This window comes from Bradyrhizobium sp. C9, assembly GCF_002532045.1.
Lineage (GTDB): Bacteria > Pseudomonadota > Alphaproteobacteria > Rhizobiales > Xanthobacteraceae > Bradyrhizobium.
The window spans coordinates 1-57,671 of record NZ_NWTG01000002.1; the positions used below are offsets into that span (position 1 = coordinate 1).

Annotated in this window: 51 protein-coding genes (1 of these 51 running past the window's edge); 17 read left to right on the forward strand and 34 right to left on the reverse strand. The window is 64.8% G+C overall.

What is annotated here, in order from left to right:
* Positions 1-88: 88 nt before the first annotated feature.
* The 3 genes from CO675_RS04920 to CO675_RS04930 all read right to left on the reverse strand — a co-directional run bounded on the left by CO675_RS04920 (position 89) and on the right by CO675_RS04930 (position 4,103).
* A complete protein-coding gene (locus CO675_RS04920) occupies positions 89-1,399 on the reverse strand; it encodes an HlyD family type I secretion periplasmic adaptor subunit (RefSeq protein ID WP_198964489.1) in 1,311 nt (436 codons plus the stop codon).
* An 8-nt stretch (positions 1,400-1,407) separates the two neighbouring features.
* Complete coding sequence (locus CO675_RS04925; protein WP_097670941.1) at positions 1,408-3,159, reverse strand: type I secretion system permease/ATPase; 1,752 nt, start codon at positions 3,157-3,159, stop codon at positions 1,408-1,410.
* 149 nt (positions 3,160-3,308) lie between these two features.
* On the reverse strand, positions 3,309-4,103 hold the full coding sequence (locus CO675_RS04930) for an acyl-CoA thioesterase domain-containing protein (RefSeq protein ID WP_097670942.1): 795 nt from the start codon (positions 4,101-4,103) through the stop codon (positions 3,309-3,311).
* Positions 4,104-4,215: 112 nt separating this feature from the next.
* Between CO675_RS04930 and CO675_RS04935 the strand changes: the two genes are divergently transcribed.
* The gene (locus tag CO675_RS04935) at positions 4,216-5,124 is read left to right on the forward strand and encodes a LysR substrate-binding domain-containing protein (protein ID WP_097670944.1); all 909 of its coding nucleotides are present in this window, start codon (positions 4,216-4,218) and stop codon (positions 5,122-5,124) included.
* Here CO675_RS04935 and CO675_RS04940 read toward each other — a convergent pair.
* From CO675_RS04940 to CO675_RS04970, 7 genes are all read right to left on the reverse strand, one after another.
* Positions 5,121-6,098 carry an ABC transporter ATP-binding protein gene (locus CO675_RS04940; protein ID WP_097670945.1) on the reverse strand — a complete coding sequence of 326 codons (978 nt, stop codon included), beginning with the start codon at positions 6,096-6,098 and terminating at the stop codon, positions 5,121-5,123. The genes CO675_RS04935 and CO675_RS04940 overlap by 4 nt on opposite strands.
* On the reverse strand, positions 6,095-7,507 hold the full coding sequence (locus CO675_RS04945) for an amidase (protein ID WP_097670946.1): 1,413 nt from the start codon (positions 7,505-7,507) through the stop codon (positions 6,095-6,097). Before CO675_RS04945 ends, CO675_RS04940 begins: the two co-directional genes overlap by 4 nt.
* On the reverse strand, positions 7,504-7,695 hold the full coding sequence (locus tag CO675_RS04950; RefSeq protein ID WP_092119665.1) for a hypothetical protein: 192 nt from the start codon (positions 7,693-7,695) through the stop codon (positions 7,504-7,506). The genes CO675_RS04945 and CO675_RS04950 overlap by 4 nt, the downstream gene beginning before the upstream one ends.
* Complete coding sequence (locus CO675_RS04955; RefSeq protein ID WP_198964490.1) at positions 7,692-8,765, reverse strand: ABC transporter ATP-binding protein; 1,074 nt, start codon at positions 8,763-8,765, stop codon at positions 7,692-7,694. Before CO675_RS04955 ends, CO675_RS04950 begins: the two co-directional genes overlap by 4 nt.
* A 3-nt stretch (positions 8,766-8,768) precedes the next feature.
* Entirely contained in the window at positions 8,769-9,656 is an 888-nt protein-coding gene (locus tag CO675_RS04960) for an ABC transporter permease (protein ID WP_097670947.1), read from the reverse strand.
* A gap of 2 nt (positions 9,657-9,658) precedes the next feature.
* A complete protein-coding gene (locus tag CO675_RS04965) occupies positions 9,659-10,612 on the reverse strand; it encodes an ABC transporter permease (RefSeq protein ID WP_097670948.1) in 954 nt (317 codons plus the stop codon).
* 199 nt (positions 10,613-10,811) lie between these two features.
* Complete coding sequence (locus tag CO675_RS04970; protein WP_097670949.1) at positions 10,812-12,464, reverse strand: ABC transporter substrate-binding protein; 1,653 nt, start codon at positions 12,462-12,464, stop codon at positions 10,812-10,814.
* A gap of 209 nt (positions 12,465-12,673) precedes the next feature.
* Here CO675_RS04970 and CO675_RS04975 point away from each other — a divergent pair, with 209 nt between their 5' ends.
* A complete protein-coding gene (locus CO675_RS04975) occupies positions 12,674-14,281 on the forward strand; it encodes an ABC transporter substrate-binding protein (protein ID WP_097670950.1) in 1,608 nt (535 codons plus the stop codon).
* Between the two features lie 202 nt (positions 14,282-14,483).
* On the opposite strand, the gene CO675_RS04980 is transcribed toward CO675_RS04975, so the two are convergent.
* Positions 14,484-16,718 (reverse strand): CHASE2 domain-containing protein, encoded by a 2,235-nt coding sequence (locus tag CO675_RS04980; protein WP_097670951.1) that lies wholly within the window; start codon positions 16,716-16,718, stop codon positions 14,484-14,486.
* A gap of 93 nt (positions 16,719-16,811) precedes the next feature.
* A complete protein-coding gene (locus tag CO675_RS04985) occupies positions 16,812-20,975 on the reverse strand; it encodes a VCBS domain-containing protein (protein ID WP_097670952.1) in 4,164 nt (1,387 codons plus the stop codon).
* A 594-nt stretch (positions 20,976-21,569) separates the two neighbouring features.
* On the opposite strand from CO675_RS04985, the gene CO675_RS04990 reads away from it, so the two are divergent.
* Positions 21,570-22,319 carry a transglutaminase-like cysteine peptidase gene (locus CO675_RS04990; protein ID WP_097670953.1) on the forward strand — a complete coding sequence of 250 codons (750 nt, stop codon included), beginning with the start codon at positions 21,570-21,572 and terminating at the stop codon, positions 22,317-22,319.
* 160 nt (positions 22,320-22,479) lie between these two features.
* Here the strand turns inward: CO675_RS04990 and CO675_RS04995 are convergent, their stop codons facing one another.
* The 6 genes from CO675_RS04995 to CO675_RS05020 form a co-directional block, all read right to left on the reverse strand.
* Entirely contained in the window at positions 22,480-23,679 is a 1,200-nt protein-coding gene (locus CO675_RS04995) for an ABC transporter substrate-binding protein (protein WP_097670954.1), read from the reverse strand.
* Between the two features lie 78 nt (positions 23,680-23,757).
* Entirely contained in the window at positions 23,758-25,596 is a 1,839-nt protein-coding gene (locus CO675_RS05000) for an AMP-dependent synthetase/ligase (protein ID WP_097670955.1), read from the reverse strand.
* Positions 25,597-25,770: 174 nt separating this feature from the next.
* Complete coding sequence (locus CO675_RS05005; RefSeq protein WP_092119687.1) at positions 25,771-26,550, reverse strand: ABC transporter ATP-binding protein; 780 nt, start codon at positions 26,548-26,550, stop codon at positions 25,771-25,773.
* A 10-nt stretch (positions 26,551-26,560) separates the two neighbouring features.
* Entirely contained in the window at positions 26,561-27,319 is a 759-nt protein-coding gene (locus tag CO675_RS05010) for an ABC transporter ATP-binding protein (RefSeq protein WP_050403853.1), read from the reverse strand.
* Complete coding sequence (locus CO675_RS05015) at positions 27,316-28,467, reverse strand: branched-chain amino acid ABC transporter permease (RefSeq protein ID WP_097670956.1); 1,152 nt, start codon at positions 28,465-28,467, stop codon at positions 27,316-27,318. Before CO675_RS05015 ends, CO675_RS05010 begins: the two co-directional genes overlap by 4 nt.
* A gap of 10 nt (positions 28,468-28,477) precedes the next feature.
* Positions 28,478-29,353 carry a branched-chain amino acid ABC transporter permease gene (locus tag CO675_RS05020; RefSeq protein WP_097670957.1) on the reverse strand — a complete coding sequence of 292 codons (876 nt, stop codon included), beginning with the start codon at positions 29,351-29,353 and terminating at the stop codon, positions 28,478-28,480.
* Between the two features lie 293 nt (positions 29,354-29,646).
* Between CO675_RS05020 and CO675_RS05025 the strand changes: the two genes are divergently transcribed.
* Positions 29,647-30,399: an ABC transporter ATP-binding protein gene (locus CO675_RS05025; RefSeq protein WP_097670958.1), complete on the forward strand. Its 753-nt coding sequence runs from the start codon at positions 29,647-29,649 to the stop codon at positions 30,397-30,399.
* Positions 30,396-31,916: a permease gene (locus CO675_RS05030; protein WP_097670959.1), complete on the forward strand. Its 1,521-nt coding sequence runs from the start codon at positions 30,396-30,398 to the stop codon at positions 31,914-31,916. Before CO675_RS05025 ends, CO675_RS05030 begins: the two co-directional genes overlap by 4 nt.
* Before the next feature lie 8 nt (positions 31,917-31,924).
* On the opposite strand, the gene CO675_RS05035 is transcribed toward CO675_RS05030, so the two are convergent.
* Positions 31,925-32,863 (reverse strand): alpha/beta fold hydrolase, encoded by a 939-nt coding sequence (locus CO675_RS05035; RefSeq protein WP_245452641.1) that lies wholly within the window; start codon positions 32,861-32,863, stop codon positions 31,925-31,927.
* 174 nt (positions 32,864-33,037) lie between these two features.
* Between CO675_RS05035 and CO675_RS05040 the strand changes: the two genes are divergently transcribed.
* The 3 genes from CO675_RS05040 to CO675_RS05050 are packed head-to-tail and all read left to right on the forward strand — an operon-like array spanning position 33,038 to position 35,891.
* The gene (locus CO675_RS05040; RefSeq protein WP_097670960.1) at positions 33,038-33,853 is read left to right on the forward strand and encodes an MBL fold metallo-hydrolase; all 816 of its coding nucleotides are present in this window, start codon (positions 33,038-33,040) and stop codon (positions 33,851-33,853) included.
* A 44-nt stretch (positions 33,854-33,897) separates the two neighbouring features.
* Positions 33,898-34,947, forward strand: a complete 1,050-nt coding sequence (locus tag CO675_RS05045) for an amidohydrolase family protein (RefSeq protein WP_097670961.1) — start codon at positions 33,898-33,900, stop codon at positions 34,945-34,947.
* Between the two features lie 11 nt (positions 34,948-34,958).
* Complete coding sequence (locus CO675_RS05050) at positions 34,959-35,891, forward strand: GNAT family N-acetyltransferase (protein WP_097670962.1); 933 nt, start codon at positions 34,959-34,961, stop codon at positions 35,889-35,891.
* Between the two features lie 109 nt (positions 35,892-36,000).
* On the opposite strand, the gene CO675_RS05055 is transcribed toward CO675_RS05050, so the two are convergent.
* The 3 genes from CO675_RS05055 to CO675_RS05065 all read right to left on the reverse strand — a co-directional run bounded on the left by CO675_RS05055 (position 36,001) and on the right by CO675_RS05065 (position 39,187).
* The gene (locus CO675_RS05055; RefSeq protein ID WP_097670963.1) at positions 36,001-37,257 is read right to left on the reverse strand and encodes an aminopeptidase; all 1,257 of its coding nucleotides are present in this window, start codon (positions 37,255-37,257) and stop codon (positions 36,001-36,003) included.
* A 118-nt stretch (positions 37,258-37,375) separates the two neighbouring features.
* Positions 37,376-38,737 carry a class-II fumarase/aspartase family protein gene (locus CO675_RS05060; RefSeq protein WP_097670964.1) on the reverse strand — a complete coding sequence of 454 codons (1,362 nt, stop codon included), beginning with the start codon at positions 38,735-38,737 and terminating at the stop codon, positions 37,376-37,378.
* Positions 38,738-38,797: 60 nt separating this feature from the next.
* Positions 38,798-39,187, reverse strand: coding sequence for a carboxymuconolactone decarboxylase family protein (locus CO675_RS05065; protein WP_097670965.1), 390 nt, complete (start codon positions 39,185-39,187; stop codon positions 38,798-38,800).
* A 137-nt stretch (positions 39,188-39,324) separates the two neighbouring features.
* On the opposite strand from CO675_RS05065, the gene CO675_RS05070 reads away from it, so the two are divergent.
* The 5 genes from CO675_RS05070 (at position 39,325) to CO675_RS40875 (ending at position 43,736) form a co-directional block, all read left to right on the forward strand.
* Entirely contained in the window at positions 39,325-40,284 is a 960-nt protein-coding gene (locus tag CO675_RS05070; RefSeq protein ID WP_097670966.1) for a Bug family tripartite tricarboxylate transporter substrate binding protein, read from the forward strand.
* A gap of 14 nt (positions 40,285-40,298) precedes the next feature.
* A complete protein-coding gene (locus tag CO675_RS05075) occupies positions 40,299-41,186 on the forward strand; it encodes an NAD(P)-dependent oxidoreductase (RefSeq protein WP_097670967.1) in 888 nt (295 codons plus the stop codon).
* On the forward strand, positions 41,183-42,163 hold the full coding sequence (locus CO675_RS05080; RefSeq protein ID WP_097670968.1) for a Gfo/Idh/MocA family protein: 981 nt from the start codon (positions 41,183-41,185) through the stop codon (positions 42,161-42,163). The genes CO675_RS05075 and CO675_RS05080 overlap by 4 nt, the downstream gene beginning before the upstream one ends.
* Positions 42,164-42,169: 6 nt before the next feature.
* Entirely contained in the window at positions 42,170-42,925 is a 756-nt protein-coding gene (locus CO675_RS05085) for a GntR family transcriptional regulator (protein ID WP_097670969.1), read from the forward strand.
* 634 nt (positions 42,926-43,559) lie between these two features.
* Positions 43,560-43,736 carry a hypothetical protein gene (locus CO675_RS40875; RefSeq protein WP_198964491.1) on the forward strand — a complete coding sequence of 59 codons (177 nt, stop codon included), beginning with the start codon at positions 43,560-43,562 and terminating at the stop codon, positions 43,734-43,736.
* Positions 43,737-43,991: 255 nt separating this feature from the next.
* Here CO675_RS40875 and CO675_RS05090 read toward each other — a convergent pair whose 3' ends face one another.
* Together CO675_RS05090 and CO675_RS05095 are read right to left on the reverse strand one after the other, a co-directional pair.
* The gene (locus tag CO675_RS05090; protein ID WP_143278883.1) at positions 43,992-45,545 is read right to left on the reverse strand and encodes a serine hydrolase domain-containing protein; all 1,554 of its coding nucleotides are present in this window, start codon (positions 45,543-45,545) and stop codon (positions 43,992-43,994) included.
* Between the two features lie 66 nt (positions 45,546-45,611).
* Positions 45,612-46,610, reverse strand: coding sequence for a L,D-transpeptidase family protein (locus CO675_RS05095; RefSeq protein WP_198964492.1), 999 nt, complete (start codon positions 46,608-46,610; stop codon positions 45,612-45,614).
* Here CO675_RS05095 and CO675_RS41965 point away from each other — a divergent pair.
* From CO675_RS41965 to CO675_RS05110, 3 genes are all read left to right on the forward strand, one after another.
* On the forward strand, positions 46,513-47,118 hold the full coding sequence (locus tag CO675_RS41965) for a lytic transglycosylase domain-containing protein (RefSeq protein ID WP_502693365.1): 606 nt from the start codon (positions 46,513-46,515) through the stop codon (positions 47,116-47,118). The genes CO675_RS05095 and CO675_RS41965 overlap by 98 nt on opposite strands.
* 8 nt (positions 47,119-47,126) lie before the next feature.
* The gene (locus CO675_RS05105) at positions 47,127-47,753 is read left to right on the forward strand and encodes a Crp/Fnr family transcriptional regulator (RefSeq protein ID WP_097670972.1); all 627 of its coding nucleotides are present in this window, start codon (positions 47,127-47,129) and stop codon (positions 47,751-47,753) included.
* 364 nt (positions 47,754-48,117) lie between these two features.
* Positions 48,118-48,390: a hypothetical protein gene (locus CO675_RS05110; RefSeq protein WP_097670973.1), complete on the forward strand. Its 273-nt coding sequence runs from the start codon at positions 48,118-48,120 to the stop codon at positions 48,388-48,390.
* Positions 48,391-48,399: 9 nt separating this feature from the next.
* Here CO675_RS05110 and CO675_RS05115 read toward each other — a convergent pair whose 3' ends face one another.
* On the reverse strand, positions 48,400-49,434 hold the full coding sequence (locus tag CO675_RS05115) for a D-alanine--D-alanine ligase family protein (RefSeq protein ID WP_198964493.1): 1,035 nt from the start codon (positions 49,432-49,434) through the stop codon (positions 48,400-48,402).
* Entirely contained in the window at positions 49,431-50,459 is a 1,029-nt protein-coding gene (locus tag CO675_RS05120; RefSeq protein ID WP_097670975.1) for a putative zinc-binding metallopeptidase, read from the reverse strand. Before CO675_RS05120 ends, CO675_RS05115 begins: the two co-directional genes overlap by 4 nt.
* Positions 50,460-50,705: 246 nt before the next feature.
* Between CO675_RS05120 and CO675_RS05125 the strand changes: the two genes are divergently transcribed.
* Entirely contained in the window at positions 50,706-51,143 is a 438-nt protein-coding gene (locus tag CO675_RS05125) for a styrene oxide isomerase (protein ID WP_097670976.1), read from the forward strand.
* Here CO675_RS05125 and CO675_RS05130 read toward each other — a convergent pair.
* The 8 genes from CO675_RS05130 to CO675_RS05165 all read right to left on the reverse strand — a co-directional run.
* Complete coding sequence (locus CO675_RS05130; RefSeq protein WP_097670977.1) at positions 51,133-51,510, reverse strand: hypothetical protein; 378 nt, start codon at positions 51,508-51,510, stop codon at positions 51,133-51,135. The genes CO675_RS05125 and CO675_RS05130 overlap by 11 nt on opposite strands.
* 70 nt (positions 51,511-51,580) lie before the next feature.
* Positions 51,581-52,864 carry an RNA polymerase sigma factor gene (locus CO675_RS05135; RefSeq protein ID WP_097670978.1) on the reverse strand — a complete coding sequence of 428 codons (1,284 nt, stop codon included), beginning with the start codon at positions 52,862-52,864 and terminating at the stop codon, positions 51,581-51,583.
* An 87-nt stretch (positions 52,865-52,951) separates the two neighbouring features.
* Positions 52,952-53,347: a YciI family protein gene (locus CO675_RS05140; protein ID WP_097670979.1), complete on the reverse strand. Its 396-nt coding sequence runs from the start codon at positions 53,345-53,347 to the stop codon at positions 52,952-52,954.
* 197 nt (positions 53,348-53,544) lie between these two features.
* Positions 53,545-54,240, reverse strand: coding sequence for an AprI/Inh family metalloprotease inhibitor (locus CO675_RS05145; protein ID WP_097670980.1), 696 nt, complete (start codon positions 54,238-54,240; stop codon positions 53,545-53,547).
* Complete coding sequence (locus CO675_RS05150) at positions 54,240-55,223, reverse strand: 2-hydroxyacid dehydrogenase (protein ID WP_097670981.1); 984 nt, start codon at positions 55,221-55,223, stop codon at positions 54,240-54,242. The genes CO675_RS05145 and CO675_RS05150 overlap by 1 nt, the downstream gene beginning before the upstream one ends.
* Entirely contained in the window at positions 55,223-56,011 is a 789-nt protein-coding gene (locus CO675_RS05155) for an ABC transporter permease (protein ID WP_097670982.1), read from the reverse strand. Before CO675_RS05155 ends, CO675_RS05150 begins: the two co-directional genes overlap by 1 nt.
* The gene (locus CO675_RS05160) at positions 56,008-56,814 is read right to left on the reverse strand and encodes an ABC transporter ATP-binding protein (protein WP_097670983.1); all 807 of its coding nucleotides are present in this window, start codon (positions 56,812-56,814) and stop codon (positions 56,008-56,010) included. Before CO675_RS05160 ends, CO675_RS05155 begins: the two co-directional genes overlap by 4 nt.
* Before the next feature lie 328 nt (positions 56,815-57,142).
* A protein-coding gene (locus CO675_RS05165; RefSeq protein ID WP_097670984.1) for an ABC transporter substrate-binding protein crosses the window boundary here: on the reverse strand, positions 57,143-57,671 show its 3' portion. The gene runs 515 nt beyond the window's last position; only the last 529 of its 1,044 coding nucleotides appear in the window; its start codon lies beyond the right edge, outside the window — the gene reads right to left on this strand; it ends in the stop codon at positions 57,143-57,145.

The window sequence follows — 57,671 nt, forward strand, 5'->3', positions numbered from 1 at the left end:
AAGGAATCACAGCTGACCGAAATCACTCACTGCTTTTTCGGTCAGGCTCTCAGGATGACGGGACGATGACGAATCGTCTGTAAGGAAACTACTTCTCGCGGAATGAGCGCATGAACTGGTCGCTCAGCGGCTTCATCAAATACGACAGCATGGTGCGGTCGCCGGTCTGGACGAAGGCTTCCACCGGCATGCCGGGGATGATCTTCACCTCGCTGCCTAGGCGCGCGACCTCTTCCGGCGGCATCGAGACGCGGATCGTGTAGTAGCTCTGCCCGGTGCGCTGGTCGGTGTTGACGTCGGCGGAGACGCGAGTGACGACGCCATTCAGCTCCGGCGTGGTGCGCTGGTTGAAGGCGGAGAGCCGGAGCACGGTCTTCTGACCGACCTGGAGCTTGTCGATATCCTGCGGATTGACCTTGGCTTCGACCGACAAGTCATCGGCCCTCGGCACGATCATCATGATGGCATCGCCCGCGGTAACGACGCCGCCGACCGTGTGGACGGTCGATTGCAGCACCACGCCGTCCTGCGGGGCGCGGATATCGATGCGGCGGAGCTGGTCTTCGGCGGTTACCTTGCGCTCGACGAATTCGCCGATCTTGTCGTTGGTCTCGCGCAGGTCCTTCGAGACCTCCGAGAGCATGTCCTTGTCGACCTGGATGATCTGCAGCTCGGTCTCGGTGATCTTGCCCTTGGCCTGGGCACGCGAGGCAATGTACTGCGCGCGTTCGCCGGAGAGCCGCGCCGCGTCGCGCTCCAGCGTGGTGAGACGGGTGAGCTGCACCAGATGCTGCTCATAGAGCTGGCGGACGCCGACCAGCTCCTGCTGCACCAGCGCGATCTCCTTGTCCTTGGAGGTTTCCTGCGCCTGCAGCCCGGCGATTTCCTCGTTGAGCTGGGTGACGCGTTCGCGCAGTTGCGCCTTCTGGCCGGCGCGGCCGTTGACGCGGACTTCGAACAGCTTGGTTTCGCTCGCCATGATATCGCGGACGTCGGGATCCCTCGCCTGCTCGGTGAGCTGCGGCGGAAACGCGATCTTGTCGAGGCCCTGCTGCTCGGCCTGGAGCCGGGCCGCACGCGCATAGAGACCGTTCAGCGTCTTGACCACGATCGCAAGGCTCGCCTTCACGACGGTCTCGTCGAGACGCACGACAACGTCGCCCGCCTTGACCGTGTCGCCGTCGCGCGCCAGGATCTCGCCGACGACGCCGCCGGTCGGGTGCTGCACCTTCTTGACGTTGGTATCGACCACCACCGAGCCCGGCGCGATCAGCGCGCCCGAGATCGGCACCGTCGCGGCCCAGCCGCCGACGCCGCCGCCCAGAACCAGGACCACGACGAGGCCGACCACGAGGTGCTTCCTGATCGAAGCATGTGCGTTGCGCGGCTGATCCGTCATGCGGCCGCTCATGACTTGGTCGCTCCCGCGTCGGCGACGATCTTGATCGGCGTGGGCACCGGCGGCGCGACGCGCTGCAGCACCTGCGCGAGCACGGTCTCCTTCGGCCCGAAGGTCTGCATGCGGCCGTCCTTGAGCACGAGCAGCTGATCCACGCCCTCGATGCCGATCGGCCGGTGTGCGACCACGATGACGACAGCGCCGCGCTCGCGTGCGCCACGCACCGCGCGGGTCAGCGCCTCGTCGCCTTCGCTGTCGAGATTGGAGTTCGGCTCGTCCAGCACGATCAGGAACGGATTGCCGTAGAGCGCGCGCGCCAGCGCGACGCGCTGCGCCTGGCCGGCGGAAAGCGCGGTGCCCTGCTCGCCGACCTGGGTGTCGTAACCCTCGCGCATCTTGATGATCATCTCATGCACGCCGGCCTCCTTGGCCGCCGCGATGATGCCGTCGGACTTGGCGTCGGGATCGAACCGGCAGATGTTCTGCGCGACCGTGCCGGCGAACAGTTCGACGTCCTGCGGCAAATAGCCGACATGGCGGCCGAGTTGGTCCGACGACCACTGATCCAGCGCGGCGCCATCGAGCCGTACCTTGCCGCGTGCCGGCACCCAGACGCCGACCAGCGCCCGGATCAGCGACGACTTGCCGGACCCGCTCGGGCCGATCACGCCGACGCCGCTGCCGGCTTCGACCGCGAAGCTGACATCCTGCACGATCGGGCGCTGGTCGCCCGGCGCAACCATGGTCACCGCCTCGACCGAGAGCTTCTTCTCCGGCGCCTGCAGCAGCGTCTGCTCCGGCCGCGCCGGAATCTGCTGCAGCAGGCGGTTGAGGCGCTGCCAGCTCTGCCGCGCGGCGACGAAGCTCTTCCAATGCGCGATCGCGAGATCGACCGGCGCCAGCGCCCGCGCGCTCAGGATCGAGCCGGCGATGATGATGCCGCCGGTAGCCTCCTGGTGAATCACGAGATAGGCACCGACCGCGAGCACCGCCGACTGCAGCATCATGCGCAGCACCTTGGCGACCGCACCGAGCCCGCCGCTCACGTCGCTCGCACGCTGGTTGCCGGACAGATACTCCTCGTTGGCTTCGTTCCAGCGCTTGTTCATCCGCCCGGCCATGCCCATCGCCACGAGCACTTCGGCGTTGCGGCGGCTGGAGGCTGCGAGATCGTTGCGCCGCGCCGCGAGCGACATCGCTTCCCTCGCGGGCGTGCGCGACATGTATTCGGTGATTAGCGTCAGCGTCACCAGAATGACGGCGCCGACCAGCGCCGTGACGCCGAGCAGCCAATGGAACGCGAAGCAGATCAGCATGTAGAACGGCAGCCAGGGCAGATCGAAGAACGCACCGGGACCCATGCTGCCGAGGAAGGAGCGCACATTGTCGAGGTCGCGTAGCGGTTGCAAGCCCTCGCTGCGATTGCCCGCCATCAGCGGCAGCCGCACGATGGTGTCGAACACCCGCGCATTGAGCGCTTCATCGAGCGAGGTGCCGACGCGGCCGAGGATCCGTCCGCGCAGCAGATCGAGCACGCCCTGGGCCATGTAGAGGACCGCGGCGATCACGACGAGGCCGACCAGGGTCGGAACGCTGCGGCTCGGCAGCACCCGGTCGTAGACCTGCAGCATGAACATCGAACCTGTGAGATAGAGCAGGTTGATCATGCAGCTGATGAGGCCGACGCCTATGAAGGCACTGCGGCACGCGCGCAGCGCCTCAGCCAGTTCGGAACGCCGGACAGCGGGCGCAACTGCCATAAAAACCGATCTCTGCAAATCAAAAGGGCTACGTGATCACCACGTTGTATAGACGTTTGCGACCACCGTCCATTTCAAGTCGCGCCAACCAAAGCATGGTTCGCGACCTATTTTTGTGATCCCACAGACAGTTGACGGAATAATTAGGGTTAACCGACCGCGGAACCTGGACCCGCAGCGGGTGCGCTTCCCGGAAAGGGCACGAGAATGACCGACATCGAGACCCGGCCGATCTCGCCATCCACATCGAGCAATACCCCGCTGCCGACGCCGAGCCCGGCCTCCGGGCGCCAGCGGGCCTCGGCGCGAATGCCGATCCACGCACCCCGTGGCGGTCTGAACAGCTGCACCGCGAGGTTCGGATTGGGGTCGGCCACCACGTTCTGCACCGGGCGCGCGATGCCGTGGGTCCAGTCGGCCGGACCGAGCACGCGCGCCAGCGGGCCGGCATCGGCGATCACGCTATGGTGCATGCGAAACCAGGCGACGTCGCTGCCGGCACGGGCCTCCATCGCGTCCATGAACCAGTTGCGGCCATGGACTGCGTGCGGGCTGCGCAACGGAAAGCGCGTGGGATCCACCGGGTCGGCTGCGCTGCCGTGAAGACCGGGGACCTCGACCGCACGTTCGCGCGACAGCGTCACGCGCACCGTGGCACAAGGCTGCTGCTCGCCGACCGGCCAGAGCGTGTTGTCGACGACGCTGACCCGGCCGCCCTCGGTCACGACGGCGACATGCGTGCGCAATTCGGCCATCGGCGTCGGCCGCAGGAACCAGGCTGACGCCGATATCGCGGTGCCCCAGTTGCGCGGACCTGCCATCGCCTCGACCTCGGCGGTCAACAGGCTTGCGACCGCTCCGCCCTGCAGGCCTGCGAACGGCCCCGCCGCCAGCGCGGCCGGCTTCCAGTGATGCGGCGTGGCGAGCGGTTCGAATATGGCCAAGGCGGATATGATCTCATGAGGTGAGCAGGATTGAGCGCAGGGCCAATCTGATCCAAGAATAGCGGCCATGACAAAAGGCCATTCATCACTTCAGGTGAACAGGATTCACCCATTGGATGCCCCTGATCCGCGGGCCATCCCACCGCTGACGGCGCTGCTCGCCTTCGAGCGTGCGGCAACCCAGCTCAGCTTCCGCCGCGCCGCGCGCGACCTGTCGCTGAGCCCGTCGGCGATCAGCCACCAGATCCGCGGACTGGAGCAGCAGTTCGGCACCAAGCTGTTCGTCCGCGGCGCGCGCTCGGTGCGCCTGACCGCTGACGGCGAACGTTACCTTGCAAAGGTGTCGGCCGCGCTGGCGATGCTGCAGCAGGCAAGCCGCGACATGCTGCGGCAACGCGGCGAGGCAAGCGGCGAGTTGTGGATCAGCTCACTGCCGTTCTTCACCAGCGCCGTGCTGCTGCCGGCGCTGCCGGAGTTCAAACGGCGCCACCCGCAACTGACGCTGCGGATCGAGGCCACGCACCAGTATGCCGACTTCAACGGCTCCCGCGTCGATGTCGCGGTCCGCTACGGGCGGGAACATGCCGCCGGGCTGAAGGTGGAGCCGCTGGTCCAGGTCAGGGGATTGCCGGTGTGCACGCCGGCACTGGTCAAGGCGGGGCTGCGGACCCCCGCGGACTTGTCGCGGGAGGTGCTGATCCATGTCACGACGCAACCGCGGGGGTGGCCAGCCTGGCTGAAGGAAGCCGGGCTGCCGCATCTCGCCCCGCGCGGACATCTGTGGCTCGACAGCGTGCCGGCGATGCTGGAGGCTGCCGAGCACGGGCTCGGCGTGGCGCTCGCAATGGCGCCGCTGATCAAGGCGCGGCCGGGTTTCGGCAAGCGGCTGGTGGCGCCGTTTGCGTTCGAGGCCGCGCATCACGAGACGATCTACCTGGTCTCCCGCACCGAGCAGGCGCGGGACCGGCGGATCGCGGCGGTGCGGCGCTGGATCGCCGACGCGGTCGCGCGGGCATCCTAAACCGCGGCGCCGGCCGATTCTGCGAGAACGCAGCGCGCCAGATGCCCGGGCGCGGTTTGTACGCTCGGCGGCAGGCTCTCGCTGCAGCGCGGTTCGGCGAACTTGCAGCGTGGCGCAAACGAGCAACTGGACGGCGCGTGGTCGAGCGAAGGCGGCGTGCCCGGGATGGTCTCGAGGCGCTGACCGCGCATCGCGCCGTGAATGGTCGAGGCCAGCAAGCCCTTCGCGTAGGGATGAACCGGTGTGCGCACGATATCGCGCAAGGCGCCCTGCTCCACGATCTGGCCGGCATACATCACCGCGACCCGGTCGCAGATCTCGATGGCAACACCGATGTCGTGGGTGACGAAGATGACGGACATCCCGAATTCGCGCTGCAGTTCGCGCAGCAGCAACAGGATCTGGATCTGCACGGTGGCGTCGAGCGCGGTGGTCGGCTCGTCCGCGAGCAGGATCTTCGGCTTGCAGGCCAGCGCCAGCGCGATCATCGCACGCTGGCGCATGCCGCCCGACATCTCGTGCGGATAGGAGTCCAGCCTTCGTTTCGCGGAGGGTATCCGCACCACCTCGAGCATCTCGAGCGCGCGCGCCGTGGCGTCGCGCTCGCTCTTGCCCTCGTGACGCATGACCGTTTCCGCGATCTGGCGGCCGATGGTGTAGACCGGATCGAGCGCCAGCGCCGGCTCCTGGAAGATCATCGAGACGGTCTGGCCGCGGAATGCGGACAGCGCCTCGTCATCCATCGCCAGCACGTCCCGGCCCAGCACTTTCACGCTGCCGGAGATCTGCGTGCGCTTCTTCGGCAACAGCCGCATCAGCGCGCGCAGCGTCACGCTCTTGCCCGAGCCGGATTCGCCGAGCAGCCCCAACACCTCGCCCTCGCCGAGCTGCAGGCTGAGATCGTTGACGGCGTGGACCGTGCGATCGCCGGTGAAGCGGATGTTGAGGTTGTTGATCTCGACGAGGTTGGTCATGCGAGCTTGGGGACCCTGGCGTGGAAATCGGTCGCGCGCTGGAAGGCCGCGCCGATCCGGAGCAACACCGCTTCCTCGAAGGAGCGGCCGATCAGCTGCATGCCGACCGGCAGACCCGCTTTGGTGAAGCCCGAGGGGATCGAGAGCGACGGCAGGCCGAGATAGTTGACCGGGCGGGTGAACCGGGTCAGCCGCTGGATCACCGCTTCCGCGCCCGGGCCATTGCCGACATCGCTCTCGGCGATCGTCGGCGCCGGCACCGGCGAGGACGGCGCGATCACCGCATCAATGCCGTTGACCGCCGCATTGTGCGCGGCGAGCGCGGGCCCCCGCCAGCGCATGGCCTCGAGATAGGTAACGGCCGGAATGGTCAGGCCATTCTGCAGCCGCATCAGGACCTGCGCGCCGTAATCCTGCGGCCGCTCGATCATCCAGCGCTTGTGGTAGGCTGCGGCTTCTGCCGCGAGCACGAGTTGCGACGCAGCACCGAGCTGGCGCTGATCGGGCAGCTCGACCTTGACGATCTCGGCGCCCTCCTTCTTCAGGGCGGCCACCGTCTCGTCGAGGACACGCGCCACTTCGCCATCGAGGTCGTCGACATAGAAAGTCGTCGGGACGCCGATCTTGAGACCCTTCAGCGATTGTCTCGTCGCAGCCAGATAGTCGGGCACCGGCAGCGTCGACGCCGTCAGATCCTCGGGGTCGGCGCCGGCCATCAGGCCGAGCAGTAGCGCGCAGTCTTCCGCGGTCTGCGCCAGCGGACCGACGGTGTCGAGCGACTGCGAAAGCGGCATCGCGCCGGCGCGGCTGACGCGGCCGACCGTCGTCTTCAGGCCGGTGACACCGCAGAAATGCGCGGGCATGCGCACAGAACCGCCGGTATCGGAGCCGAGCGCGGCAAAAGTCAAGCGCGCGGCGACCGCGGAGCCCGAGCCCGATGACGAGCCGCCGGTGATGTGCTCGGTGTTCCAGGGATTGCGCACAGGGCCGTAATGCACGTTGTGGCCGGTCGGCCCATAGGCGAACTCGACCATCTGCAGCGAGCCGAGCCGGACCTGCCCGGCATCCTTCAGTCGCTGCAACGCCGTCGCGGTCGTCTTCGGCACGAAGTCACGGCGAATCAGCGAGCCGCAGGTCACGACCTTACCGGCCTCGTAATACATGTCCTTGTGCGCCAGCGGCACGCCGTGCAGCGGGCCTCGGCTGTTGCCCTTGGCGAGCGCGGCATCGGCCTCGGTAGCCGCGGCAAGCGCCTGTTCGGATTCGATCGCCATATAAGCGTTGAGGCGCGGCTGCCATTCCGCAATGCGATGCAGCACGGCGCGCGTCACCTCATGCGAGGAGACCTTCTTGTCGGCGATCGCCTTGGCGACCGCGGTCAGCGTCATCAGGGCAGGTTCGGTGCTCATTTCGACACCTTCTGCGCCAGCAGGAAGCTTGCGGGTTCAAGATCGAAGGGCAGCGTGCCGGAGATCGGCGCGAAGCCGTCGAATGCGGGGCCGATCGAGTTGGCGATGCGGGTGGCGACATCATCGTCAGCGGGCACGTCGGCGACGTGCGCGATCACCTTGACGTCCTTGGGAGTTGGTCTGGTCATGCCGCGTTTTCTCCTTTTGCTTTTGCCGGCGCGCGGCTGTGCCCCGAGCCGGGAATGGCCATGTAGCACGCCGCTTGATGACCCATTGTATCGAGATCGCTGAGTTTTGGCGTGTCGTTTGCGCAGAGCGGCTCCGCAAACGGACAACGGGTGTGAAACCGGCAGCCGGCCGGCGGATCGATCGGATTGGGCGGATCGCCCGAAATCGGCGGCACCTCAGTGCGCCTGTCGGGATCGGATGACGGCATCGCCGCCAGCAACGCGCGGGTATAGGGATGCGCCGGCGCATCCCAGACCGCATCGACCGGGCCGAGCTCGACCACTTCGCCGAGATACATCACGAGCACGCGATCGGAGATGTAGCGGACCACGTTGAGATCGTGACTGATGAACAGATAAGTCAGGCCGAATTCACGCTTCAGATCGGCGAGCAGATTGAGCACCTGTGCCTCGACCGATTTGTCGAGCGCGGATACCGCCTCGTCGAGGATCACGAGCCGCGGCGACAGCGCCAGCGCGCGGGCGATGTTGACGCGCTGGCGCTGGCCGCCCGACACTTCGTGCGGATAGCGGTTGGCGAAAATCTCCGGCCGCAAGCCCACCTTGCCGAGCAGTTCGCGCGCCAGCGTCCGCGCCGTGTCATCGGCCATGCCATGGACTTTGGGTCCGAAGGCGATGGACTCCTCGATGGTGAGGCGCGGATTGAGCGAGGCGTAGCTGTCCTGGAACACCATCTGCACGCCGCGCCGCAAATCGCGCAACGAAAGCGCCGGGCCGACCTGCCGGCCGTCAAAGATGATGTCGCCGGCATCGCGCGTCATCAGGTGCATCAGCAGCCGCGCGGTGGTCGACTTGCCGCAGCCGGATTCGCCGACAATGCCGACGGTCTCACCCTTCATGACCGCGAAATTGACGTCGTCGACGGCACGCACGGTCTTGCGCGGGTAAAACAGCCCACCGCGCACCGGGAAGTGCTTGGTCAGCCCCTTGACCTGCAGCAGCGGCTGCGCGGCGCCGCCGACATCGGCGACCGGCTCCAGCATATCGACGGAGAGATTGGCCTCGCTCATGCTTTAGTTCCTGATGTCCATGGCACTGCGCATGCCGTCGCTGAGCAGATTGAAGCAAATCGAGACCGCGAAGATCATCGCGCCCGGCAGCGCCGCGACCCATGGGTTGACATAGATCGCGGTGCGCAGCGTGTTCAGCATCAAGCCCCATTCCGGCTCCGGCGGCTTGGTGCCGAGCCCGAGGAACGAGAGACCGGCGGCGAGGATCATCGACACCGAGATCAGGCCGGTGGCGTAGACGAAGATCGGACCGAGCACATTGCCGAGCATGTGCACGCGCATGATGGTGAACGGACCGGCGCCGGACGCGCGCGCCGCCTCGACGAAATCCATGTTGCGGACGCCCGTGGTGACGCTTTCGGCGACGCGGGTGATCTGCGGCACGAACACGATGGTCAGCGACACGATCGAATTGGTGATGCCGGCGCCGAGCGCACCCGAGATCGCGATCGCGAGCAGTACCGACGGGAAGGCGTAGAACACGTCGACAGTGCGCATGATCGCGGTGTTCAGCTTGCCGCCGACGTAACCGGCGACGAGGCCGAGCGAGGTACCAACCATGAAGGCGAGGATCACCGGCAGGATGCCGATGACCAGCGACAGCCGTCCGCCATAGATCAGCCGCGCCAGCATGTCGCGGCCGAGCTCGTCGGTGCCGAGCGGATAGCCCGGCGTACCGATGTGGCGGAGACGGCGGATCATCGAGCCCTGATAGGGGTCGGCGAGATGCAGCCATGGTGCCAGCAGCGCCGAGGCGAAGATCAGCACCAGGATGATGGCACAGGCCATGCTGACCTTGTCGCGTCGGATCCGACGCCCGACCGTCGCCCAGTAGCCGCGCGCCTTGGTCGCGGGAGCTGCCTGCAATGCAGTATCCGACATCGCACTCATGGCTAGCTCCGCTTGATGCGCGGATCGATCACGGCCTGCGCGATATCGACCAGGAGATTGAGCAGCACGAAGAACAGCGCCAGCACCAGGATCGTGCCCTGCAGCAGCGGCAGATCGCGCTGGAAGATCGCCGAGTTCAGCAACAAGCCCGAGCCCGGCCAGGAGAACACAGTCTCGATCAGGATCGAGCCGCCGAGCATGTAGCCGAGTTGCAGACCCATCACGGCGAGCGCGGTCGGCGCCGCGTTCTTGATGACGTGGCGAAACACCCCGGTCTCGCGCAGGCCCTTGGCACGCAGCGCCTCGACGAAATCCTGGCTCAGGATATCGCCGGTCAGCGCGCGCACCGTGCGGGTAACGATGCCCATCGGGATCACCGAGGTGGTGATCGCGGGCAGCACCAGATAGCGCAGATGCTCCCAGTCCCACGCCCAGGCACCGGAGCCGCCGGGACCGGCGCCGACCGCGGGCAGCCAGTTGAGCTGCACCGAGAAGATGATGACCAGCACCATGCCGAGCCAGTAATGCGGCAGCGAGACGCCGGCAATGGCAATCGATGTTGCGACCTTGTCGACCCAGGTGTCGCGGAAATACCCGGCGATCAGGCCGAACAGCAGGCCGAGCGTGAAGCCGATCATCGCAGCCGCAATCGCCAGCATCACGGTGTTGCCGACCGCATGCATCACTTCCGACAGCACCGGCCGTCCCGTGGCGATCGAATTGCCGAGATCGCCGTGGATCGCGCGCCACAGCCACAGACCGAATTGCACCGGTAACGGGCGATCGAAGCCGTAGGCGCTGCGCAATTGCGCGGCAAGCTCCTGCGAGGCATCGGCCGGCAGCACCGCGACCAGCGGATCGCCGGGCGTGATGTGCACCAGGAGAAAGCACACCAGCGCAACGCTGAGCACGATCGGAATGACGTAGACGATCCGTCTGGACGTATAGGCGAGCACGTTGTGTTCTTTCCTCCTGCTCCCCTTGCGGGAGAAGGTGGCGCGCAGAGCGCGCCCGATGAGGGGTTCTATTCGCGGATAACGCTATTTCAGATCAGAAAGGAGCGCCCCGCGGAGACAACCCCTCACCCGTCTTCGCTCTTGCGAAGCCACCCTCTCCCACAAGGGGAGAGGGTGCACCGAGAATGTCGCCAACCCGTCACGGCACGACCGAGACCGGCGAGAAGTCGACGAACCAGCTCTTCGGCTGCACAAAGCCCTTGACCTTCGGGCTCATCGCGCGCGGCGCAACGTCGTGGGCGACGTAGAGGAACGCCGCATCATCGACCGAGGCCGCGTGCAGCTCGGCAAGCGCGGCGTCGCGCGCCGCCGGCTCGAAGGTCTGGCGGGCCTTTTTCACCAGCTCATCGAACTTCGGATTGTTGATGAAGCCCCAATTGTTCGAGACCGGCGGCGCCATGCCGGATTGCAGGAAGCGCACCAAAGCGAAGAACGGATCCATCGCCGCATAGGTGACGTTGGTCGCATTCGAACCATTGGCCGACGGATCCTTGGCGCCGCGCCGCCAGTTGGTGAACAGCGTATTCCACTCGATGACGTCGAGCTGCACATCGAAGTAGCACTCGGCCAAAGCCTGTTGCAGATACTCGTTCATCGGCAGCGGCAGCATCTGGCCCGAACCCGACGCCGAGGTCTGGATCTTGACCGTCAGCTTCTTGTTGGGACCGAAGCCGGCCTCCTGCATCAGCTTCTGCGCGGCCGGCTTGTCATACTTGATCTGGAAGGTCGGGTTGCCGCGCCAGGGATGGCCAGGCTCGAACGTGCCGGTGGCCGGCACCATCAGCCCCGCGAGCAGGCCGTCGCGCAGCCCTTCGCGATCGACGCATAGGTTGGCGGCCTTGCGGACGCGGATGTCGTTCCACGGCGAGCCCTCGACGCGGGAGAACTGCCACGGCCAGACATGCGGCTCCTCGTTGGAATACAGATTGAAGCCACGCTGCTTGATCTCGGGCAGTGCGTCGGGCGCCGGCGCCTCGATCCAGTTGACCTGCCCCGACAGCAGCGCCGCGGTGCGCGCGTTGGCCTCGGGCATCGGCAGCAGCACCATCTTGTCGGTCTTCGGCACGCGGGCCTTGTCCCAGTACTTCTCGTTCTTCACCAATTCGAGCCGCTCGCGCGGCGTGAAGCTCGACATCTTCCAGGGGCCGGTGCCCGAAGCGTCCTTGGCGAACGCCGCCCATGCGGCCTGCGACTTCGCCTTGGCATCGGCGCCTTCGGCCTTGTCGTAGAATTGCTGCCACTTGGCCGGGCTCGCCATGAACAGATTGGTGAGGTTGATCGGCAGGAAACTATCCGGCTCCTTGGTGGTCAGCTCCACCGTCATGTCGTCGATCTTGCGCGCCGACACCAGGGTCGGCATGCGCGAGGCGGTGACGCCGACCTGACTCGCATCATACTGCGGCGCATCCTGCTTCAGCACCTTGTCGACGTTCCAGACCACGGCGTCGGCATTGAACGGTGAGCCGTCGTGAAAGCTGACGCCGGGACGCAACTTGAAGACCCACTTGGTCTTGTCGGCGTCGTCGACCTTCCACTCGGTGGCGAGGCCCGGAATCAACGCGCTCGCCTTGTCCGACGACGACAGGTCCCACATCGTCAGCGCGTCATACATCGTGAGCCCGGTGAAGCGATTGCCCTCGAATCCCTGGTCGGGCTGGCCGAGCGTGCGCGGAATATCGGCAGCTGTCATGCCAATGCGCAGCACGGTCTCGGCGCTGGCGATCGCCGGCACACAATTGGCGATCGCAAGCGCCAGCATGATCGCCGTCGCATTGGTCTTCCTGTTACGCATCTGAGCAACCCCTTCGAAGTCTGGTGACGTTTTGGTGATTATTTCTTGGGCAAGCGTATGCAATGCGTGTGCCAAGGGGAATAGTTCTTCAGCAAATAACCACTGGGCGCGTCATTTCTTCCCACCTTAGGCTAAGACGAGGAAATGGTGCCTATTCTGGCACCATGCTTGCACGTTTCAGCTCCGACTTTCAGCAACGGAGCCTTCATATGCGCGCGCGCAATTCGATCCTGATGGCGGCAATGGCGCTCGCCCTGACCGCGGGCTGGCCGGCCATGTCGGCGCGCGCCGAGTCAATTGTGCGCTACGGCATTTCGATGGCCGACATTCCGCTGACGACCGGCCAGCCCGATCGCGGCGCCGGCGCCTATCAGTTCACGGCTTACACGATCTACGATCCGCTGGTGGCCTGGGAGATGGACGTTGCCGACCGGCCCGGCAAACTGGTGCCCGGGCTTGCGACTGAATGGAAGGTCGACGACAACGACAAGACCAAGTGGCGCTTCACCTTGCGCACGGGCGTAAAATTCCACGACGGCAGCGACTTCAACGCCGACGCGGTGATCTGGAATCTCGACAAGGTGCTGAACGACAAGGCGCCGCAATTCGACAAGCGGCAGAGTGCGCAGGTCAAGACCCGGCTGCCCTCGGTTGCGAGCTACGCCAAGATCGACGACCAGACCATCGAGATCACCACCAAGACGGTAGACTCCTTCTTCCCCTACCAGATGCTCTGGTTCCTGGTCTCGAGCCCCGCGCAATATGAGAAGCTCGGCAAGGATTGGGACAAGTTCGCCAGCCAGCCCTCCGGCACCGGTCCGTTCAAGCTGACCAAGCTGGTGCCGCGCGAGCTTGCCGAGCTGACCAGGAACCCGGACTATTGGGATAAGAAGCGGCTGGCGAAGGTCGACAAGATGATCCTGATCCCGATGCCGGAGGCGCTGACCCGCACCAACGCGCTGCTGGCCGGCCAGGTCGACCTGATCGAAACACCGGCACCAGATGCTGTGCCGCAGCTCAAGGCCGCCGGCATGAGGATCGTCGACAACGTGACGCCGCATGTCTGGAATTATCATTTGAGCGTGCTGCCGGGCTCACCCTGGACCGACATCCGCCTGCGCAAGGCGCTGAACCTCGCGATCGACCGCGACGCGGTGGTTGGCCTGATGAACGGCCTGGCAAAACCCGCCAAGGGCCAGGTCGATCCGTCGAGCCCGTGGTTCGGCAAGCCGAGCTTCGAACTGAAATACGACCTCGCAGCCGCGAAAAAGCTGGTGGAGGAAGCCGGCTACTCCAAGGACAAGCCGCTGAAGACGACCTTCATCATCGCCCAGGGCGGCACCGGGCAGATGCTGTCGCTGCCGATGAACGAGTTCCTGCAGCAGAGCTTCAAGGAGATCGGCATCGATATCGACTTCAAGGTGGTCGAGCTCGAGACCTTATATGCGCACTGGCGCAAGGGCGCCGCCGACGAGATGAACGCCGGCATCACCGCGAACAACATCGCCTATGTCACCTCGGATCCGCTCTACGCCATCGTGCGATTCTTCCATTCCGGCCAGGTGGCGCCGACAGGCGTCAACTGGGGCGGCTACAAGAATCCGAAGGTCGACGCGTTGATCGACGAGGCCAAGCAGACCTTCGACAGCGCAAAACAGGATGCGCTGCTGGCGCAGGCGCATGCGCTGATCGTCGACGATGCCGCGCTGGTGTGGGTCGTGCACGACACCAATCCGCACGCGCTGTCGCCGAAGGTGAAGACCTTCGTGCAGGCGCAGCACTGGTTCCAGGATCTGACGCAGATCGGGTTGGAGTAGGCATCCTCATCGTCGTCCCGGCGAACCTCTCCATTCGTCGTCCCGGCGAAGGCCGGGACCCATAACCACGACTGGGTGTTGTTAGAAAGCCGTCTGGCCGCTTGCCTATTGCGCCGGCCGCGGCGTATGGGTCCCGGCCTTCGCCGGGACGACACGGGATGTGTGGCGTCTATCTCGGCGTCAGCCGGGACGACGACAAAACTTACTTCGTCGTCAACGCAAAGGCGCCGTCCCAATCGTCCGGCGGTGGCTCCTTCTGGAATGCGCGGATGCGCGCCTCGTAGAGGCGGTAGAGATATTGCAGCGTCTGCGCCTCGTCGGTCTTGCGGCCGCGCTCGATCGCCGCGAGCGCACCGTCCCAGTCGCGGCTGCGATAGCAGGCGAGCATCTCGATGGTCAGGTTGCGCAGCCGCTGGAAGCGGCCGGAACCAGCCACGTCCTCGCGGCCGGCGATCGCATAGATCACCTCGGGCTCCTTCTTGCCCTTCACCATGATGAAGTCGAGCTCGAGGATCGCGAACTTCTCCTTCACCGCGAGCGCGGTCTTCGATCCCACGATGATCGGGAAGCCGTACTCCTTGGACTGCCCCTCCAGCCGCGAGGCCAGATTGACGCTGTCGCCGAACACCGAATAGTCGAAGCGCACATCGGAGCCCATATTGCCGACCACGCAGGTGCCGGTGTTGAGACCGACCCCGATGTTGAGCGGCACATAAATGTGGCCACCCTCCTGAGCCTCCTGCTCGCGCGCACGGTTGAGGTCGTCGACGCGTTCCAGCATGTCGAGCGCGGCGTCGCAGGCGTTGAGCTGGTGCTGCTTGTCGTCCAGCGGCGCATTCCAGAACGCCATGATGGCGTCGCCCATGTATTTGTCGATCGTGCCCTTGCGCGCAAGGATCGCGTTGGAAAGCGGGGTGAGGAAACGGTTCATCAGCGCCGTGAGACCCTGCGGATCGCTCTTGTAGGTTTCCGAAATCGTGGTGAAGCCGCGCATGTCCGAGAACATGATGGTCATCTCGCGCTCTTCGCCGCCGAGCACGAGCCGCTCCGGCGCCTGAGCCAACTGCTCGACCAGCGCGGGTGACATATACTGCACGAATTGCGACCTGATCTGCCGGCGCTGCTGCTGTTCGCGCACGAAGGCGGAGAAGATCAGGGTGAGATAGATCGCCGTGGTCGACATCAGCGGGTAGGTGAAATCGATCAGGAGCCGGTGTTGCGAATAGAAATACCAGGAGGTGCCGGTCAGCACCGAGGCGAACATCCCGCCGACCACCACCAGCGTGATCGGACCGAACTTCGGCGCGAAGGCGATGACCAGGAGCCCCATGATCAGTGCCGCGAAGAACTCGATGCCGATGCCGTAGTTCGGTTGCGAAACCACGTCCCCGGTCAGCGCGCTCTCCAGCACCTGGGCATGAACCTCGACACCGGGCATCGCCGGCGTCACCGGCGTGGTCTTGATGTCGTTGAGCCCGACCGAGGATGTGCCGATCAGGATCAGCTTGCCTGCGATCCTGTCCGGCGGCACCCGCCCATCCAGCACGTCGACGGCTGAGACATAGATCGAAGGGTCACGGCGTGCGTAGTGGATCCAGAGCTGGCCATAGAGATCGGTCGGGATCGCAAAGCCCTTGATGCCGAGGCTCTGGATGCCGGCCTTGTCGGCCTTGATCAGGATGGTGCCCGAGCCGCCCGCCACCCTCAGCATTTCGAAGGTCAGCGACGGCATGGAGATGCCCTGCGCAACCATCATCATCGGCACCCGCCTGACGATGCCGTCGCGTTCCGGCCTGATCGTGAACAGGCCTCGCCCGGCCGCGGCCTCCTCGAGCACCGGCACGTTGCGCAGCAATCCCGGAAACTGGAACATGAAGCGCTGCGGCTCCTCGCCGAGCATCGCAAGCCCGGTGACCGGCAGCTTCTCGTTGAGGTCGGCGCGCACGTTGGGACCGCCGGACTCGCCGAGTACCACACGCGAGTTCTTGATGGCGTCGGCCAGGATGCTGTCGTTGCTCGGCAGTTGCCGCAGCCTGGCACGCATCTCCTCATCGAGGCTACTGAACGTATCGGCCGCGATATCGGGGTTGAGACGGTCGGGCTCGGAGAACACCGCGTCGAACGCGATCACCACGGCGCCAAGCCGTGTGAGGTTGATGACGATGTCGGCAAGCCGCGTCCGTGGCCACGGCCATTGCCCGAGCCGGGGGTCGGCGAGGCTCTTCTCGTCGATATCGACGATGGTGACCGGCCGCGCGGTCTTCTGGCGCGGTTGGATCACCTGGAACGTGTCAAACGTCCTGACGCGAAGCTCCTGCACCGGAGCCGGATCCGCGATCCGCAGCGCGGCAATGCCGATCAAGAGCGCCACGCAGGCCAGCCGCGCATAACCGAAGCGCCGCCCGAACCACCTTCGTATCGCCTTCAGCCGTCTCATACCGTCTGGATATCACGCGCGGAGGGTTGTTCCAATCGAGCAGACGTTGCGCAAAGCAGGATCCAACCGGCCTTCTCAGGAGGCCGACGCCGATCACGTATAGTGAATGATGAAGTCGCTCTGATGCAAACTCGCCTTCGAGACATTGTGCAACGTGATCGTGTCTGCACTGTCGATCGTGATCAGCGTATCCGCCGAATTCGTCGTCGACGTCGCCACATGCTGATCGAACCAGCTGCTGAAGGTGCTTGTCGAGACGACTGTGGACAGGTCGATCTGGTCCTGGCCGGGCGTAAAGTTCAGGATCGTGTCGTGATTGAAGTTCGGCGCAAACACGAACTTGTCCTGATAGCCCGATCCGAAAAACACGTCCTTGTCGCTGGTGCCCGTCAACGTCACCGGCTGAGACGGATTTTGCTGGACGTTGAAGATAAAATTGACCGTATCGCTCGCGCCATGGCCGTCGGTCACGGAGAGCGCGATCTTGTCGGTCGCCGGCGGCGTCTGGCCGGGATCGTAGACAAGGCCCGGCGACCCGAGCGCGGTGTTGATATCCGGGAGATGGCCGACCAACGCCGGCGGCGCGACGCTGCTGCCCGAACCGGGGTTGGTCGCGGCCGCCAGGGTGAAGTTCTCGTTGGCGCCGGCATCGACATCCGTGACGGTCAGGCCGGAGATCGTTTCGGTCCCATTGGGATTATTGGTGATGCTGATGTTGTCGGCATGGATCACCGGCGCGTCGTTGGCGCCGACGACATCGACCGTCAGCGTCGCAGTCCCGGTCGCGCCATGCGCATCGATGGTCTCGACGGTGAACGTGTCGGCATAATTCCCCTTGGCCAGCGCGTTGATCGCGGCGGCGTCGGGGACATAGCTGTAGGTGCCATCCGGGTTGACCGTGAGCGAGCCGTAGAGGCCCGCAATCGAGGAGTTGACCGCGACGTGGTCCGAATTGAGGGCGGCATAGGTCAGCGTCGCAGTCTCGCCGTCGTCCACGTCATGGCCGTGCAGCGCGCCGGTGAGCGGGCTGAACGTGTCGTTGGCAGCGGTATCGGTGAGCGTGCCGGCGTTGACGTCAGCCAGCGTCGGCGCATCATTGGCGCCGTTGATGGTGATGGTCACGGGCTGGGTGACGACGCCGCCATGATGGTCGTCGATCTGGATCGTGTAGGTCAGCGTCAGCGTCTCGCCGGCCGCGAGATAGTCGAAATTCTGGTCCGCGGCCGAGAAGATCCAGGCCTGCGATCCGTTCACATGACCGGTCGAATCCGTCAGCGTCCCCAGCGACAGCCAGTTCAGGATGGTGGACTGGTCCTCGGGCAGGCCCGCGGTCGCGCCGGATTCGGCCACGCCGGTGATGCTCACGGTGTGGGTGTCGCTGAGATCCACATCGGCGAAGGTCACGGTGCCCGATGCGCCGTCCGGTTTGGATGAACCGGTCGTGTCAGGCTGCTCGGCGATGGTGGCGGCCTGCGGCTCCGACGTGATGGTTGGCGCGTCGTTGCTGCCGTTAATCGTGATCGTCACCGGTTCGCTGATCACGCCACCATGATGATCGTCGATCTTGACCGTGTAGGTCAGCGTCAGCGTCTCGCCGGCGGCAAGATAATCGAAATTGTTGTCCGCGGCCGAGAAGGTCCAGGCCTGCGATCCGTTCACGTGGCCGGTCGAATCCGTCAGCGTCCCCAGCGACAGCCAGTTCAGGACCGTGGACTCGTCCTCAGGCAGGCCCGTGGTCGTGCCGGATTCCGCGACGCCGGTGATGGACACGGTATGGGTGTCGCTGAGATCGACGTCGGCAAACGCCACCACGCCTTGGGCCACGTCCGGCTTGGTCGAGCCGGTCTCCCCGATCGCCTCGGTGATCGAGGCAGTCGGCGGCGCCGATGTGAATGTCGGAACGTCGTTGGTGCCGGTGATGGTGATCGTGACCGGCTGGGTGACGACGCCGCCATGATGGTCGTCGACCTGGATCAGGTAGGTCAGCGTCAGCGTCTCACCGGCCGCCAGATAGTCGAAATTCTTGTCGGCGGCCGAGAACGTCCAGGCATTGGATCCGGTCACGCCGCCAGTCGTATCCTTCAGCGTGCCGAGCGACAGCCAGCTCAGGATCGTCGCCTCGTCGGGGAGCCCGGTGGTCACGCCGGTTTCGGTGACACCGGCCACGGTGACACTGTGGGTGTCGCTGAGATCGGCATCGGTGAAGGTCACGGTACCGGACGCGGTATCAGGATTCGCCGAACCGGTTACGCCCTCGGCCTCGGTGATGGCTGCTGCCTGGGTCGGCGAGGTGATCACCGGCGTGTCGTCGGTGCCAACGATCGTGATCGTGACGGGGACCGTGACGACGCCACCATGATGGTCGTCGATCTGGACCGAGTAGATCAGCGTCAGCGTCTCGCCGGCGGCGAGATAATCGAAGCTCTTGTCGGCGGCCGAGAACGTCCAGGAGCGTGATCCTGTCATGCCGTCGGTCGAATCGATCAGTGTGCCCAGCGACAGCCAGCTCAGCATGGTGGCCTGGTTGGGAATTCCGCCAGTGAAGCCGGTCGCGGTAACGCCGGTGATGGCGACCGTGTGCGTGTCGGTCAAATCCGCATCGGTAAACGTCACCGTGCCATGCACCGTATCGTGCACGGCGGAATTCGTCGTCCATGGCAGTTCGGTGATCGAACCCACCTGTGCCGCGGACGTCACGACCGGCGTGTCGTTGGTGCCGGTGATCGTGATGGCGATGGTCTTGAATGCGGTCTCGTTGCTCAGCGCGTAGTTGTTATCGACGCGCACCATATAGGTGAGCGTCAGCGTTTCGCCGGCGGCGAGGAAGTCGAAGGCGCCGTCGGCAAGGCTGTAGGTCCAGGTTGCCGAGCCGATGTTGCTGTTCAGCGGATAGGGGTCGAGCAGCACCGGGATCTCGACGGCCTTGATGGCCGCCTGTTCCGCCGCCGTCAGCGACGAGGTGACGTCGTGGCCGCCGGCGTCGTGGTAGCTGAAGGCGCTGAAGCTGATCGTTGCGGTCGGCTTGTCGCCGAGATTGACGTCCACCCAGGTGATCTGGCCGGACACCGTGTCGGGCAGCGCGCTATGGGTCTGCCCGGCCTGTTCGGTGAACGCCCCATCCTGTGTCACGACATGCGGCGCCCCGGCGATATGGTCGGTCCTGGGGGCAGCGGCCTGCGATCCGGGATTGTTGGTCAAACCGAGCAGAAAGTTGATCGGCACGAAGGCGTCACCGGTCGCGAGCTTCAGGCCGATCGTGACCGGGACGACGCTGTCCGTGAAATTCGTCGTGAGCTTGGTGTTGGGATTCGAATTGTCGGTGAACTTCAGCGCGAAGACGTCGGAGATCAACTTCTGCGCATCGGTCGACAGTTGCGCCGACGAGACAAAGCTGACGCTGCCCTGGCCGTTGACGATGGTCTGGGTGCCGGCCTGATCGACGGTCGCGATCGGATTGAGCGTCGTCTTGTCGAACAGAATGTAGGAGCCGGTGGTGCCGTCGGGCTCGACCAGCACCTGGAATTTGGCCGGCGGCACGCCACCCGTGGCCTGGACGTCGAAATCGATCTCGACCAGCACCGCGGTGCCGCGGATGCCCATGGTCGCGACCGGCGTATCGACCTTCATGTCACCATGCTTGGCGGTCGCGCCGGCAACGAACGAGATCGTGCCCGAGACGAGGCTCATCAGCGACGAATTGCTCGACCCGTTCGGGTCGTAGATCATCTCGTTCAGCACCATCTTGGCGTTCGGTCCGAGACCGAACACCGTGCCGTCGATGAAGGTGATGCCGAGCGTCGAGTCGCTGCCGGACTGAACCACGTCACCCTTGTTGACGTTGTCGCCCTGGTTCAGGACGATCGAGACGCCGTTGCGGATTGCGGTGGCGTTGCCCGCCAGCTTGGTGACATGGCCGATGACCTTGGCCGGCTCGGCCGCGCCGCCGGCCTGCGCATATTGGGTGTGGCCGGTAAGCGCGTTGACGAGATCGCCGGTGAGATGCGCGCCTTCAGGCGAGGCCAGCGCCGCGCGTTTCTCGCCCTTGAAGTAGTCGTGCAGGACGAGTTCCCGGTCGTCCTTCGAGATGACGAGATCGAGCCCCGTCCGCTTGAAGTCGCCGGTGAACAGCAATTGCCCGTCATCGACAGTGATCGCACCGGGCGGAGCGTGCGTCGAAACGTTGTCGACATGCACCGATCCACGGGCATAAGCGTCCGTGTTCGGCAAATAGCCGTCGAATTTCTCGACAAAGTTCACTGCGGATCACCGCACGATGGTTAATATTGGTAGAATATCCGAATGATTACGCCTGCATATCATCGGATAAAGCTTCGCGAAACCATCCTGTGCTTTCGCAAGGTGCTCTGATTGCGCGGTTTGAGTGGGTGTGACTTGGCTCACGCTCTCATGAGTCGTGTAGTTCCGACCCAACCAACGGTACCATGAGATAGGATTCGAGCCAAGATGGGTACTGAGCCACGTATTCGTGGTATTAACTTGCATTTCTCTACTTGCCTTTATTTCCCCGCGGCCCCGAGAGGGCACTTGACCCCAATTTTCCGGCCAAAGCTGTGAATTGGCTTACAAATCACAGCTATCCCGTGCGCGGACCGGCCGGGTTAACCAGAAGGCAAGGATGAGGCGTTTCGCGGTGGAAAAAGGTTCGCCGGTTCGTTTCACAAACCGGTAAAGTTTTCGGGACCCGGACCACCCGCCCTTTAGGCTCCGGCCCGGATTCCCCACATCTTAAGTCGATTCGAAGGGATCGTTGGCCATGCTCTCGGCATGAAACGATCCGGTCGCGTGCGCGGTGCAGTATCCACCCGTCGATGAGCGGACAGGGGGTGTCACATGGGTAACTCGCTTCGCTCGTTTGCGCTGCGCGCCGTCATGCTGGGCTTTGGCCTGGCCGTGGCCGCACCGATTGCCGAGCTCAACGCCGCCTCGGTGCTTTCGCCCGGCCCGGCGACACTGCTCAGAAAATCGACCGAGCCGTTCGGCCTCGCGACCAGCCTGCTTGCCGGCGGCGGCCTGCGCGACAAATGGCTCGGCGTGCAACGTCAGCTTGCCGACGAATTGGTGCAGCTCGCAGCCTGCGAGAGCAACCGCGCGGGGTGTGCGTCGCCGGAGGCACTGCGTTTCCTGGCGATCGTCGATGCCGGTCGCGCGCGCACCGGCCGCGCCCGTCTCGGCGAGATCAACCGCGCGATCAATCTGGCGATCCGCCCGGGCAGCGATCTCGCGACGTATGGCGAGCCCGACGTCTGGGCCACGCCGCTCGCCACCTTCGCCCGCGGCAGCGGCGATTGCGAGGACTATGCGATCGCGAAATTCGTGGCGCTCGGCAAGGCCGGCGTCTCGCCGGAAGACTTACGCATCGTCGTGATGCATGACCTGCTCGGCGGCGAAGACCATGCCGTGGTCGCGGCGCGGCTCGACGGCCACTGGTTGACGCTCGACAACCGCCGCATGGCGATGATCGAGGATGCCGACATCAGGCGTTTTCGGCCGACCTTCGTGATCGACCAGAACGGCGTCAACCGTTATGTCGATGCGCCGCTCGTCACCGAGGTGTCGTGGCGGCCGGCAGCGGTGAATTAAGACCGCCAGACATAGTTTCCGTCATTGCGAGCGAAGCGAAGCAATCCATCCTTCCGCGAAAAGGTGGATTGCTTCGTCGCGGAGCCTGTCATCGGGCGGGCGTTCGTGCGACCCGTTGGCTCCTCGCAATGACGCCTGGATCGAGAGGAGCGCCTGCCCCTCAGAACATCAGATTGTCCTTCACAAGCACCCAGCGGCCGCCCTTGACCTGCTGCACCTGGGTGATGGTGTTGGCGAGATGATCGGTCTTGGAGAACTTGGTCGGCGGCGAGCTGAAGATGTCGAGGAACTTGTCGCCTGACTCCAGCGCGTCCAGCATCTTCTGGCCGGTGAGATCCTTGCCCGCCTTCTGCGCGTAGAAGGCGAAGGTCATCACCGCGTTGTAGCCGATGATCGCCTGCGTGTTGGCTTCGCTGTTGAACATCTTCTTGTAGTTGACCAGCCAGTCCTTCACCTTGCCCTTGGCCGTGTCCTCATAGGGAATCTCGAAGCCCGACGCTGCGTAGAGGCCTTCGACGGCTTCCTTGCCGAGCGCCGGCACTTCGAGCACGTTGGTCGGCGTGGCGCCGAGGAAAGTCACGTCCCAGCCGAGCTTCTTCGCCTCATTCATCGCCCCGATGGTCTCGCGGATCACGGTGCCGAGCACGACGAGATCGCAGCCGTCGGACTTCATCTTGGCGACCTGCGCCGAGAAGTCGGAGGCGCCGCGCTTGTAGCTCGTGACCGAGGCCGGCTGCACCTTCATCGCGGCGAGCTGCTGGGTGAAGCCGTCGAGCACGTTCTTACCGTACTCGTCGTCCTGGTGCATGATGCAGGGCTTCTTGAAGTTCTTCCACTCCATCATGTATTTGATCGCGGCGCGCGTGCTCTCGACATAGGGCAAGAGGTTGTTGAACTTCAGCCGCTCCTGCGGCTTGGCTGGATCGAACTTGAAGGTGAATTCGGCGGCGGTCAGCGGGAACAGCTGCAGCACGCCGGCGTCGAACAGGATGTCCTGCGCGGCGAGCACGGTCGGTGAGCCCATCGGGCCGATCATCGCGAAGACCTTGTCGCGCTCGACCATTTTCTGCGAGGCCAGCACGGCCTTCTTCGGGTCGTAACCATTGTCTTCCAGGATCATCTTGATCTTGCGGCCGTTGATGCCGCCGCTGGCGTTGATTTCCTCAACTGCCATCTTCATGCCGTTGGACACCGGAACGCCCCAGACCTTGATCGGGCCGGACAAATCCTGATGCGTTCCGATCACGATCTCGGTCGGCGAGATGCCTTCATTGGTGACCTTGGTCTGGGCTGCGGCCGGCAGACAGGTCAGCGCCAGCGCGCTCACCGCAAGGCCCAGCGCCTTCAGCGATTTCGACATTGCAGTCTCCTCCTTACATGGCCCATGTTGAGCGAAGGGTCGGGCCTGCTCGCTCCTTCGCCAATTCCTTGTCGCGGGCTATGCCACCGCCCGCGCGCCATACATGGCGTCGATCTCGGCCGCGTAGCGCTTGTTCACAAAACTGCGCTTCAGCTTCATGGTCGGCGTCAGCTCCTCGTCCTCGGGCGTGAGCTGACGCTCGATCAGGTAGAATCTCTTGATGGTCTCGACGCGCGCGAACTTGGCGTTGACAGCCTCGACCTCGCGCTGGATCAGGTCCTGGACCTCGCGGGCGCGGCACAGGCTCGCATAATTGGTAAAGGGGATGTCCTGGTCCTGGGCGTATTTCTCGACGTTCTCCTGATCGATCATGATCAGGCAGGTGAGATACGGCCGCTTGTCGCCGATCACGACCGCATCGGAGACGTAGGGCGAGAATTTCAGCTGGTTCTCGATCTCGGACGGCGTGATGTTCTTGCCGCCGGAGGTGATGATGATGTCCTTCATCCGGTCGGTGATCTTCACATAGCCCTCATTGTCGATGGCGCCGACGTCGCCGGTGTGCAGCCAGCCTTTCGCGTCGATCGTCTCGGCGGTCTTCTCCGGCTGGTTGAGATAGCCCATGAACAGGAAGTCGCCCTTGATCAGGATCTCGCCCTTCGGGCAGATCATCACCTCGCCCCAGGGTGCGGCCTTGCCGACCGAGCCGAGCTTGATGCGATCCGCCGGCATCATGGTCGCGACACCGCAATTCTCGGTCTGGCCGTAGACCTCGCGCATGTCGATGCCGAGCGCGAGATACCAGCGGATCAGATCCGGCGAGATCGGCGCCGCGCCGGTCAGTGCGATCCGGCAACGATCGAGCCCGAGCATGCGGCGGATGTTGCGGAACACCAGCCAGTAGGCGGCGCGGTTGGCAAGCCGCAGCGACAACGGCGGCGTTTCGCCCTCCAGCCGGCACTCGGTCATCCGGTTGCCGATCGCAAGCGCGCGGGCGTACATCCAGTTCTGGAACGGGGTCGCATCCTTCAGCGCGATGGTGATGCCGGAATAGAATTTCTCCCAGATCCGGGGCACCGCGAGGAATGCAGTCGGCTGAACCTCGCGCAGATTATCGGGCACCGTCTCCGGACTCTCGGCGAAATTCATCACCGAACCCAGCGCCAGCGAGATGTAATAGCCGCCGACCCGCTCGGCGACATGGCAGAGCGGCAGGAACACCAACCGTTCCTCGCTGTCGGTCGAGGGATAGAGATCGTTGGCGTGACGCATCTGGTGCGTGACGCTGCGGTTGGAGTGCATTGCGCCCTTGGGCGGGCCCGTGGTGCCCGACGTATAGACCAGGATCGCGAGATCGGAGGCTGTGCGGCTGCCGGTCATTTCATCCCACAAGGCATCATTGCCCTGCGCATGATTGCGGCCGAGCGCCGTGAACTCGGCGAGCGACAGCACCATCGGATCGGAGAAGCCGGAGAGGCCCTCCATGTCGAACACGACGATCTTTTCCAGCGTCGGACAGCGCGACCGGCAGGTCAGCACCTTGTCGAGCTGCTCCTCGTCCTCGACGAACATCACCCGCGTCTGGGAATCATTGACCAGGTATTCAACCTGCGCCGCCGAATCGGTCGGATAGATGCCGGAGGACACGCCGCCGGCGCACAGGATGCCCATGTCGGCATAAACCCATTCCGGCACCGCGTTGGCGATGATCGAGGCGACGTCGCCGGGGCGGAAGCCGGTCGCATGCAGACCGAAGGCGATGTCTTTTGATATCTGAAGCCATTCGCGCCAGCTGGTCGGCTGCCAGATGCCGAACTTCTTCTCGCGGATCGCGGGCCTGTCGCCACGCGTTTGCACCGCGAGCAGAAAGCTCCTCGCGATCGTGTCGGCAACCGTCAGCACCGCCGGTCCTGCCATGCGCGCTCCCTCCTCTGCCGCTTGCCTCCCGCGCCGGGTCGAATGCCGGTCTTGTTCGCGAAGCAGGCCTGAAATCTAGCTCCAACTCGCTTTCAGCGCCAAACCTTCCTCGGCCAACTTTAGTCGACGCCAACCCTCGTCGGTGCCGGCCTTACCTCTCAACGCCGGTCGACCTCAACGCCACGTCTTCTTCTTTTTCCAGCGCCGCTCACCCCGCGCGCCGGCTTCCTTGGCGCCGAGGTAGAACTCCTGGATATCGGGCGAATTCAACAGCCGCTCGCAGGTGTCGTTCATGACGACGCGGCCGATCTCCAGCACATAGCCGTAATGCGCCGTCTCCAGCGCGATCTTGGCATTCTGCTCGACCAGCAGGATCGACATGCCCTGCTCCTCATTGACGCGGCGGATGATGGTGAAGATCTCCTTCACCAGGATCGGCGACAGCCCGAGCGACGGCTCGTCCAGCAGCAGCAAGGTCGGCCGGTTCATCAGCGCCCGCCCGATCGCAAGCATCTGCTGCTCGCCGCCCGAAAGCTGCCCGGCCGGCTGGCCTAGCCGCTCCTTCAGCCGTGGAAAGTAGCCGTAGACGCGCTCGAGGTCCTGCGCCACACCGTCGCGGTCCTTGCGCAGATAGGCGCCCATCATCAGGTTCTCGCGCACCGACAGGAACGGAAACACCTCGCGTCCTTCCGGCACATGGCTGAGGCCGAGCCGCACGATCCGGTCGGCCTCCATGCGCTGGATCGGCTTGCCGAGGAATTCGATCGAGCCCTTCTGCGGATCGAGGATGCCGGAGATCGTCTTCAGGACCGTGGTCTTGCCGGCGCCGTTGGCGCCGAGCAACGTCACGATCTGCCCGCGCGGCACTTCGAGGCTGATGCCGCGGATCGCCATGATCGGCCCGTAATAGCTCTCGATGTTGGAGAGTTTCAGGATAATGTCGGCTGCGCTCATGGCATCATCCTCATGCGCCGAGATACGCTGCGACGACGTCGGGATGATGCTGCACCTCGGACGGCGAGCCCATCGCCAGCACCCGGCCGTAGTTCAGCGCGATCACGCGGTCGGAGACCCGGTTGACCAGCGTCATATCGTGCTCGACCATCAGCACCGTGATGCCGAGCTCGCTCTTCATGTCGCGGATCCAGAACGACATGTCGTCAGTCTCCTCGACGTTGAGGCCGGACGACGGCTCGTCGAGCAGGATCAGCTTCGGCTCCGAGCACAGCGCCCGCGCCAGCTCGATCACCTTGCGCACGCCATAGGGCAGCCCCGAAATCAGCTTGTCGCGGTACGGCTCGAGATCGAGGAATTCGATCACCTGCTCGACCCGGCGGCGATGCGCCTTCTCGCCGGCGCGGACGCTCGGCAGGAACAAGAGCTCCTGCCAGAGCTGGGTGGTGGAATGGCGGTGGCGGCCGACCAGCAGGTTGCTCAGCACGGTCGCATTCTCGAACAGCTCGATGTTCTGGAAGGTGCGCGCGATGCCGAGTTTGGCGATGTCGTAGGCCGGCTGCTGGGTGATGTCCTGATCCTCGAAGAAGATCTTGCCCGAGGTCGGCGGATAGATCCGCGAGATCAGGTTGAAGATCGAGCTCTTGCCGGCGCCGTTCGGCCCGATGATCGAGAGGATCTCGCCCTTCTCGACCGCGAAGCTGACGGCGTCGACCGCCTTGAGGCCGCCGAAATGCAGGGACAGGTTCTCGGCGCGGAAATAGCTCATCGGTTCCGCTCCGATTTCACGTAGATTTTCTGCCGCTTGAAGGTCGCGCGCTTGTAGAGCGGGAACAGCTGGAAGAAGAGCTTGATCTTGAGCCAGCGGCCATAGAGCCCCAAGGGTTCGAAGAGTACGAACACCACGATGATGATGCCGTAGATCGCGCCCTTCAGCCCATTGGCGGAGGCAATCGCCGCGACTGCATCCTGGATGTGGTCTGCGCGTTCCGTACCGGCGCCGAGCGTGGCGGCGACGCCGGCGATCACGCCGGGCATGTCGTCCTTCAGGTAGGTCAGGAACGGATCGATCATGACCAGGAAGATCGCGCCGAGCACCGCGCCATGCAGGCTGAAGGTGCCGCCGATCAGGATCACGATGATGAACTCGATCGAGAGCTGCAGCGTGAACATCTCGGGCGAGATGAAGGAGAGCTTGTGGGCGAACAGCACGCCAGCAAAGCCGGTGATACCAGCCGAGATCGCGAACGACTTCACCTTGTAGAGCGCGACGTTGATCCCCATGCTGCGCGCCGCGGTCTCGCTGTCGCGGATCGCGACGAAGGCGCGCCCGGTCGGCGAGCGCAGCAGGTTGAGCGTGCCGACGATGGTCAGCACCAGCACCGCGAGACACAGATAGTAGAAGGTCGGGCCGTCGCGCGACACCGTGGCGCCGAGCAGCTGGATGGTCTTGACCCGCATGCCCTCATTGCCGTGGGTCACGCTTTCCCAACGCGCCAGGATTTCCTCGACGATGAAGGCAAACGAGATCGTCGCGATCACCAGATAGATGCCCTGCAGCCGCAGCGCCGGAAATCCGACCAGTGCGCCGACCACGCCGGTCAACAGCCCCGCGGCGAGGAAATACACCGGAAACGGCACGTTGAACTGCTGCAGATAGGCCGCGGTATAGGCGCCGATCGCCAGAAACGCGGCATGGCCGAGCGAGGCCTGGCCGGTGAAGCCGGTCAGGATCAGCAGCCCGACGCCGACCGTCGCGTAGATGCAGACGAAGACGACCTGGCTCATCAGATAGCTTGAGAGCACGTAAGGCGCGATCAGCAGCACCGCCAGCAGCAGGCCGTAGGAATAGATGTAGCCGGAATGCGGGAACAGCCTGATGTCGTCTTCATAGTCGGTCTTGAAGAGAAACCGCATGCGTTGCTCCTCAAACCTTCTTGCGGACGTGAAGGCCGAACAGGCCCTCGGGCTTGAGCAGCAGTACCGCGAGCAGCACGATGTAGGGCGCGACGTCCTTCCATCCCTGCGGCAGGTAGAAGCCGGCCATGCTCTCGATCACGCCGATCAGGACGCCGCCGACCACCGCGCCCGGGATCGAGCCGAAGCCGCCGAGCACCGCGGCCGGAAACGCCTTCAGCCCCAGCACCAGCCCGACATTGGAATGGATGAAGGTGATCGGCGCCAGCAGCACGCCGGCGCAGGTCGCCACCGCCGCCGAGATCGCCCAGACGATCGAGACCACGCGCTTGACCGGGATGCCCATGTAATAGGCAGCCAGCATGTTCTCGGAGCTGGCGCGCATCGCGGTGCCGAGCGTGGTGCGGTTGAAGAACAGATAGAGCAGTGCGCACAGGATGATGGTCGCCGCGATCACCGACAATTTGTCATAGGCGAGCACCAGGCTGCCGATCCTCAGGACCCCTTGGCTGAACGGCGTCTCGATCTTGAAGTCGTCGGTGCCCCAGATCATGCCGGCGATCGAGCGCAGGAAATAGCCGAGCCCGATCGTCGCCATGATGATGGAGAACTGCGGATAGCCGAGGATCGGCCGCACCACCAGCCGCTCGGCCAGCATGCCGAACAGCGCCATGCAGATCACCGCGCCGGCGAAGCCGACCCAGTAATTCAGTCCGAGCATGCCGATGAAGGTGAAGGCGAAAAAGCCGCCCAGCATCATCAAATCGCCTTGCGCGAAATTGACGACCTCGGTTGCCTTGTAGACCAGCACGAAGCCGAGCGCGATCAGGCCGTAAACGCAGCCGAGCGCGATGCCGCTGACGAGCTGCTGAACAAAGTCCAGCATCGTTCCCTCCCCGATGCCCGGCGATTCTTATCCGATCGCTCGTTGCATCCCGCCTTCACGCCCTTGTGTCGGAAGCGCTGAAAGCCGCTTATGTCCGATCGGGATTGAGCCAAAAGGCCCGTTCCCTGTCAACAAACCGCTGATCCGGCTGTATCATCACATTTGCGGAGATATGCCGCAGCACGGACTAATACGGATATCGCGGTCGATTTACCCCGTGCGATTCACTGCACCGAAACGGTTTTTGTCCATCTTGCGCAACCGACGAGCGAACTCCCGGATCGCCACACACCATGACTTCGGAACTGTCCGCACTCGCCGTGCGAGGGTTAACCAAGCGTTTTGACCGCCCGGCGGTCGACGCGCTCGATCTCACCGTCCGTGTCGGTGAATTCTATGCGCTGCTTGGGCCGAACGGCGCCGGCAAGACCACGACACTGCGCATGGTGGCAGGACTGCTGCGGCCCGACGCCGGCTCGGTGTCGATCCTCGGCATCGATGCGCTGGCCGACCCGGTCTCAGCCAAGCAGATCATGGCCTGGGTGTCCGACGAGCCGATGATCTACGACAAGCTGACGCCGCTGGAATATCTCGAATTCGTCGCCGGCCTGTGGGGCATCGATCCCCGCACGTCGGAGAAGTCGGCGCGCAATCTCCTGGTGTCGCTCGGGCTGGAGCCGCATCTCAACGAGCGCTGCGAAGGCTTCTCCAAGGGCATGCGCCAGAAGGTGGCTCTTGCAGGCGCGCTGGTGCACGATCCTCGCCTGATCATTCTCGATGAACCGCTGACCGGCCTCGACGCGCTGTCGGCGCGTCACGTCAAGGGGCTGCTGCAGGAGCGCGTCCGGGCCGGCTGCACCGTGATCATGACCACTCACATTCTCGAGGTCGCGGAGCGCATGGCCGATCGTATCGGTGTGATCGCGGCCGGCAGGCTGATTGCCGAGGGCACGCTGGCCGAGCTGCGCGAGCAGAACGGCCGCAACGACACCACCCTCGAGGACATGTTCATCGCGCTGGTCGATACCGAGGCGGCCGCCGCGTGAACTCGACCGCCCATCTCACCTGGTTCGCCCGCCACGAATTCCGCCTGGCCTGGCGCGAATGGCTGGCGATGATGACCGGCGGCCGGCGCCGGCGCAATCGCGCCGTCATCGGCCTGCTGATCTTCGCGGCGATCCTGCATCTGCCGGCCTATGCCGTGGTCGCCCGTTATGTCGACCTGCGGTTTCCGCTCGATCCGTCCTCGCTGCTCGTGCTGACCGCGACGATCTTCCTGTCCTGGGCGCTGATGCTGTCGCAGGCGATCGAGTCGGTGACGCGCGTGTTCTACGCCCGCGCCGATCTCGATTTGATCATGTCGTCGCCGGCGAAGCTCACCAACATCTTCTCGATCCGGATCGCCGCGATCGCGCTGACGGTGAGCAGCATGGCGCTCTTGCTGTCGACGCCGTTCATCGACGTGCTGGTGTATCTCGGCGGTGCACGCTGGCTTGCCGGCTTCGGCGTCGTCCTTGCGATCGGGCTGTCGGCGGCAGCCGCGGCGATCGCCGTCACCGCGTTGCTGTTTCGCCTGATCGGGCCGGGCCGAACCCGGCTGGTGGCACAGATCGTCTCCGCCGTCATCGGCGCCGGCTTCGTCATCGCGCTACAGGTCGTCGCCGTGCTGTCCTACGGCACGCTGTCGCGCTTTGCCTTTCTGACCTCGGAGACCGCTGCGCGCATCGCCCCGGCCCCTGACAGCCTCGTCTGGTGGCCGGCCCGCGCATCGCTCGGCGATCTCGAAATCATGCTGCTGCTGCTCGCCATAGCGTTCGTGCTGCTCGGCGTCGTGATGGCGGTGTTCGCGCCGCGGTTTGCCGACACGGTCGCACGCGTCGCCGCCAATCCGGCTGCGGTCACGCAGGGACGGGCCCGCGCGTTCCGGAGCGGCTCGCGGCAGCAGGCGCTGCGGCGCAAGGAATTCCTGCTGCTGCGCCGCGATCCATGGCTGCTGTCGCAGAGCCTGATGCAGATGCTCTATCTGCTGCCGCCGGCGCTGATGTTGTGGCGCAGCTTCTCCGGCACGTCGACCGCAATCGTGCTGATCACGCCTGTCATCGTGATGGCCGCAGGCCAGCTCGCCGGCGGACTGGCGTGGCTGACCATCTCGGGCGAAGACGCGCCCGATCTGGTGGCGACCGCGCCGCTGCCGCCGTCGCGCGTGACCCGCGCCAAGGTCGAGGTTGTGCTGCTCGCGATCGCCACGGTTTTCGCGCCCCTGGTGGCCGCGCTGGCGTTCGCCTCGCCCGGTCAGGCCGTGGTGACGGCGATCGCGATCACCATCGCGACCGCATCCGCCGCCGCGGTCCAGCTTTGGTTCCGCGCGCAGGCCAAGCGCAGCCAATTCCGCCGCCGCCAGACCTCCTCCCGCATCGCCACCTTCGCGGAAGCCTTCTCCTCGATCGGCTGGGCCGCAACTGCCGCACTGGTCCTGACGATCCCGACGGCCGCGCTCGTCAGCGGCCTTCTGACGCTGCTGACGCTCGCGATCGCCTGGAAGATCAGCCCGCGGCGTGGGTAAGAACCACGCTAACCCTTCACCAGCTCCATCACCGCCGCGGCGAACGCCTCCGGCGCTTCCTGCGGCAGATTGTGCCCGGCGCCCGGGACCACACGATAGGCCCGGCGCGCCGTGTACTTGGCCGCGCTGGCGCTGCCATCGCCGGCAGCCGTAACCCCGTCATCGGCACCGTCGAGCGTGACGGTGGGGACACTAATCACCGGCAGCGCGTCCAGCCGCCGCTGCACCTCCGCATATCGCGGATCTCCAGCGACAACGCCGTAGCGATGCCGGTAGCTGTGGATCACGACGTCGACATAATCAGGATTGTCGAATGCAACCGCGGTGCGCTCGAAGCAGGCGTCGTCGAACGCCCAACTCGGCGACCATTGCGACCACAGTAGCTTCGCGATGCCGGCCCGGTTGGCGGCGAGCCCGGCGCGCCCGCGCTCGAGCTGGAAGTAATACTGATACCAGAGCGGCACCTCGCGCTCCGGCCGCGCCGGCACCATCGCATGCGCGATGTCCTGGATCATGTAGCCATTGGTGCAGACCAGCCCGATGCATCGTTCCGGCCACAGCGCCGCACCGATCGAGGCGGCGCGGCCGCCCCAGTCGTAGCCGGCGAACACCGCGCGCTTGATGCCGAGCGCATCCATCAGCGCCAGCAAGTCGGCCCCGACCGCCGCCTGCTCGCCCGAGCGCGGCGTCGCCTTGTCACGGAACACCGTCTGGCCATAACCACGCAGATAGGGCACGATGATCCGGCAACCCTGCGCCGCCAGCAGTGGGGCGACATCCACATAGGAATGGATGTCGTAGGGGAAGCCGTGCATCAGCATCACGGCGGGCCCATCGGAGGGGCCGGCCTCGTAATAGGCGATGTTGAGCACGCCCGCGTCGACATGGCGCAACGGCTCGAGCCGTTTGGTGGATGATGCGCGCGGCGCGGAGGTAGTGTCGGTCACGCGGAACTCCCTGATCGCTGTGGTCTACGCGGCATGGTAGCGCATCCCCACGCAACAATCGCCCGGATCGTATTGCAGCCAACGCCATGGAGCGATGCGCCCGCCTCATCATGACGGCACGCAGATTGCGCGATAGTCTGACGCCGACGGGTAACGCCACGGACGGAACAGCTCATGCTGAGATTGCTTGCCGCACTCGCCTTGCTGGGATCATTGACCACTCACGCCTTCGCGCAGGACGCCCAGCGCAGCGAGTGCCTCGCGATGGCCAATGCACCGCCGCGCGCCATCCCGGTGAACTACCGGCGCGTCGCGGCCAAAGCGGATGAGGTCGCAATCACCTATGCCGGCCATTCCACCTACTACGTCGACACGCCCGGCGGCATCCGGATCGCGACCGACTACAACGGCGTCTATCAGACCGGACGGCTGCCTGACGTCGCGACCATGAACCGGGCGCACGCGACGCATTACACGCTGTTTCCCGATCCGAAAATTTCCCATGTGCTGCACGGCTGGGGCGAGAACGGCCAGGCCGCGCACTATGCGATGCGGATCGGCGACGTCTATATCCGCAACGTCACCACCGACATCCGCCGCTATTGGGGCGAAGACTCCGGCGGCGAGATGATCAAGGACGGCAACTCGATCTTCATCTTCGAGGTCGCCGGCCTCTGCATCGGCCATCTCGGCCACCTCCACGTCAAGCTCGACGACAGCCATTTCGCGGCGATCGGTCGGCTCGACATCGTGATGGTGCCGATCGACGGCACCTATACAATGTCGCTCGATGGCATCTCCGAGATCACCAAGCGGTTGCGCTCAGCCGTCGTGCTGCCGATGCACCGCTTCGCCACCCCGCTCGACGAGTTCATGCGCCTGATCGGCCAGCAATTCGAGATCGACCGCCGTGGCGGCGAGCGCACCTTGCGGATTTCACGCGACACGCTGCCGGCGACGCCGACGGTGATCATCCTCGACGGGGTGTGACGTCTCTTTTCAAAAAGAAGCAAAACCAAACGGGAGTGAAATCGATGGCCAGCACTCTGCCCGCCTCTGCGAGCGGGCTCTATGCCAATCCGCGCGAAGACTGGCTCGCTCAGTACACCGAGGAGATCATCGATCCCAACAGGCCGATCGTCGATCCGCACCATCATCTCTGGGACCGCGGAGGCTTGCGCTACCTGATCGAGGAGATGCGCGACGACATCGCCTCCGGCCACAACATCGTGGCGACCGTCTATGTCGACTGCCGGTCGATGTACCGCGCCGACGGGCCGGAGGCGTTCCGCCCGGTCGGCGAAGTCGAATTCGCCAACGGCGTCGCCGCGATGGCGGCGAGCGGCGGCTATGGCAAGGCCGCGATCTGCGCCGGCATCGTCAGCCACGTTAACCTTCTGATCGGCGACCAGGCCAAGGCGGTGCTGGAGGCGGAGATATCGGCCGGCAACGGCCGGTTCCGCGGCATCCGCCACTCCTCGGCCTGGGATGAGGATCCCAACGTCGCCCACATGTATGCCAACCGCCCGAAGGGCATCCTGCTAGATTCCACCTTTCGTAGGGGGTTCGCCTGCCTGGCGCCGCTCGGCCTCAGTTTCGATGCCTGGCTGTTCCACCCGCAGATCGGCGAGCTGACCGACCTCGCCCGCGCCTTTCCCGACACAAGGATCGTGCTCGACCATTGCGGCGGCCCGGTCGGCACCGGCCGCTTCGCCGGCAAGCGCGAGGAGACCTTTCCGGTCTGGAAGGCGTCGATCCAGGAGATCGCCAAATGCCCCAACGTCGTGGTCAAGCTCGGCGGGCTCGCGATGTGCCTGCTCGGCTACGACTTCCACCTCCGCCCCCGGCCGCCGTCGTCGGAGGAACTCGCCGCCGCCTGGCGGCCCTATGTGGAGACCTGCATCGAGGCGTTCGGCCCGAGCCGTTGCATGTTCGAGAGCAACTTCCCACCTGATAAGGGACAGTGCAGCTATCAGGTGATCTTCAACACCTTTAAACGGCTTGCATCACAATATAGCGAAGCCGAAAAGACGGCGTTGTTCTTGCAGACGGCAAAGGATGTCTATCGGCTCGATATCGGGTAGACTTGCGACTCATGGATGACAGCATCACCATCCGGCCGCTTCGTGAGGCTGATGCGGAAGCGGTGGTCGAACTCTACGCAAAGGCGGCTGCGGTGGAACCGCGGCTGGGCCCTGTCACGCTGCCGCAGTGGGACCAGTTCCTGAAACTGCCGCAGAATCGTGGCGGCCGTGACTTCCGCATTGCTGAACGGAACGGCCGGCTGCTTGGCCTCGCTGAGTCATCGTTGCGCGATCAGGGCGCGCATCATTCCCGGTTCCTCAAGATCGTCGTCGCGCCCGAGATGCGGCGCCGCCGGATTGCCCTTGCCCTGTTCGACGACGTGCTTGCGATCGACACCGATCCCGATCTCACCGTCCAGACGCTGGTGAGCAGCGATTGGCCGGCGGGAATGGCCTTCGTCGCCGCCTTCGGCTTTGTTCATCTTGAGTCAGAGATCGGGATGAAATGCGTCGAGCCGTTACAGCCGGCGCGCACGCTCGCGGCGGCCCGCGCCACCATCGAGCAGGCCGGCGACGTCACCGCCTGCGCCGGCGAGGTCGCGCGCATCCACAACGCCGCCTATGCCTCGGACGCCGCGTTCCGCCGGTATTCGCCGGAGGAGATGGCGCAGGTCCTGACCGAGAGTGAAGTCTGGATCGCGTCGGAAGATGGCCAGATGTCGGGCTTCTGCCTGACCGAGCCGGAACGGAACTCGATGTGGATCGAGTCGGTCGCCGTCGACCCGGCGCGGCAAGGACGCGGGCTCGGCCAGCTGCTGGTCTACCGCGTGCTGGCCGCACATGACGTGTCGGTCGAGCATCCCTGCTGGCTCAACGTCTCGAGCCGCAACGCGCCCGCGCTGAAGATCTACCGCCGGCTCGGATTCAAGCCGCAGCACGAGACCTGCCGCTTCAGCGCGCCGCGCGGCGAGCTGATCGGCGCGCGGGAGCGGCGGTTTCAATAGACGGCCCTTCGGAATGTCCGAGAAAACTAGTCTATCCCCGTCACCCCCGCGCAACGGCTTTGCACGGGGATGACGGGACTTAGTTGCTCAGGCTTCGCTAACCGCGCTTTTACGCCCACTCGCCCTTGCGGAACACCGGCACCGTGCGGCCGTCGGCGTGGATGCCGTCGATGTCGGTGTGGGCCGAGCCGATCATCCAGTCGATATGGATCAGGCTCTTGTTGCCACCCTGCTCGGCGATCTGCTGCGGCGTCAGCTTGTCGCCGTTGACGAAGCATTTCGAGTAGCACTGGCCGAGCGCGATGTGCGAGGCGGCGTTCTCGTCGAACAGCGTGTTGAAGAACAACAGCCCGCTCTTCGAGATCGGCGAGGAGTGCGGCACCAGCGCGACCTCGCCGAGGCGGCGCGCGCCCTCGTCGGTATCGAGCACCTTGTTCAGCACTTCCTCGCCGCGCGAGGCCTTGGCCTCGACGATGCGGCCGTCCTCGAACTTCACCGAGATATTGTCGATCAGCGTGCCCTGATAGGACAGCGGCTTGGAGCTGACGACGTGGCCCGAGACGCGGCGGCAGTGCGGCGTGGTGAAGACCTCCTCGGTCGGGATGTTGGCATTGCAGACAATGCCGTTCTTGGCGGTCGACGCGCCTCCTTCCCATTCATGACCATCGGCAAGGCCGATCGTAAGATCCATCCCGGGACCGGAATATTTCAATGCATGGAAGCGCTGGCCGTTCAGCCATTCGGTGCGCTCGCGGAGCTTCGCATTGTGCCTTTGCCAGTTGGCGACGGCGCCGTCCTGATCGACCCGGGACGCGGAGAAGATCGCATCCGCGAGCTTGGCCACCGCGACATCCTCGGCATCGTCGGGGAATACCTGTTTCGCCCACGACGTGCTCGGATAGGCGATGATGTTCCAGTTGGTGTCGAAATTGACGATCTTCTCCAGCGCCGGCTGATAGGCGATCGAATTGGCCTTGCTGGCGCGCGCCACCTTGGTCGGATCCTCGCCCGACAGCAGCATCGGATTGTCGCCGACGATCGCAAGCCGCGCGGTGTTGGCGCCGAACGCCTTGGCCATGCCCTCATAGAGCCAGCTTGCGGCGCGATCGAAGCTCGCATCGCTGGCGTAGCGGTAGCGCGCCAGCGTGAGCTCCTCATCCGAGAAGAACGGGGTCACGAGACCCGCGCCGGCCTTGTAGGCGTGCTCCGCCACACGCCGCACCAGCGGCATGGCCGCGGAAGGCGCCGTCAGCAGCAGATCCTGCCCCGGCTGCAGTTGCAAGCCGACCTTGATCGCGACTTCGGCGAGCCGATCGAGTTTTACAGGATCGATCGAGGCGGAAAGGTTGCGTTGGTGTGCGGTCATGAAGCGTCCGGCCGTGTCGTTTGAGGGCTTTAAGGATTCGTAGTCCAATTCGATCCGCGTTCGCAAGGTTCCTGCCCGCCGCGCCCGATCACGCGACGGCGAGCAATTGCCTCGAATTTTACCGCTTCACTGAGGCCAGCACCCGGTCGACCATCTCGGGCGCGAGGCCGAGATAGTTTTTCGGCGCGGTGAGACGGTCGATCGTCGCCCGATCGATCCGGCTCGCGACGCGATCATCGGCTGCCAGCGCCTCGGCCAGCGTCAGGCCCTTGTCGTTGGCGACCCGGCAGGCGTCGTAGACCACATCATGCGCCTCCTGCCGGCCGATCGCCGGCGCAAGCCCCATCATCACGGCTTCGGCCACAATGAGCCCGCGGCTGATGTCGAGATTGGCGGCCATCCGCTTTTCATCAACAATGAGGCCGCCAAGCGCGAACCTGGCCTGGTGCAGCGCGCCCGCGGTCAGCACGAAGCTTTCCGGGATCGCCATCCATTCGGCGTGCCACGGGCCGGTGGCGCGCTCGAAATCCTGCACCATGGCATCCAGCATCAGGCCGGCGTGCTGGCGCACCGCCTTGGAAGCGGCGAGCATCAGCTCCGATGAGATCGGATTGCGCTTCTGCGGCATGGTCGAGGACGCGCCGCGCCCCTTCACGAACGGTTCGTAGACCTCAGCGAATTCGGTCGAGGCCATGATCATGATGTCGAGCGCGATCTTGCCGAGCGTTCCCGTGACCAGCGCGAGGAAATTCACCGCCTCCGCCAGACCGTCGCGCGCGACATGCCAGGTCGAGACGGGAACGCCGAGGCCGAGCTCCGCGCACAGCGCCTCCTGGACCTCGAACCCCTTGTCGCCCAGCGAGGCCAGCGTGCCGGCGGCGCCGGCGAACTGGCCGACCAGCACGCGCGGCTTCAGCTCGGCGAGCCGCGCGGCGTGGCGATCGAACGCGGCGAGCCAGATCGCGGTCTTGTAGCCGAAGGTCACCGGCAGCGCCTGCTGCAGATGGGTGCGGCCGGCCATCGGCGTATCGCGGTATTTCTTCGAGAGATCGGCGAGGATGCCGCGCAGCGCGGCGATGTCATCCTCGATGATCGCAAGGCCATCGCGCAGTTGCAACACCACGGCGGTGTCCATGATGTCCTGCGTGGTGGCGCCCCAATGGACATAACGGCCGGCCTCGCCGCACTGCTTCGCCATCTGGTGCACCAGCGGCAGGATCGGGTAGCCGACCACGTCGGTCTCCTGCCGCAGCAGGTCGAAATCGAACGCGGCGACATCGGTGCGCTTTGCGATCTCGGCGGCCGCGTCCGCCGGGATCACGCCGCAGCGCGCTTCGGCCTTTGCCAGCGCGACTTCGACCTCGGCGTAGCGCTGGAGCAGCCGCAGATCGGAAAACACCTCGCGCATCGCGCGCGTGCCGAAAGCATCGCGAAACAGCACGGAATCGAGGACGGTGGTCGAAGTGGAGAAGCCGGACATGGACGCATCCTGTTGCCGTTCGCAGTCGGCAACGTCCCTATCACGGCGCAGGCCCGTGCCCTACCCCTCCGCGGGCGCCTCGCCGAACACCTCGGCTGCGATCTTGCTGGTCTCGATCGCGGCCGGAATGCCGCAATACATCGCGACCAGCAGCAGGACGTCCTGCACCTGCGCCGCGGTGCAGCCATTGGCCAGCGCGCCCTTGGCATGAACGCGGAACTCGGTCGGCTTGCTGCTGGCCGCGGTGATGCCGAGCATGACGAGGCTGCGGATCTGGTCGGACAGGCCGCTGCGCTCCCAGACGTCGCCATAGACGTAAGCATTGATGATGTTTTGCAGCGGCGTGCCAAAATCGCCCGCGGCGGCCATCCGCTTGGCGACATCGACCTCGCCGAACATCTTCTGGCGCCGGCGCAGCCCGCGGGCATGGAGATCGCTGGTGTCCACCATCGTCGTCTGGCTCCCCTGTATGGGCTATTTATACGTATAAATATGTCACATCTCAATATTTCCATGGGCTAGATGCTTGCACTTCTGATCTAATTGTCCGTATAAATTCGGCAAAAGCGGAGGCGGAGGAGACCGGGATGAAGTTACGGCTGGGGCTGCTCGTCGTCCTGCTCGCTGCGCTTCCGGCCCTCCCGACGGTTGCAGCGGACGATTACCCGCAACGGCCAATCAAGATCATCGTGCCGTTTCCGGCCGGCGCCGGGCCTGACAATGTCGCGCGGCTGGTCGGCCAGCATCTGCAGGACGCGTTCGGCCAGACCGTGCTGATCGAGAACCGCGCCGGCGCGCTCGGCAGCATCGGCGCCCAGGAAGTCGCCCGCAGCGCGCCTGACGGCTACACGCTGTTGATGGGCACCAACACCACCCATGCCAGCAATGTCGCGACGCTGAAGAGCCTGCCCTACGACCCGGTGAAGGATTTCGCGCCGGTCATCCGCACCACCACCACGGCGATGGTGCTGCTGGTCAACCCGAAGCTCGCAGCGAAGGACCTGCCGCAGTTCCTCAGCTACGCCAAGGTTACCCCCAATCTGACCGCGGGCTACGGCTCCGGCGCGTCGCAGATCTCGATCGCGCAGCTGCAATCGCGCGGCGGCCTGTCGCTGATCGCAGCGTCCTACCGCGGCGTGCCGCAGGCGATGACCGACGTGATGGCCGGCGTCATCGACCTGACCTTCGGCGATTTCTCGGTCGCGATCCCGCAGATGCAGGGCGGCACCTTGCGCGGAATCGCCGTGACATCGGCGACCCGCAACGAACTGACGCCTGGCCTGCCCGCGCTCTCCGAAGCGATGCCGGGCTTCGAGGCCACCATCTGGTACGGGCTGTTTGCGCCGGCTGGCACGCCGGAACCGGTGGTCAACAAGCTCTACGCCGAGTGCGCCAAGTACCTCGCGATGCCGGAGACCAGGAAGAAACTCGCCGATGTCGGCGTGATCGTGGCGCCGCTGGCGCCGGCCGAGTTCGGCGCCTTCGTCAAGAGCGAGGTCGCGCGCTGGTCGGCCGAAGTGAAGGCGGCCGGCATCCAGCCGCAATAGAGCGGCGTCGCATCATGGCTCGCCAGACACCTGTCGGCATGATCGGCCTGGGCCTGATGGGATCGGCGCTCTCCGCGCGGCTGATCGATGCCGGCTTAGGCGTAATCGGCTTCGACGTCGATGCCGCGAAGCGCGACGGCTTGCTCGCCAGTGGCGCCGAGTTCGCGGCCTTCGCCGCCGACGTGGCGGCGCGGTGCCGGACCATCGTCATCGCGGTATATGACGCGGCCCAGGTCACGGGCCTGCTGCCGGACCTCGCGAACGCGACAGTGCCGCCGCTCGTGATCTGCACCACCACCTGCGCGCCGGGCGAGATCACGGCAATCGCCGAATTCGCGGCACGCTCGCGCCTCGCCCTCATCGAAGCGCCGATTTCGGGCACCAGCGCCGAAGTCCGCGCCGGCACGGCCACCGCGCTGGTCGCCGGCGATGGCGACGTCATCGCAGCCGCCGCGGCGACGCTCGACATCCTCTGCCCGCAGCAGATCCGTGTCGGCGCGATCGGCAATGCCAGCCGCACCAAGCTCGCCATCAACCTGATCCTGCAGAACAACCGCGCCGCCTTGGCCGAGGGCATCGCCTTTGCCGAGAGCCTCGGCCTCGATGGCTCGAGCTTCCTTGCGACGGCGCGGCAATCGGCGGCATATTCCAGGGCGATGGATAGCAAGGGATCGAAGATGCTGGCGCGGGATTTCGCGCCGCAATCGCATATCGCGCAGACCTTGAAGGACGCCGAGCTGATCCTGCAGGAGGCCGGCCGGCACGGCCTGTCTCTGCCGCTGACCTCGGTGCAGGCCGAGTTGCTGCGCGCTGCGATCGCGCTGCAGGGCCCCGACAGCGACAGCGCCGCTGTCATCGAGGCGATCCGTGCCGGACGCGATCAGGACAAGGAACACTCATGATCAATTGTGCGATCGCGGGCCTCGGCCGCTGGGGCCGCGCGCTGGTCGAGGCTGCGCAGAGCGAGCCCCGGCTGAGGATCGTCAGCGCGGTGGAACCCGACATGAGCGGCGCCGCGAGCTTCTGCGCGGCACATAACCTCTCCCCCGCGGCCAGCCTCGAGGCCGTGCTGGCCGCGCCTGGTATCGATGCCGTGCTGCTGGCAACACCGCATTCGCTGCACCGGAACCAGGTGATCGCGGCAGCCGCGGCCGGTAAACAGGTGTTTTGCGAGAAGCCGCTGGCGCTGAGGCGCAGCGATGCCGCCGAGATGTTCGCGGCCTGCCGCAAGGCCGGCGTGCTGCTCGCGGTCGGGCATAACCGCCGGTTCTGGCCGTCGATGCAGGCACTCCGCGCGATGGTCGCCGGCGGCGAGCTCGGCACCATCCTGCATGTCGAGGGCCACAACAGCAACGAGAACTCGCAAGCCATCACGCAGGGCTGGCGGCTGTCGCCCGAGGAATCGCCGGGTGGCGGGCTGACCGGCGCCGGGCTGCATGTGCTCGACGGCTTCGTCAGCCTCATTGGTCCTGCCCGACAGGTTTATGCCCGGTTGAGTGAACGCGAGGCCGGGCCGCCGCCACTCGACACTGCAACTTTAGCGATTGAATTTGTGAATGGCGTAAGTGCAACCCTTGCGACAATCCGCGCAACGCCGTTCTATTGGCGCGTGCATGTGTTCGGGACGAAGGGATCTGCTGAAGTGCTCGACGAGGGGACGATGGTGCTACGGAAATCTGGCGAGGCGCCGGCGACGACGCGCTATCCGCCGGTCAACACGCTCGCCGCGGAACTTTCGGCCTTTGCCGACGCGGTCGAACGCAGACAGCCGTTCCCGGTGTCCGAAGCAGACGTGCTGGCGACGCTCTCAGCGTTCGAAGCCGCGTTGCAGTCGATGCAGTCTGGACATCCGGTTGCCTGCCATACGGCATACCAGTGATCCGCCATGTCTGAACAACCGGAGAGGGCGAGATCGTCCCGCTACCGCGACATCGCCACCGGGCTGCAGAAGGACATTCGTCTCGGCACCTACGCGGTCGGCAATCTGCTGCCGACCGAAACCGAGTTGATGGCGAGCTATCAGGCGAGTCGCCAGACCGTGCGCGAGGCGCTGCGCATCCTGATCGACCAGGGCCTGATCGTGCGTCGCGCCGGCCTCGGGTCGGTGGTGATCGCCTCCGAGCCGCCGGTGCTGTTCACCCACAGCGTCAAGTCGCTCGGCGAGTGGCTGCGCTATTCCAACGAGACCTACCGCGACGTGGTTGCTAGCGGCGACATCGTCGCCGACCGCAAGCTCGCCGCGCTCCTGAAATGCGAGCCCGGCAAGAGCTGGTTCCTGATCGAGGCCGTGCGCCGCTCCGACCAGTTCGCCGCACCGCTCGGCTGGACCGAGATCTACGTGCTGCGCCGATTCGCCGATGTCGTGACCCGCAGCGACCACGGCCGCACCCCGGTGCACGAGCAGATCGCCAAGATGTACGGCCAGGTCACCGAGCGCGCGCAGATGGAAATCTTCGTGCGGGGCATGCCGGCGCCGATCGCCAAGGCTCTCGGCGTCAAGACCGGATCGCCGGCGCTCACCGTGGTACGCCGCTACTACGGCCTGCGCGAAGAACTGTTCGAGGTCACCATCACCACGCACCCGGAAGGGCGCTACACCTACACGATGGATATGCAGCGCTCGCTGCGACCGAAGCTCTAGATTCTAGCTTTGACGCGTTTTCTTCACGCGAACGGCTGTCCACTTCGCTCGAAAACGCTCTGAATTTGTGGAGACGCGTTGTCTTGACGCGAGCCGGAAGCCGCTTCGCTTGATATCGCGCTAGCGCGCCCGGGCCAGATGCGTGCTGCTGGCAGAGGTATGTGCCATCTGCGGGGTTCCGCTCACGCCCCAAACCACGACCGCGATCAGCGCGGCCGCCCAGACATATGGCACAGCATTCGGCTTCTTCATTTCCGAGATCATCCCCAACGTTTCAGGAGGACCGATTGACCTCACGATCTCGGTCGTGAATCTCACGATCTTAATCGTCAGCGTCTCACCAGGTACCCGTCCTTCACAACGCTACTAAGGTTAGACCTTGTCGGTTTCGGGACATCTTCGTGCGAATCCGGAAATGATTTCGTCGGAACCGGGCCGCCTCATCCGAATTGATGAGACCGAGGTCTCAACGGCCTCAGCGCTTGCGACAAGGCTGGAGAATTTCCTGCTCAAATTTGAGTCAGATGCACAACAAACATTCCAAAGACCACCCGCTGAATTCTTTTTGATTGTCCGCCGAACTCCGGCCGTGGCATGCCTGCGCCTGTGACGCTGCGATGACAAGGGTTCTCCCGTGACTGCCCAACCGGCTAAACCGCACGGCGGCTCCCGCCGCCACTCCCAGAAAACCCAGGACGAGGTCGCGCGGTCGCTGGAGCGGGAGCTGCAGTTCTTGGCGGAAGAGCGCCAGGAGCGTGCCCTTCGGCTCGGCCTCGACTTCGCAGCCAAGACGCCGAAGACCGACCACTAGGCGCACCGCCGCCCGCTTCCGATTCAACTGTCGAACAGCTACTCGGTGTCATACCCCGCCCATGTGGGTGATTGAGTGTGTGAGGTCACGGCCCCACCACGTCGTCCTGGCGAAAGCCAGGACCCATAACCACCGCATTCCGTGACGAAGGGATCGCGGCCCCAGCGCGCACAACAATTGAGATTCGGGGTCATAGGTCCTGGCTTTCGCCAGGACGACACCGATTGTGGTACGTCGCCTCAAAATGACGAATCGCTATTGCGCGGCCTGCGCTTCCGCATCGGCCTGAACATCGTGGCCGAAGCGATCCTTGCCGCTGAGCCTGGCCTTGCCGCCGTCGAACGTGAGCAGCCATCTGCGGTCGGTATCGCCGCCGACCAGACGCAGGTCGATCGCAAACGTTTGGCCGTCCTGCCACGTCCCCTTCAGCGCCATCACGCCGAGCGGCGTCGGTTGGCCGAGACGGTAGGTGCCGTCGAGCCCGATCGGTCCCGCCAATTTGATCACCGACCGCGCCGCATCCGGCGTCGCTGTTTCGAGCTCGTAGCGCGGGGACGGATCGGTCAGATACAGGGTCAGCGCCCGCAGATTGAGGCCGTTGGCCGGGAAGCGCCAGGTCTTGCCCGAGATGGCCGCCGCGGTCTCGGGCACAGCACCGACCGCCGACGGCTTTTCCGTCGCGCTATCGCGCAGCGCTGCGGCAAGCTGATTGCCGCCGGCGGAGTTCACCGGCAGCGCTGTGTCGGACTCGACCGCGCCGGAAATGTCGTCGGCCATCTTTCCGAACGAACAGTAGTTGCGCGCGGTCACGACGGTGACGATGTCGAGCGTGGGAAAGATCATGATCAGCTGGCAGCGGTCGCCAACTGCCATGAAGGCCTGCTGCTTCGGCATCACCCAGAAGAAACTGGCATAGCGCAGGGACGGATCGAACGAGGCGTGCATGTCGGTCATCGCATGCCTGATGCGATCGACCCAGCCGGACGGCAGCAACCGCTGCCCCTCCCATTCCCCGTCATGCAGGTAGAGCAGTCCGATCTTGGCGGCGTCGCGCGGCGCGAGCAGAAGCCCGCCGCCGCCCTGCGTCAGCCCCGGCGCGATGCTGTGCCAGTAGGGCGCGGCAATCCCCAGCGGGCGAAACAGTTTCGTCACCGCATAGTCCCGCGCGCTCACGCCGGTGAGCTTGTTGATGATCGCGGCCAGCAGCTGCGGATTGCCGGTGTTGTAGTAGAACGCCTCGCCCGGCGCCTTCGCCATCGGACGGTCCAAAATGAACTGGATCGCGTCGGGACTGCGCCCCCATTCGATCAGCGAGTCCGGCCTGCCGCCCTCGACGCCCTCCGTCCAGGCCATCCCCGAGGTCATGTCGAGCATGGTCTGGATGGTGATCGCCCGCTTGCGGTCATCGAGATTGGCGATGGTGCGGTCGCCGAAGAAATCCACCATGCGATGGTCGAGGCTGTCGAGCACCTTGTCCTTGAGCAGCATCGCGACCAGCGTGCCGGTCACCGCCTTGGTGACGGAATTGAAGAGATGCGGAATCTCCGGCGTGTACGGCGCATAGTAAGCGTCGAGCACGATCCGGCCATGACGCGCGATCAGGAGACTGTCGAAACTGTGAGCCGCGCCAAAGTTGACGAGCCGCGCCAGCGCGGCGGAATCCATCCCCTGCTCTTCCGGCGTCGAGCTCTGCCACTGCCGGGTCGGCCACAGCGGTTCGACGGCCCCTTCTGCGCGGACACCTGACCAGATCAGCGCGGCAACCGACAGCCCGCTCAGGATCGACATGACCAGCCGTTTGAGATGCATGCGCGCCTCGTCGGATGCGATGTGCGAGGCCGGCACAATCCGCGAGCAGTTGCATGCCTGTCAATGTTATCGCGTGCTCTCCACGAACGTCACCGGCGTCCCCTTGGCGACACCGGCCGCGACATGCTGTGCATCCCAATTGGTCAGCCGAATGCAGCCGTGCGACGCGGCCTTGGAAACCTTGCTGGGATCGGGCGTGCCGTGGATACCGAAACTTTCCGCCGAGAGGTTGATCCAGACCGAGCCGACCGGATTGTTGGGCCCGGGCTTGATCGTGAACGGCTTCCTGGATTTGACGCCCTTGAACTTGTATTTGGGATTGTAGCGATAGGTCGGATTCTTGTTGACCGCCGTCACCTTCAGCGTGCCGCTCGGCGTCGGCTTCTCCGTGCTGCCGACCGTTGCGGGATAGAGCGCAGTGAGCTTTCCTGCGGCGTCGAACGTGCTGAGCGTCTGCCGCGTCTTGTCGACTTCGATGCGAACAACCGGCGTTGACGCGCCAGTGTCGAGAACGTTGGCAACCGCGATGCTGGCACCCGCCTTGTCGAACTTCTGGCCGGGATTGAGCGCCTGAAGCAACGCCTCGCTCATGTGGAATTTCTCGGCCAGCGCTTCGCGCGGGCTGGTGTAGTTCAGCGCGGGCAGGTCCTGCATGTCCTCCATCTTCGCGGGGACCTTCGCCAGGAACGGGCCTTTCACGTCGGCATCGGCGATGGTGTAGTTGACGACCGCAGGCCCTTCGCTGGCAGCGGCGAGCCTGCTCCAGAGGTCCGCTGTGACGGCCTTGTCGAACGACAATCCATTCGCTGCGGCGAACGCCGTGAGCGCCTTCTGTGCGTTCTCGCCGAGCTTGCCGTCGATCTCGCCGGGGGAGAAGTGCGCGCGATCGAGCAGGATCTCGAGCTTGGCAATGGAGGCGCTGGCCTGGTGACGGCTCGGCAATTTTCCCGTTGGCACCGCCGCGTCGTTGATCCCCGCGGCATCGACACCCGCCGCCATCGCCGGGGCGGCGGAAACGAGCAAAAGGACAACAGCAAAACGCACAACCAAAAAATGTCGGAACATCGCGCATCCCAACGTGGCTACATTCCGTAAAGTTATGGAAGGCGTCGAAGTTCCAATGCAAACATCGGCGTTTGCCTCCGCAAGACTTCTCCGCAAGCTGCGCGACGATTTCGGCGATCTCGGCCTTGCAGCGGCCGCCTATAACGCCGGCAGCGGCCGGGTCCAGAAGTGGCTCGCCAGGCAGAGCGAGCTGCCGCGCGAGACCCGCGAGGGAACCGGCGGCTTGTCGTGGCCGGCCGCACGCGCAAGCGGCTCGCACTCCTGCCCAGGTCAGGCTCGCCCGGTGCAGCTCGGCACGGCACGCCCGGCCATCGCCGCAGCCAAGGCAAAATCCACCACGGGCCGCGCCGTTCGCGTGGCCTCGCGCGCGCGTTCGTCGAGAGGCCGCGTCACAACGCTGCACCGCCGCGAGTGCGGACCGACTGCATTTCCGTTCAATAAACCGGACGCGCTGGTGTATGTTGCCGCTCGTTTTCAGATTGGTTTGCCTGCAATTCATTTCCAGTGAGTGCTGTCATGACAGTCATTGATGGCTTGGGTTACCTGGCGTCGGCTCTTGTGTTGCTGACGTTCTGCATGAGCACGATGTTGAGCCTGCGCACCGTCGCGATCTTCAGCAATCTGGCATTCATCAGCTATGGATTGGGCGATCGGATCTACCCGGTGCTCATCCTGCACATCATTCTGCTGCCGCTGAACGTGGTATTGCTATTCCAGATGGTTCGGCTGCTTCGGAAGGCCAGGCGCGCCGCAGCGACCGACTTGTCTCCGAGCTGGCTGCAACCGTTCATGCGGCCGAAACACATCAAGGCAGGAGAGACGATCTTCAGGAAAGGTGATAACGCCGACCTGCTCTACATGGTCGTATCGGGTGATGTCAGGTTTCCCGAGATCGATCGCGGGGTCTCGGCGGGCGAGTTGTTCGGAGAGATTGGGCTGTTCTCACTCGAGCGTCGGCGCACACAGACTGCCCTGGCAGCGACCGATGTGGATTTGCTGTCGATCAGCGACGGCGCATTGATGAAGCTATGCGAACGCAATCCAGGACTGTCGCTGTATTTCCTGCGGCTGACGGCGACCCGGATGACGGAAAACGCAGCCCGCGCAATCGGAGTTGCCGCGGCAACGCCCAATCCGGCGTGAAGCGCCGGCGCACTGCGTCGCGTGCCGAAGCTACGGCGCGGGCGACGACGCAAGGCTCGGCAGCGGCGCGAACTGCATCTCTGCAACGGCCGAGCCGGCGTACGCACTGGCGATCAGGATCATGACTCGAATGGCGACGAACATGGTGCCTCCTCAGTCTTTTTGTTGCTCTCTTGATGCCAGAGACTTCTTTCCCGCAGGTGAGGAAAGCTGGTTGCCGCAACCTTGAAGGCATTGGTAAGCGAGCCGTTTACGCAAGCCCGTTCATGAGTTGGGAACCGTATCGGCCGATCGGCCGGAACACTAAACGCGCGGTTCACTGTGTCCAGGCATTGTTCGCCTCAATCAAGAAGGCGCAATCACAATGCCGATTTTCAGGACGATCCTTGTTGTCGTATCGATTTTTCTTGCCGGTTTGTACGTCTACGATACCTGCCGCAGCGACTGGCTCACCATGCCTGCATCGGCAAACGATATCTTTGCGCGACGATGGCCGGAACCGGGTGAATTTCGTGCCACAGCTCCCCCCGTCGCCACCCTCGCTGCCACCGCGACGCCGGCGGCGCGCGTTAGGCAAACGTTTGCGATGTTCATCCCCAGGGACGCGCGACGCCACCTGCTGCAGCGCAGCCTATAGCGCTTCGATTCAGCCCAGGGATACGCCGGCCTTGGCGCGGCTGATCCCGAGCGTCAGGATGCGATTCAACAGAACCGGATAGTCCAGTCCGTCATGCCCCGCGGCGGTCGCAAACTCCTGGCTCTTGGCGATTTCGGGATTGGGATTGGCCTCAATGAAATACGGAACGCCATTGGTGGAGAGGCGGAAGTCGATGCGCGCGTAGCCGTCGAGCCCCAGGGTCCGGTAGATCCGCTTCGCCAGCCGTTGAATGTGCGCGGATAGTTCCGGCGTCAGTCCTTCGGCCGGCCCGTCCGCAATTCCGATGCGCTCCTGATAGCTGGTGTCGTGCTTGACCTTTTCGGTGGCGATCTGGCGTGCGGCGGGGCCGCCCATGCTGCCGAACTTCAATTCCCAAACCGGCAGGACCCGCAGCCTGTTGTTGCCGATCACGCCGACATAGAGCTCGCGTCCCTCGATGAACTGCTCGGCGATCGCGGCCGTTCCGATCCGCTCATGGATGAAGGCGACGCGCTCGGCAAGCTTCTCGTCGGTATCGACGATCGACGCCTGCGAGATACCGAGCGATCCATCGCTGCTCAGGCTCTTGACGATCAGCGGCAGCGCAAGCCGCGGCGGCCGCTTGACCTTGCGGCGCATCGGGAACACGGCGAAGGCCGGCACCGGGATGCGGCGGTGATGCACCAGCGTCTTGGACAGATCCTTGCCGCGCGCCAGGATCAGGCCGCGCGGGTTGCACCCGGTATAGGGAATCTTCATCAGCTCGAGATAGCTCGCGATGTGCTGGTCATACACGACGTCGTAATGAAACTCCTCCAGCAGCGTGAACACCACGTGCGGTTTGAAGCCCTCGATCTCGTCGCGGACCGGTTTGATTTCCTCCTGCACGCCGAGCGGACGAACCTCGTGGCCGGCCGCGCGCAGGGTACTCACCACGTCGTATTCGGTTTTCCACTCATTGATTTCCCGCGCGGAGTATCCGTCGCTGGAGTCCGGCGGCACACAGTCCGGGTGCATCAGCACCAGAATGCGAAAGTGTTTCATAGCGCGATCCATTTCCGACGCGACGGGCCGAACAGCGCGTGCATGGTCTTGGCAGTCAGCAGGATGGTGAAATTGGTCACCAGCTTCTGCTCGGGGCCGACGGCACGCAGATTGAGCTCGCGGCAGCGCGAGATCATGTCGTCGAGCACCGCGTCGAGCGTCAGCTGGTTCTCGCCTGTCCACCGCGCGACCAGCTGCCTGATCTGGGCGCGGTGCCGCCTGATGAAGGATGCAGCCGGCGGATGCCGGTGATGCCGCGGATCGGCAGAGAACAGCTTGGACAGATCGCGGTCGTAGGTCTTCGGCGGCGTGAAGGCGTAGAACGCCTGCTTCTTCTTGTAGTGTTCACCGAGCGTCTGCTTGAGCGTATGCAGCGGATCGACCCGCTCGCGCGTCGTGAGCAGCGGCCGCTCGCCGGCGATCTCGCCCATCAGCTCATCGACATATTCGAGCTTCTTCAGCGCGGGCCAGCCGGCATACCGCGTTCGCCAGTTCGAGCGCGGCCGCAGCCACACCGCAAAGGTCTCGGCGAAATCCTCGTCCGGATGGCTCTGCGCATACCACAGCCTGAGATGCTGGACATAGCTGCGGCTGGCCGGATTGGGCCGGTAGTAGCGCGGATAGTGTTGCGACGACGGACCGAACAGCTGCTGCCAGCGCCGGCGGCGTTGCAGCTGGTAGCCGTGCTGTATGGCGTGCCCTGCCTCGTGGCGGAGAATGGCCATGCACTCGGACCACGAGGCGCCCTCGACGTCGAGCATCATCTTCTTCTCGAGCTTCATCAGGCGAGGATGGGCGAGATAGAATGGAATGGCGATGCCGGGCACATCGGCCGGGCTGAACCATTCGCTCGAGATCCATGCGTGCGGCCGCAGCCGGATGCCGCGCTCTTCGAGCTCTTCGTAGAGCGTGCTGACGCAATCCGCGAGCCAGGTGCCTTCGATCGCAACCCTCAGACTGCTGAGGCGTTGCTCGAGCAACTGCGCATCCGTGAGCTTCTCCCAGGCATATTTGCGGCGCGGCATAGGCTTCCAAAGTGAAAAAACAAACCGGAATCGGGATGGTGTCATAGGTTGCCGCCGGCAACAACCGCCGGACTTTTGCGCCAGGCCCCGGTCCGTGCCGCTTTGTGCCGGCCCCGCCGCCGTGCTTCAGCCGCAGATCGGCAGGACGCCGAGAGCCCGGGCCATGGCCCAGATCGCCGCAGGGACAGCTTTACACCTTCTGCTATGATCGGGCCATTTCCGTGCAAGATTCTTTGAGGGGGCGACATGGATGATCGGCGGCGGCTGCTTTTTCACGGCATGGCTTTGTTCCTGATCGGGCTGTTGACCGGCCTCATCGAGCAGCACTTCAGCAATGTGCGGATGGCGCTCGCAGCGCATCTCGAGGGCGTGATGAACGGCACGTTCCTGCTCGCGGTCGGCGCGATCTGGAGCGAGGTCAGGCTGCCGCCCCGCGCGAGCGCCATAGCCTACTGGGCGCTGCTGTGCGGAACGTACGGCAACTGGGCCGTGGCGACGCTCGCCGCCGTTCTTGGAACAGGCGCGCTGTCGCCGGTCACCGCAGCCGGGCGTGTTGCCGCGCCGTGGCAGGAAACGCTGGTGACCGCAGGGTTCGTCTCGATCGGCCTTGCGATCATCGCAGCCTCGATCTTGCTGCTGTGGGGGCTGCGCGGCAGGGCTGCCCGCAGTGCATCTAAGGCTTGATCCAACGCTGCACAGCCGCAGCGGTGTCGGCCGGGTTGGTGTTGAAGCAGATGGCCGCGCCGGGCGCGAGCCGATGCACCAGATTGAGGATCGTCTCGAACAGCAGCAGCCGCTCCGGCGGCTCGCGCAGCCCGGCACCGATCACGACGCAATCGTAGCGGCGCGCGTTGAGGGCCGCCGCCGTCACCGCTTCGGCCGTATCGCCGAGATCGATGAGACAGCTTTCGACATCGTAACCAAGCGTCCGCAGGCCCTCGATCTGCGCGTCGATGTAGCTGCGCACGAGCTCGGGCGTGAATTGCGGCATGACGGATAGATCGACGAAGGTGGGGTCGAGCCCGATCGCCAGCACGGATGGTTTCGTCATGGTCGCGGTTCCCTGACGGATTGCGATTCGGCGAACATGCCGGCGCTTTGCGTCGAAATCGCGAAGCCATTCAGTGCCGGCCGTGATCCTGCGCGGCGCGTGCCGCGACCGCGGCGCGGCGTTTGAGCAACTCGCGCTCGCGCGCATTGCCGGCGAGTGCGGCGGCGGCCTCGAACGCGGTGTGCGCCTCGGCAAAGCGGCTCAGCCGGTGCAGCAGATCGCCGCGCACGCTCGGCAGCAGATGATAGGATTTCAGCGCCGGCTCGTCCGCGAGGCCGTCGACGATCGCGAGCGCCGTCAGCGGCCCTTCGGCCATGCCGATCGCGACCGCGCGGTTGAGCGCGATGACCGGCGAATCCAGCAGCGCGGCGAGATCGCCGTACAGTGCCGCGATACGGCGCCAGTCGGTCGCCTCAGGCGCGTCGGCCTCGGCATGGCAAGCGGCGATCGCGGCCTGCAGCGCGTAGAAGCCGCCGGCGCCGCCGAGCTCGCGGGCGCGCGCCAGCGCCAGTTGCCCGCGGCGGATCTGCAGGCGGTCCCACAGCGCGCGGTTCTGGTCCATCAGCAGGATCGGCTCGCCGGCCGCGTCGGTGCGCGCCGCCGTCCGCGAGGCGTTGAATTCCATCAGCGCCAGCAGGCCGTGCGCCTCCGGCTCGTGCGGCGCGATCGAGCTCAGCACGCGGCCGATGCGCAGCGCCTCGTTGCAGAGCTGCGGTCGCAGCCATTCGTCGCCGCTCGCCGCGGTATAGCCCTCGTTGAAGATCAGGTAGGCGACCTCGAGCACGGAGGCGAGCCGCTCCGACAGCGCCTCGCCGCGCGGCGTCTCGTAGGCCAGACCTGACTCCGACAGCGTGCGCTTGGCGCGCACGATGCGCTGGGCGATGGTCGCCTCCGCCTGCAGGAAGGCGCGCGCGATCTCCTCGGTGGTGAGGCCGCAGATCATCCGGAGCGCCAGCGCAGCGCGCGCCTCGCGCGACAGCAGCGGATGGCAGGCGGTGAAGATCAGCCGCAGCAATTCGTCGCCGATATCGTCGTCGAGCGCGGAATCGAAATCGGGCATGGTTTCCTGCTCCCGCACCAGATCATGCGCCAGCATGCCGTGCTTTTCGGTCAGCATGCGGTTGCGCCTGATATGATCGAGCGCACGCCGCTTGGCAGTCGCCATCAGCCAGGCACCCGGCTTCTCCGGCACGCCACTGAGCGGCCAGTGCTCGAGCGCCGCAATCAGCGCTTCCTGGGTCAGATCCTCGGCGAGCGGCACGTCGCGCAGCATCCGCGACAGGCTGGTGATCAGCCGCGGCTGCTCGATGCGCCACACCGCAAGGATCGTCGCCTGGATGTCGGCGGCCGTCATCGTCGCCGACCTGGATTGCCGTCCGGACGCGCGCTCTTCACGCGAACCGGAGGCCGCCTCGCGTGAACGCGCCCTGTCCGCGGCGCATCAAGCGATGGCGGAGACATCGACCTGGCAGGCGCCGTCGACGCCCGGGGTGGCGAAGGGGCGCACCTCGCAGGTGCCATCCCATCCGGGCATATGCTCCTTGTGCAACTGCATGAACTCCACGGCGGCCGCCACCGCCTCTTCCTTGTTGCGGAGCTCGAATATCGCGTAGCCGCCGATCATCTCCTTGGCCTCGACGAACGGCCCGTCGATGACGTTGAGCTTGCCGTCGGTGATGCGGACCTGGGCCCCCATCGCGACCGGCAGCAGCCCACCGGTGTCAATCATGCGGCCGGCCTTGATCTCCCGCTCGGCGAGCTTGCCCATCGCCTCCATCAGGGCCGGCGTCGGCGGGCGCGGGGGCTGGGCGGAGGTGACGATATACATGAACCGCATCGGAAATCTCCTGTTGGGCGAGAAGCGACGATAACCGCCGCAAAACCGGCTCGCTATAGGGGACGACGAGCCGGGGTGCGTCGGATCGACAAGGAAGAGGGAATTATTTTTGGGGGACCGGCGAGAAGCAGATCGTACCGCCCCATCGTCGTCGCTGCGAAAGCAGGGACCACGCGGAGCTTTGACATCGCCGCCCCTCACTGCTCCCGCAGCATGATCAGCGGGTCGGCGCTGTCGGGGACGCGGCGCCACTGGGCGTTGTCGTCAGCCTCGAACTGCCAGGTCTCGCCCTTGGGCGACATCAGGACCATCTGGCCATGGTCGAGCCGCCAGAGCGTCGGGTTGAAGGCCGCGACCGCGGGATCGCATTTGCCTTTCAGGAACACCTGGAAATTGTCGTTGCCGGCGTCGGTGTTGGTCAGCACCAGGGCGCAGATCGCCTGGCCGTTGCCGCGGACCATCGACCAGTCGCCGATCATCTGGTCCATCGACTTGGCGAGCGCGCGGGCAGCGGCAAGGTTTTGCAGGATGTAGACGCCCTCGTTGGTGCGCATACCCTCGAAGATGCCGGTCTCGACCTCGGTGAAGTCGATCACCGCCTCGCCGGCCGCGTTGTGCAGCCGCACGATGTCGCCGAGGCCCTTGATGCTCCAGCCGGTGATGTCCTTGGTGAAGGGCAGTGCTGCGGCGCAGGCCGGCTCGAGCTCGAGCTTGAAACCTTGCGGCGTCGCATCGCTCTTCAGCGTCACGACGCAGGTCTTGCTGCGCTCGGTGGTGGCGAGCTCCCACTGCCCGATCATGTCCTTCTTCAACGTCGAGACGTCCTGCGCGGCTGCCGGACCGCACGCGGCCAGCAGCACAAGCAGCACGACGCTGAAGCGGGACAGGGACATCAGCGGCCCTTCACCGGCGTTTCCGCAACCGGCGTCAGCGGCGGCTTGCCGGCGAACCAGTTCGTGATGTTGTCGACCACGAGCTGATCCATCGCGTTGCGCGTGACCACCGAGGCCGAACCGATATGCGGCAGCAGCACGACGTTCTGCATCGCCTTCAATTCGTCCGGTACGTTCGGCTCGGCCGCGAACACGTCGAGGCCGGCGGCGAGAATGGTGCCGGATTTCAGCGCCGCGACCAGCGCCGGCTCGTCGACCACAGAGCCGCGCGCGACATTGATCAGCACGCCGCGCGGGCCAAGCGCCTTCAGCACGTCGGCATTGATCATCTTCGCCGTCGAGGCGCCACCCGGCACGATGACGATCAGGGTGTCGACCGCCTTCGCCATCTCGATCAGATCGGGATAGTGCTTGTAGGCGACGTCCTTGGACGGATTGCGCGAGTGATACGACACCGGCACCCGCGAGGCCTCCAGCCGTCGCCCGATCGCCTGGCCGATCCGGCCCATGCCGACGATGCCGATCTTGCGGTCGCGCAACGAGCCGACGCTGAGCGGATAATTCTGGGTCTGCCACAGGCCGGAGCGCACGTAGCGGTCGGCCTTGACGAATTCGCGCAGCGTCGCGATCAACAGGCCCATCGCGACGTCGGCGACCTCCTCGGTCAGCACGTCGGGCGTGTTGGTGACCACGATATTGTGATCCCGCGCATAGGCGGAATCGACATGGTCGTAGCCGACGCCGAAGCTGCCGACGATCTCGAGCTTGGGAAACATCGCCATCGCGGTCTTGTCGGTCGCCATCGTGTGATAGGTGACGGCGATGCCGCGGATCTTGGTCATCGTGTCGGGCGTCAGCCGCTCGAGGTCGCCGCGGCTCTCGGCCCGGTGCAGCACATACTGGTCGGAAAAGCCGTTTTCGAGGATTGGCCGGATCGGTCCATAAACCAACAGATCGATCTTTTCGGAAGAAATCGGGGCCATCAACTGTCCTTTCCTAACGCGCTTTCATGCCAACGCCGCAACAGAAGGTGCGAAACTAGCGCCAGCACCCCATAGATGACAATCCCGGCCAGCGATAGCAGCAGAAGTGCTGCAAACATGCGGGGAATATTCAGCCGGTAGCCCGATTCAGCGATCCGGAAGGCAAGGCCCGAGCCGGCGCCGGCGCTGCCCGCCGCGATCTCCGCGACCACGGCGCCGATCAGCGACAGGCCGCCGGCAATGCGCAGCCCGCCGAGGATATAGGGGAGCGCCGCGGGCAGCTTCAGCAACAGCAGTGTCTGCAGTCTCGATGCGCCATAAAGTTGAAACAATCCGGCGAGGTTGCGATCGACCGAGTTGAGACCGAGCGTGGTGTTCGACAGCACCGGAAAGAACGCCACGATCCAGGCGCAGACGATCACCGCGGTCTGCTGCTGCAGATAGATCAGCAGCAGGGGCGCGATCGCGATCACCGGCGTGACCTGCAGCACAACCGCGTAAGGGAACAACGAATACTCCAGCCATTTCGACTGGTTGAACAGCAGCGCCAGCACGACGCCGCCGACCGCCGCGGCAACGAAACCTTCGAGCGTGGTCAGCAATGTGACGCCGAGCGATTGTGACAGCACCGGCCAGTCCGCAACCAGCGTCTTCAGCACCAGGAGCGGGCTCGGCAGCACATATGGCTGGATGCCATAGGCGCGGACGATGGCTTCCCAGAGCACGAGACCGGCGGCGAACACCGCAAGCGGCAGCAGAAAGCGGATGAGGTCCTGTGGAGACTTCATGCGCCCGCCTGCCCTGCATAGGACGGCGCCAGCGCGCCTGAGACCTCGCGGCAGAAGGCGGCATATTCGGCCGAGGTGCGGAACTCTTCACCGCGCGGCTCGGGCGAGGTGATGCGAAACTCGGCGCCGATCCGGCCCGGACGCGCCGTCATCACGATCACGCGCTGCGAGAGATAGACCGACTCGAACACCGAGTGCGTCACGAAGATGACGGTCTTGTGCAAATTGCGCCATAGCGACAGCAGATCGTTGTTGAGGCGAAAGCGCGTGATCTCGTCGAGCGCTGCGAACGGCTCGTCCATCAGCAGGATATCGGGATCGGTTACCAGCGCGCGCGCCAGCGATACCCGCATCTTCATGCCGCCGGAGAGTTCGCGCGGATAGGCGGCCGCAAAGTCCGCAAGCCCGACCTGATCGAGCGCAGCCTCGATGCGCGCTTCGGCGTCGGTCGCCGCCGCACGGGCGAGCTTGAGCGGCAGGCGGACGTTGTCGCGCACATTGGCCCATGGCATCAAGGTCGGCTCCTGAAATACGAAGCCTACTCTGTGGCTGCCGCGCTGCTCGGCGCCATGATGCGAGAGCTCGACCGTACCGGTGCTTGGTGTGGCAAGACCTGCAATCAACCGGAGTGCGGTGGACTTGCCGCAGCCGGAGGGGCCGAGCAGCGAGACGAACTCGCCGCTGCTGACATCGAGGTCGAGCGACCCGAGCGCCCTCACCCCGCTGTCATAGGTCTTGGTGACGCCGCGCAGGCGCACGGCGAGGTTATTGGCATCGGTTTCCGGCACGATGCTCTCTACCATCGCCGGCTGAATATTGGTAAGCGCAGACGAGCCGCGAAAGACACCTCCCTACGCGGCGAATAGCGTGACGATCGCATAGGAGTCTCGGGAGACGGCGGCGGTCGGCTCCCTCTCCCGCTTGCGGGGGAGGGTTGGGGTGGGGGCTCTCGCCGCGAGTCGTATCGGGGAGAGAGCCCCCACCCGGCCCGCGCTACGCGCGCGCCGGCCTCCCCCGCAAGCGGGAGAGGCGAAGGAAGCCCGCGGGCAAGCTCCGCGGACGCCATGCGCGATTGCTCTCTCCTACGAACGGAGAGATCGACTGCCGATGCTGAAACAGATCGGATCATCGTCAGTTCTTCGGCCGGAGCTCGACGCCGACCGCCTTGTTGACGAAGCGCAGCGTGTAGCCCTGGCGATAGTCGATGGTGCTCTTGACCACACCGGCGCGCACCATCTTGTCGAAGAAGCTCGCCATCCGTTCGTCGGTCATGGCGCCGATGCCGTTCTTGATGGAATCGCCGGAATCGACGATGCCGTGCTCGCGCATCTTGGCGACACAATAGGCCAGCAGCTCGTCGTTCATTTCAGGGTTGAGCTTCTTGATCATCGCATTGCCGGACGAGTTGTCGCCGTAGACATACGTGTACCAACCGACGACGGAGGCATCGACGAAGCGCTGCACCAGGTCCGGCTTCTTGTCGACCAGGTCGCGGCGGGTCTCGATCAAGGTGGAATATGAGTTGAAGCCGTAATCGGCGAGCAGAAGCACGTTCGGCTTGAAGCCGGCGGCTTTCTCCACCGCAAAGGGCTCCGAGGTGACGTAGCCCTGCATCGCGGTCTGCTTGTTCACGATGAAGGGTTGCGGGTTGAAGGTGTAG

Bases quoted from the DNA above. Each gene is read 5' to 3' on its own strand.
- CO675_RS04920 (WP_198964489.1), bottom strand. From the start codon at position 1,399: ATGACGGATCAGCCGCGCAACGCACATGCTTCGATCAGGAAGCACCTC.
- CO675_RS04925 (WP_097670941.1), bottom strand. From the start codon at position 3,159: ATGGCAGTTGCGCCCGCTGTCCGGCGTTCCGAACTGGCTGAGGCGCTG.
- CO675_RS04940 (WP_097670945.1), bottom strand. From the start codon at position 6,098: ATGACCAACCTCGTCGAGATCAACAACCTCAACATCCGCTTCACCGGC.
- CO675_RS04945 (WP_097670946.1), bottom strand. From the start codon at position 7,507: ATGAGCACCGAACCTGCCCTGATGACGCTGACCGCGGTCGCCAAGGCG.
- CO675_RS04950 (WP_092119665.1), bottom strand. From the start codon at position 7,695: ATGACCAGACCAACTCCCAAGGACGTCAAGGTGATCGCGCACGTCGCC.
- CO675_RS04955 (WP_198964490.1), bottom strand. From the start codon at position 8,765: ATGAGCGAGGCCAATCTCTCCGTCGATATGCTGGAGCCGGTCGCCGAT.
- CO675_RS04960 (WP_097670947.1), bottom strand. From the start codon at position 9,656: ATGAGTGCGATGTCGGATACTGCATTGCAGGCAGCTCCCGCGACCAAG.
- CO675_RS04970 (WP_097670949.1), bottom strand. From the start codon at position 12,464: ATGCGTAACAGGAAGACCAATGCGACGGCGATCATGCTGGCGCTTGCG.
- CO675_RS04975 (WP_097670950.1), top strand. From the start codon at position 12,674: ATGCGCGCGCGCAATTCGATCCTGATGGCGGCAATGGCGCTCGCCCTG.
- CO675_RS04980 (WP_097670951.1), bottom strand. From the start codon at position 16,718: ATGAGACGGCTGAAGGCGATACGAAGGTGGTTCGGGCGGCGCTTCGGT.
- CO675_RS04990 (WP_097670953.1), top strand. From the start codon at position 21,570: ATGGGTAACTCGCTTCGCTCGTTTGCGCTGCGCGCCGTCATGCTGGGC.
- CO675_RS04995 (WP_097670954.1), bottom strand. From the start codon at position 23,679: ATGTCGAAATCGCTGAAGGCGCTGGGCCTTGCGGTGAGCGCGCTGGCG.
- CO675_RS05000 (WP_097670955.1), bottom strand. From the start codon at position 25,596: ATGGCAGGACCGGCGGTGCTGACGGTTGCCGACACGATCGCGAGGAGC.
- CO675_RS05005 (WP_092119687.1), bottom strand. From the start codon at position 26,550: ATGAGCGCAGCCGACATTATCCTGAAACTCTCCAACATCGAGAGCTAT.
- CO675_RS05010 (WP_050403853.1), bottom strand. From the start codon at position 27,319: ATGAGCTATTTCCGCGCCGAGAACCTGTCCCTGCATTTCGGCGGCCTC.
- CO675_RS05015 (WP_097670956.1), bottom strand. From the start codon at position 28,467: ATGCGGTTTCTCTTCAAGACCGACTATGAAGACGACATCAGGCTGTTC.
- CO675_RS05020 (WP_097670957.1), bottom strand. From the start codon at position 29,353: ATGCTGGACTTTGTTCAGCAGCTCGTCAGCGGCATCGCGCTCGGCTGC.
- CO675_RS05025 (WP_097670958.1), top strand. From the start codon at position 29,647: ATGACTTCGGAACTGTCCGCACTCGCCGTGCGAGGGTTAACCAAGCGT.
- CO675_RS05040 (WP_097670960.1), top strand. From the start codon at position 33,038: ATGCTGAGATTGCTTGCCGCACTCGCCTTGCTGGGATCATTGACCACT.
- CO675_RS05045 (WP_097670961.1), top strand. From the start codon at position 33,898: ATGGCCAGCACTCTGCCCGCCTCTGCGAGCGGGCTCTATGCCAATCCG.
- CO675_RS05050 (WP_097670962.1), top strand. From the start codon at position 34,959: ATGGATGACAGCATCACCATCCGGCCGCTTCGTGAGGCTGATGCGGAA.
- CO675_RS05055 (WP_097670963.1), bottom strand. From the start codon at position 37,257: ATGACCGCACACCAACGCAACCTTTCCGCCTCGATCGATCCTGTAAAA.
- CO675_RS05060 (WP_097670964.1), bottom strand. From the start codon at position 38,737: ATGTCCGGCTTCTCCACTTCGACCACCGTCCTCGATTCCGTGCTGTTT.
- CO675_RS05065 (WP_097670965.1), bottom strand. From the start codon at position 39,187: ATGGTGGACACCAGCGATCTCCATGCCCGCGGGCTGCGCCGGCGCCAG.
- CO675_RS05070 (WP_097670966.1), top strand. From the start codon at position 39,325: ATGAAGTTACGGCTGGGGCTGCTCGTCGTCCTGCTCGCTGCGCTTCCG.
- CO675_RS05075 (WP_097670967.1), top strand. From the start codon at position 40,299: ATGGCTCGCCAGACACCTGTCGGCATGATCGGCCTGGGCCTGATGGGA.
- CO675_RS05080 (WP_097670968.1), top strand. From the start codon at position 41,183: ATGATCAATTGTGCGATCGCGGGCCTCGGCCGCTGGGGCCGCGCGCTG.
- CO675_RS05085 (WP_097670969.1), top strand. From the start codon at position 42,170: ATGTCTGAACAACCGGAGAGGGCGAGATCGTCCCGCTACCGCGACATC.
- CO675_RS05090 (WP_143278883.1), bottom strand. From the start codon at position 45,545: ATGCATCTCAAACGGCTGGTCATGTCGATCCTGAGCGGGCTGTCGGTT.
- CO675_RS05095 (WP_198964492.1), bottom strand. From the start codon at position 46,610: ATGTTCCGACATTTTTTGGTTGTGCGTTTTGCTGTTGTCCTTTTGCTC.
- CO675_RS05105 (WP_097670972.1), top strand. From the start codon at position 47,127: ATGACAGTCATTGATGGCTTGGGTTACCTGGCGTCGGCTCTTGTGTTG.
- CO675_RS05110 (WP_097670973.1), top strand. From the start codon at position 48,118: ATGCCGATTTTCAGGACGATCCTTGTTGTCGTATCGATTTTTCTTGCC.
- CO675_RS05115 (WP_198964493.1), bottom strand. From the start codon at position 49,434: ATGAAACACTTTCGCATTCTGGTGCTGATGCACCCGGACTGTGTGCCG.
- CO675_RS05120 (WP_097670975.1), bottom strand. From the start codon at position 50,459: ATGCCGCGCCGCAAATATGCCTGGGAGAAGCTCACGGATGCGCAGTTG.
- CO675_RS05125 (WP_097670976.1), top strand. From the start codon at position 50,706: ATGGATGATCGGCGGCGGCTGCTTTTTCACGGCATGGCTTTGTTCCTG.
- CO675_RS05130 (WP_097670977.1), bottom strand. From the start codon at position 51,510: ATGACGAAACCATCCGTGCTGGCGATCGGGCTCGACCCCACCTTCGTC.
- CO675_RS05135 (WP_097670978.1), bottom strand. From the start codon at position 52,864: ATGACGGCCGCCGACATCCAGGCGACGATCCTTGCGGTGTGGCGCATC.
- CO675_RS05140 (WP_097670979.1), bottom strand. From the start codon at position 53,347: ATGCGGTTCATGTATATCGTCACCTCCGCCCAGCCCCCGCGCCCGCCG.
- CO675_RS05145 (WP_097670980.1), bottom strand. From the start codon at position 54,240: ATGTCCCTGTCCCGCTTCAGCGTCGTGCTGCTTGTGCTGCTGGCCGCG.
- CO675_RS05150 (WP_097670981.1), bottom strand. From the start codon at position 55,223: ATGGCCCCGATTTCTTCCGAAAAGATCGATCTGTTGGTTTATGGACCG.
- CO675_RS05155 (WP_097670982.1), bottom strand. From the start codon at position 56,011: ATGAAGTCTCCACAGGACCTCATCCGCTTTCTGCTGCCGCTTGCGGTG.
- CO675_RS05160 (WP_097670983.1), bottom strand. From the start codon at position 56,814: ATGGTAGAGAGCATCGTGCCGGAAACCGATGCCAATAACCTCGCCGTG.